General features: G+C 62.4%; 52 protein-coding genes and 1 pseudogene (2 of these 53 cut by a window edge). 22 read left to right on the forward strand and 31 right to left on the reverse strand.

Features of this window, described 5'->3' with window-relative positions; all coding sequences use genetic code 11:
- Positions 1–616: the 5' portion of a 3-carboxyethylcatechol 2,3-dioxygenase gene (locus AABE10_RS16025; protein WP_342934248.1), read on the reverse strand. It extends 380 nt beyond the left edge of the window; only the first 616 of its 996 coding nucleotides appear in the window; the start codon lies at positions 614–616; the stop codon falls past the left edge of the window.
- Position 617: 1 nt separating this feature from the next.
- Entirely contained in the window at positions 618–2,465 is a 1,848-nt protein-coding gene (locus AABE10_RS16030; RefSeq protein WP_342934249.1) for a bifunctional 3-(3-hydroxy-phenyl)propionate/3-hydroxycinnamic acid hydroxylase, read from the reverse strand.
- Between the two features lie 215 nt (positions 2,466–2,680).
- On the opposite strand from AABE10_RS16030, the gene AABE10_RS16035 reads away from it, so the two are divergent.
- The gene (locus AABE10_RS16035; RefSeq protein WP_342934250.1) at positions 2,681–3,496 is read left to right on the forward strand and encodes a DNA-binding transcriptional regulator; all 816 of its coding nucleotides are present in this window, start codon (positions 2,681–2,683) and stop codon (positions 3,494–3,496) included.
- A 149-nt stretch (positions 3,497–3,645) separates the two neighbouring features.
- Here AABE10_RS16035 and AABE10_RS16040 read toward each other — a convergent pair whose 3' ends face one another.
- Positions 3,646–4,899 (reverse strand): serine hydrolase domain-containing protein, encoded by a 1,254-nt coding sequence (locus AABE10_RS16040; protein ID WP_342934251.1) that lies wholly within the window; start codon positions 4,897–4,899, stop codon positions 3,646–3,648.
- Between the two features lie 550 nt (positions 4,900–5,449).
- Between AABE10_RS16040 and AABE10_RS16045 the strand changes: the two genes are divergently transcribed.
- The 4 genes from AABE10_RS16045 to AABE10_RS16060 all read left to right on the forward strand — a co-directional run bounded on the left by AABE10_RS16045 (position 5,450) and on the right by AABE10_RS16060 (position 9,407).
- Positions 5,450–5,818 (forward strand): YciI family protein, encoded by a 369-nt coding sequence (locus AABE10_RS16045; protein WP_342934252.1) that lies wholly within the window; start codon positions 5,450–5,452, stop codon positions 5,816–5,818.
- On the forward strand, positions 5,815–7,083 hold the full coding sequence (locus tag AABE10_RS16050) for an RNA polymerase sigma factor (protein ID WP_342934253.1): 1,269 nt from the start codon (positions 5,815–5,817) through the stop codon (positions 7,081–7,083). Before AABE10_RS16045 ends, AABE10_RS16050 begins: the two co-directional genes overlap by 4 nt.
- 314 nt (positions 7,084–7,397) lie before the next feature.
- On the forward strand, positions 7,398–8,711 hold the full coding sequence (locus AABE10_RS16055; RefSeq protein WP_342934254.1) for a DUF2254 domain-containing protein: 1,314 nt from the start codon (positions 7,398–7,400) through the stop codon (positions 8,709–8,711).
- Between the two features lie 18 nt (positions 8,712–8,729).
- On the forward strand, positions 8,730–9,407 hold the full coding sequence (locus tag AABE10_RS16060) for a carbonic anhydrase (RefSeq protein WP_342934255.1): 678 nt from the start codon (positions 8,730–8,732) through the stop codon (positions 9,405–9,407).
- Between the two features lie 38 nt (positions 9,408–9,445).
- Here the strand turns inward: AABE10_RS16060 and AABE10_RS16065 are convergent, their stop codons facing one another.
- The 4 genes from AABE10_RS16065 to AABE10_RS16080 form a co-directional block, all read right to left on the reverse strand.
- Entirely contained in the window at positions 9,446–10,219 is a 774-nt protein-coding gene (locus AABE10_RS16065; RefSeq protein WP_342934256.1) for a hypothetical protein, read from the reverse strand.
- Between the two features lie 69 nt (positions 10,220–10,288).
- Complete coding sequence (locus AABE10_RS16070) at positions 10,289–10,516, reverse strand: hypothetical protein (RefSeq protein WP_342934257.1); 228 nt, start codon at positions 10,514–10,516, stop codon at positions 10,289–10,291.
- On the reverse strand, positions 10,513–11,313 hold the full coding sequence (locus tag AABE10_RS16075) for a class I SAM-dependent methyltransferase (RefSeq protein WP_342934258.1): 801 nt from the start codon (positions 11,311–11,313) through the stop codon (positions 10,513–10,515). The genes AABE10_RS16070 and AABE10_RS16075 overlap by 4 nt, the downstream gene beginning before the upstream one ends.
- A 19-nt stretch (positions 11,314–11,332) precedes the next feature.
- Positions 11,333–12,727, reverse strand: a complete 1,395-nt coding sequence (locus AABE10_RS16080; protein ID WP_342934259.1) for a 3-deoxy-D-arabino-heptulosonate 7-phosphate synthase — start codon at positions 12,725–12,727, stop codon at positions 11,333–11,335.
- 181 nt (positions 12,728–12,908) lie between these two features.
- Here AABE10_RS16080 and AABE10_RS16085 point away from each other — a divergent pair, with 181 nt between their 5' ends.
- The gene (locus tag AABE10_RS16085; RefSeq protein ID WP_342934260.1) at positions 12,909–13,100 is read left to right on the forward strand and encodes a hypothetical protein; all 192 of its coding nucleotides are present in this window, start codon (positions 12,909–12,911) and stop codon (positions 13,098–13,100) included.
- 87 nt (positions 13,101–13,187) lie between these two features.
- Here AABE10_RS16085 and AABE10_RS16090 read toward each other — a convergent pair whose 3' ends face one another.
- The 8 genes from AABE10_RS16090 to AABE10_RS16125 all read right to left on the reverse strand — a co-directional run bounded on the left by AABE10_RS16090 (position 13,188) and on the right by AABE10_RS16125 (position 21,226).
- On the reverse strand, positions 13,188–13,997 hold the full coding sequence (locus tag AABE10_RS16090; protein WP_342934261.1) for an IclR family transcriptional regulator: 810 nt from the start codon (positions 13,995–13,997) through the stop codon (positions 13,188–13,190).
- Between the two features lie 85 nt (positions 13,998–14,082).
- Positions 14,083–14,814 carry an SDR family NAD(P)-dependent oxidoreductase gene (locus AABE10_RS16095; RefSeq protein WP_342934262.1) on the reverse strand — a complete coding sequence of 244 codons (732 nt, stop codon included), beginning with the start codon at positions 14,812–14,814 and terminating at the stop codon, positions 14,083–14,085.
- A 36-nt stretch (positions 14,815–14,850) separates the two neighbouring features.
- Complete coding sequence (locus AABE10_RS16100) at positions 14,851–16,155, reverse strand: MFS transporter (protein ID WP_342934263.1); 1,305 nt, start codon at positions 16,153–16,155, stop codon at positions 14,851–14,853.
- Positions 16,156–16,217: 62 nt separating this feature from the next.
- On the reverse strand, positions 16,218–16,982 hold the full coding sequence (locus AABE10_RS16105) for an SDR family NAD(P)-dependent oxidoreductase (protein WP_342934264.1): 765 nt from the start codon (positions 16,980–16,982) through the stop codon (positions 16,218–16,220).
- A gap of 3 nt (positions 16,983–16,985) precedes the next feature.
- Entirely contained in the window at positions 16,986–17,513 is a 528-nt protein-coding gene (locus AABE10_RS16110) for a 2,4'-dihydroxyacetophenone dioxygenase family protein (protein WP_342934265.1), read from the reverse strand.
- 166 nt (positions 17,514–17,679) lie between these two features.
- Positions 17,680–18,948 (reverse strand): hypothetical protein, encoded by a 1,269-nt coding sequence (locus AABE10_RS16115; protein ID WP_342934266.1) that lies wholly within the window; start codon positions 18,946–18,948, stop codon positions 17,680–17,682.
- Between the two features lie 764 nt (positions 18,949–19,712).
- Positions 19,713–19,964 (reverse strand): hypothetical protein, encoded by a 252-nt coding sequence (locus AABE10_RS16120; protein WP_342934267.1) that lies wholly within the window; start codon positions 19,962–19,964, stop codon positions 19,713–19,715.
- A 224-nt stretch (positions 19,965–20,188) separates the two neighbouring features.
- The gene (locus AABE10_RS16125) at positions 20,189–21,226 is read right to left on the reverse strand and encodes a LacI family DNA-binding transcriptional regulator (RefSeq protein WP_342934268.1); all 1,038 of its coding nucleotides are present in this window, start codon (positions 21,224–21,226) and stop codon (positions 20,189–20,191) included.
- Positions 21,227–21,488: 262 nt separating this feature from the next.
- On the opposite strand from AABE10_RS16125, the gene hisD reads away from it, so the two are divergent.
- The 4 genes from hisD (at position 21,489) to AABE10_RS16145 (ending at position 26,276) form a co-directional block, all read left to right on the forward strand.
- The gene (gene hisD / locus AABE10_RS16130; RefSeq protein WP_342934269.1) at positions 21,489–22,802 is read left to right on the forward strand and encodes a histidinol dehydrogenase; all 1,314 of its coding nucleotides are present in this window, start codon (positions 21,489–21,491) and stop codon (positions 22,800–22,802) included.
- Positions 22,803–22,838: 36 nt separating this feature from the next.
- Positions 22,839–23,606: an SDR family NAD(P)-dependent oxidoreductase gene (locus tag AABE10_RS16135; RefSeq protein WP_342934270.1), complete on the forward strand. Its 768-nt coding sequence runs from the start codon at positions 22,839–22,841 to the stop codon at positions 23,604–23,606.
- 21 nt (positions 23,607–23,627) lie between these two features.
- Positions 23,628–24,635 (forward strand): galactitol-1-phosphate 5-dehydrogenase, encoded by a 1,008-nt coding sequence (locus tag AABE10_RS16140; RefSeq protein ID WP_342934271.1) that lies wholly within the window; start codon positions 23,628–23,630, stop codon positions 24,633–24,635.
- Positions 24,636–24,863: 228 nt separating this feature from the next.
- Complete coding sequence (locus AABE10_RS16145) at positions 24,864–26,276, forward strand: MFS transporter (protein ID WP_342934272.1); 1,413 nt, start codon at positions 24,864–24,866, stop codon at positions 26,274–26,276.
- 122 nt (positions 26,277–26,398) lie between these two features.
- On the opposite strand, the gene AABE10_RS16150 is transcribed toward AABE10_RS16145, so the two are convergent.
- Both AABE10_RS16150 and AABE10_RS16155 read right to left on the reverse strand, forming a co-directional pair.
- The gene (locus AABE10_RS16150; protein WP_342934434.1) at positions 26,399–27,364 is read right to left on the reverse strand and encodes a GlxA family transcriptional regulator; all 966 of its coding nucleotides are present in this window, start codon (positions 27,362–27,364) and stop codon (positions 26,399–26,401) included.
- Between the two features lie 102 nt (positions 27,365–27,466).
- On the reverse strand, positions 27,467–28,393 hold the full coding sequence (locus tag AABE10_RS16155) for a LysR family transcriptional regulator (protein WP_342934273.1): 927 nt from the start codon (positions 28,391–28,393) through the stop codon (positions 27,467–27,469).
- Between the two features lie 149 nt (positions 28,394–28,542).
- Between AABE10_RS16155 and AABE10_RS16160 the strand changes: the two genes are divergently transcribed.
- From AABE10_RS16160 to AABE10_RS16190, 7 genes are all read left to right on the forward strand, one after another.
- Positions 28,543–28,848, forward strand: a complete 306-nt coding sequence (locus AABE10_RS16160; RefSeq protein ID WP_342934274.1) for a hypothetical protein — start codon at positions 28,543–28,545, stop codon at positions 28,846–28,848.
- Between the two features lie 14 nt (positions 28,849–28,862).
- Positions 28,863–29,198 (forward strand): cupin domain-containing protein, encoded by a 336-nt coding sequence (locus AABE10_RS16165; RefSeq protein WP_342934275.1) that lies wholly within the window; start codon positions 28,863–28,865, stop codon positions 29,196–29,198.
- Positions 29,199–29,313: 115 nt separating this feature from the next.
- Entirely contained in the window at positions 29,314–29,637 is a 324-nt protein-coding gene (locus tag AABE10_RS16170; protein ID WP_342934276.1) for a carboxymuconolactone decarboxylase family protein, read from the forward strand.
- A gap of 171 nt (positions 29,638–29,808) precedes the next feature.
- A complete protein-coding gene (locus AABE10_RS16175) occupies positions 29,809–31,587 on the forward strand; it encodes an ATP-dependent DNA helicase RecQ (RefSeq protein WP_342934277.1) in 1,779 nt (592 codons plus the stop codon).
- A 124-nt stretch (positions 31,588–31,711) separates the two neighbouring features.
- Positions 31,712–31,897 carry a hypothetical protein gene (locus tag AABE10_RS16180; protein WP_342934278.1) on the forward strand — a complete coding sequence of 62 codons (186 nt, stop codon included), beginning with the start codon at positions 31,712–31,714 and terminating at the stop codon, positions 31,895–31,897.
- A gap of 32 nt (positions 31,898–31,929) precedes the next feature.
- Positions 31,930–32,817, forward strand: a complete 888-nt coding sequence (locus tag AABE10_RS16185; RefSeq protein WP_428983330.1) for a YihY/virulence factor BrkB family protein — start codon at positions 31,930–31,932, stop codon at positions 32,815–32,817.
- A gap of 160 nt (positions 32,818–32,977) precedes the next feature.
- Positions 32,978–33,505 carry a low affinity iron permease family protein gene (locus AABE10_RS16190; RefSeq protein WP_342934280.1) on the forward strand — a complete coding sequence of 176 codons (528 nt, stop codon included), beginning with the start codon at positions 32,978–32,980 and terminating at the stop codon, positions 33,503–33,505.
- A 186-nt stretch (positions 33,506–33,691) separates the two neighbouring features.
- Here AABE10_RS16190 and AABE10_RS16195 read toward each other — a convergent pair whose 3' ends face one another.
- From AABE10_RS16195 to AABE10_RS16215, 5 genes are all read right to left on the reverse strand, one after another.
- A complete protein-coding gene (locus AABE10_RS16195) occupies positions 33,692–34,084 on the reverse strand; it encodes a hypothetical protein (protein ID WP_342934435.1) in 393 nt (130 codons plus the stop codon).
- 11 nt (positions 34,085–34,095) lie between these two features.
- The gene (locus AABE10_RS16200) at positions 34,096–34,764 is read right to left on the reverse strand and encodes an RraA family protein (RefSeq protein WP_342934281.1); all 669 of its coding nucleotides are present in this window, start codon (positions 34,762–34,764) and stop codon (positions 34,096–34,098) included.
- A complete protein-coding gene (locus AABE10_RS16205) occupies positions 34,761–35,801 on the reverse strand; it encodes an amidohydrolase family protein (protein ID WP_342934282.1) in 1,041 nt (346 codons plus the stop codon). Before AABE10_RS16205 ends, AABE10_RS16200 begins: the two co-directional genes overlap by 4 nt.
- A gap of 47 nt (positions 35,802–35,848) precedes the next feature.
- Complete coding sequence (locus tag AABE10_RS16210; protein ID WP_342934283.1) at positions 35,849–37,174, reverse strand: MFS transporter; 1,326 nt, start codon at positions 37,172–37,174, stop codon at positions 35,849–35,851.
- Between the two features lie 181 nt (positions 37,175–37,355).
- The gene (locus AABE10_RS16215) at positions 37,356–38,258 is read right to left on the reverse strand and encodes a LysR family transcriptional regulator (protein ID WP_342934284.1); all 903 of its coding nucleotides are present in this window, start codon (positions 38,256–38,258) and stop codon (positions 37,356–37,358) included.
- A 181-nt stretch (positions 38,259–38,439) separates the two neighbouring features.
- Here AABE10_RS16215 and AABE10_RS16220 point away from each other — a divergent pair.
- Positions 38,440–38,820, forward strand: a pseudogene (locus AABE10_RS16220) (aldo/keto reductase); the annotation flags it as partial.
- 167 nt (positions 38,821–38,987) lie between these two features.
- Here AABE10_RS16220 and AABE10_RS16225 read toward each other — a convergent pair.
- Both AABE10_RS16225 and AABE10_RS16230 read right to left on the reverse strand, forming a co-directional pair.
- A complete protein-coding gene (locus AABE10_RS16225) occupies positions 38,988–39,299 on the reverse strand; it encodes an RcnB family protein (RefSeq protein ID WP_342934285.1) in 312 nt (103 codons plus the stop codon).
- A 193-nt stretch (positions 39,300–39,492) separates the two neighbouring features.
- Positions 39,493–40,485 (reverse strand): quinone oxidoreductase, encoded by a 993-nt coding sequence (locus AABE10_RS16230; protein WP_342934286.1) that lies wholly within the window; start codon positions 40,483–40,485, stop codon positions 39,493–39,495.
- A 159-nt stretch (positions 40,486–40,644) separates the two neighbouring features.
- On the opposite strand from AABE10_RS16230, the gene AABE10_RS16235 reads away from it, so the two are divergent.
- Together AABE10_RS16235 and AABE10_RS16240 are read left to right on the forward strand one after the other, a co-directional pair.
- On the forward strand, positions 40,645–42,006 hold the full coding sequence (locus tag AABE10_RS16235; RefSeq protein ID WP_342934287.1) for an MmgE/PrpD family protein: 1,362 nt from the start codon (positions 40,645–40,647) through the stop codon (positions 42,004–42,006).
- A gap of 51 nt (positions 42,007–42,057) precedes the next feature.
- Positions 42,058–42,765 (forward strand): GntR family transcriptional regulator, encoded by a 708-nt coding sequence (locus tag AABE10_RS16240; protein ID WP_342934288.1) that lies wholly within the window; start codon positions 42,058–42,060, stop codon positions 42,763–42,765.
- Between the two features lie 56 nt (positions 42,766–42,821).
- Here the strand turns inward: AABE10_RS16240 and AABE10_RS16245 are convergent, their stop codons facing one another.
- The 6 genes from AABE10_RS16245 to AABE10_RS16270 form a co-directional block, all read right to left on the reverse strand.
- Positions 42,822–44,231: an MmgE/PrpD family protein gene (locus tag AABE10_RS16245; protein WP_342934289.1), complete on the reverse strand. Its 1,410-nt coding sequence runs from the start codon at positions 44,229–44,231 to the stop codon at positions 42,822–42,824.
- 11 nt (positions 44,232–44,242) lie between these two features.
- Positions 44,243–45,637 (reverse strand): MFS transporter, encoded by a 1,395-nt coding sequence (locus tag AABE10_RS16250; RefSeq protein WP_342934290.1) that lies wholly within the window; start codon positions 45,635–45,637, stop codon positions 44,243–44,245.
- 139 nt (positions 45,638–45,776) lie between these two features.
- A complete protein-coding gene (locus AABE10_RS16255; protein WP_342934291.1) occupies positions 45,777–47,264 on the reverse strand; it encodes an MmgE/PrpD family protein in 1,488 nt (495 codons plus the stop codon).
- A 12-nt stretch (positions 47,265–47,276) separates the two neighbouring features.
- Complete coding sequence (gene tcuA / locus AABE10_RS16260) at positions 47,277–48,758, reverse strand: FAD-dependent tricarballylate dehydrogenase TcuA (protein ID WP_342934292.1); 1,482 nt, start codon at positions 48,756–48,758, stop codon at positions 47,277–47,279.
- Between the two features lie 404 nt (positions 48,759–49,162).
- The gene (locus AABE10_RS16265; protein ID WP_342934293.1) at positions 49,163–52,084 is read right to left on the reverse strand and encodes a putative bifunctional diguanylate cyclase/phosphodiesterase; all 2,922 of its coding nucleotides are present in this window, start codon (positions 52,082–52,084) and stop codon (positions 49,163–49,165) included.
- A 177-nt stretch (positions 52,085–52,261) separates the two neighbouring features.
- Positions 52,262–53,005, reverse strand: a complete 744-nt coding sequence (locus AABE10_RS16270; protein ID WP_342934294.1) for an N-acyl amino acid synthase FeeM domain-containing protein — start codon at positions 53,003–53,005, stop codon at positions 52,262–52,264.
- Positions 53,006–53,541: 536 nt separating this feature from the next.
- On the opposite strand from AABE10_RS16270, the gene AABE10_RS16275 reads away from it, so the two are divergent.
- Positions 53,542–53,730 carry an SDR family NAD(P)-dependent oxidoreductase gene (locus AABE10_RS16275; RefSeq protein WP_342934445.1) on the forward strand — a complete coding sequence of 63 codons (189 nt, stop codon included), beginning with the start codon at positions 53,542–53,544 and terminating at the stop codon, positions 53,728–53,730.
- Between the two features lie 371 nt (positions 53,731–54,101).
- Positions 54,102–55,004: a DMT family transporter gene (locus AABE10_RS16280; RefSeq protein ID WP_342934295.1), complete on the forward strand. Its 903-nt coding sequence runs from the start codon at positions 54,102–54,104 to the stop codon at positions 55,002–55,004.
- 14 nt (positions 55,005–55,018) lie between these two features.
- Here the strand turns inward: AABE10_RS16280 and AABE10_RS16285 are convergent, their stop codons facing one another.
- On the reverse strand, positions 55,019–57,491 hold the 3' portion of the coding sequence (locus tag AABE10_RS16285) for a glycogen/starch/alpha-glucan phosphorylase (RefSeq protein ID WP_428983331.1). 122 nt of this gene lie beyond the right edge of the window; only the last 2,473 of its 2,595 coding nucleotides appear in the window; the start codon falls outside the window, past its right edge; its stop codon occupies positions 55,019–55,021.

Below are 57,491 nucleotides of genomic sequence, written 5' to 3' on the forward strand. Positions count from 1 at the left end.
GCGACGGATTGCGTCCGGCGATCAGGCGTTCGGCGACCACGGCATCCGCGCCCGCGATCTCCGGCACGGGCGGCTCGTGCGAAATGCCGCCCGAGCCGATCAGCAGCACGCGCCTGTCCATTTGCGCGACGAAGCGGCCGATCGCGTCGCCGAAAAGCCGCGCGCGCCGGCATGAGGCCATCGGCGGCGCGACCGAGTTGATGAACACGGGCACGACGGGATAGCGATCGATGCCGCCCGTCAGCACGTCGAGTGCCTGCGCGCAGCCGTGATCGACCTGCATCCGGTACGACACGGCGACGTCGATATCGCTCGTCAACGCGGCATCCGCGAGCGCGAGCGCTACTTCGCGCGCGACGGGCAGCGGGCCGGCGGCACTGTTGAAATCGCCGATCGCGGTCGCGTTCACGCCGATGCAGAACTGCGGCATCACGTCGTAGAAAAAGCCGTTGTAGTGGTCGGGCGCGAACACGATCACCAGTTCGGGATCGAATGCGGCGACCCGTTCGCGCGCCGCGCGCTGCATATGCTCGACTTCGGCGACGACTTCAGGCGCGGGATCGAAGTAGCCATGAAGCGGCGTGTGCGACATGCACTCGAGTCGAATCTTCGTCATGTCATGCTCCCGCTGCGATGGATTCGCGCGCCGGCAACGCGTCTTCCGGCAGCGTGCGCTCATCGCCTTCGCATTTCGCAGCGATGCCCGACCACGACAGCTTGTCGGCGAGCCGCACGACGTGTTCGGACGCGCGCTGCGGCGAGCACATCCCCGCGACGAAGCGATCGGGCCGCAACAGCACGACGGATTCCGGCACGCGCGCAAACCAGTCCTTCATGCGTCCGTCCATATCGCCGATCGCGATCACGCCTTCGGGCACGTCGTCGTGAAACTTCAGTTGCGGATCGGGCTTCGCGATCACGAAGCAGCCGCCAATCGATGTCCAGATGCGGCGCGCTTCGGGCGTGAGTCCGAAAGTCGGGTCCGCGCCCCAGCCGAGCATCGCGAAACGGTTGCCGATCGCATCGTCGAGACGCACAATGCGGCCGTCTTCGAGCCGCACGAGCGGCTGGATGAACATGCGGCCGATGGGCGTCGCCGCCGCAGGATCGCGCCCATGCACGACGCGCCCAATGAACGACTCGCGCTTCTCGCTCATCAGGCCGAGCAGACGCCCCGGCGCGGAATGCCCGGTCTTGGCGAGCACACGCGCGAGCCATCCATCGCAACGCGCGCGGCTGTTGCCCAGCACGACGCCTTCTTCGTAGCGCGGCATCGGCTTGAAGCGCATCTCGACGAAATAGCGCTTTACAGAAGGCAGAACGTTGAACGTGCTCACGAACGCGTCGCGCACTTTCATGCCGAAGCGGCTCGTCGGCGCGAAGATATCGCCGGCCACTTCGGACAGATGGATCATCGAGCGCGCATGCGCGCGACGCTCCATCGTGTAGGTGTCGAGCAGCGCGTCACGAGCCTGGCCTTTCACGACCATCGCGAGCTTCCAGCCGAGATTGCTCGCATCGCGGATGCCGCTGTTGTAGCCCTGCCCTTGCCACACGGGCATGATGTGCGCGGCGTCGCCCGCGAGCAGCACACGGTTCATGCGGAACGTGCTCGCGAGGCGCGCATTGTGCGTGTAGACGCGCTTGCGAATGTAGTCGACCTTGTCCGGCTCAGGCACCACGTTGCGCATCAGCACCGCCATGTTCTCCGGCTTCGCCAGATCTTCTTCCGTCTCGCCCGGCATCACCATGAACTCGAAACGGCGGATGCCATGCGGCAGCGCCGCCGACACATAAGGCCGTTTCTCATCGCAATGCAGATAGATGTGCGGCGAGCCGATGGGATCGTTGCGCACGTCGATCACAATCCATTGATTCGGCTTCGTGCGTCCTTCGAACGGCACGTTCAATGTGCGACGCACGAAGCTGTTGCCGCCGTCCGCGCCCACCAGCCACGCGGCACGGATCGTTCTTTTCTCGCCGTTCGACGCGGTGGCTTCGATCGTCACGCCGTCGTCGTCCTGCGCGAAGCTGTCGACGGTGTGGCCGAGCAGCGTCTGCACATGCTCGAAGCGCTTCAGCCCGTCGTACAGGATCTGGTCCGCGAGCGGTTGAATGAAGGCGTTGCGGCGCGGCCAGCCGAATTCGTCGGTGCGCGGCTCGATCGATGCGAAGCATTTGCCCTTCAACGTGAAGCGCATCCAGTGATTGGGCGTCGTGTGCGGCAGCAGTTCGTCGGCAAGAGCGACCGACTGAAACACGCGCAGCGCTTCATCGTCGAGGCCGATCGCGCGCGGATAGTCGATGATCTGCTCGAGCTTTTCGACGATGACGACGCGCACGCCCTGCAAGCCCAGAAGATTGCCGATCATCAGGCCGACGGGGCCTGCGCCGACGATCGCGACGTCGGTTTCGATAAGGTGAGCGCGACCGTTGCCGGCCGACGTATCGAAGGCGGAACTCATGACTGTCTCCATCCATGCGATGGTTGAATGTTCTTGTGCGCCGTCACTCGCACCTGGTGTAACGACTGCGGCGCTGCGGAGAACGGCATCGGCGGGTGCGCCGCGTCGTCCGTTCAGATTTGATGGCAGTCTATGGGCCGCCCCTCGATGCCCTCAACAAAATCTCGAAAATGTGCATAGAATGCACATTGCTGAATTAAAAGGACATTTTCGTCGTGACGACGTACACGAACGTGCGGGGACTGGCGCGCGGGCTACAAGTACTAAAGGCGCTGAACGCCATGGAAAACGGTCGCGCGACGAGCCAGCAGATCGCCGACATCACGGGCCTGCACCGCACGACGGTGCGCCGCCTGCTCGAAACGCTGATGGACGAAGGCTTCGTGCGCCGAAGCAATTCCGACGACAGCTTTCGGCTGACGCTCGCCGTGCGCGCGTTGAGCGAAGGCTTCACGGATACCGAACGTATCGCGACTGTCGCGCCGCCGATCATGGGTCAGTTGCTGCAACGCGTCGCGTGGCCATCGGACCTGACGACGCCCGACGGCGACGCGATGATCATCCGCGAGACGACACATCGCTTCAGCCAGCTGTCGTTTCATCGCGCGATGGTCGGGCGGCGCCTGCCGATTCTTCTGACGGCGGCGGGACGCGCGTACTTCGCGATGTGCCCTGACGAGGAGCGCGAGGATATTCTCGACTTGCTGCGCTCGGGCGCGGGCGGAGAGGAACAGCAGGCACTCGCGAAGAACGATGCGCTCGTGCGGAGTCTCGTCAAACGCGTGCGCGATGACGGCTTCGGTTCGAATCACGGAGACTGGGCCGCGCAGGCGAAGATCAGCGCCGTCGCGGTGGCGATCGTGTCGCGCGAGCGCGTGCTCGCGAGCCTGAACGTCGTGTTTCTGTCGCGCGCGTTGAGCCTCGCGGACGCGACGCGGCGTTATGTGCCGGAGTTGCAGAAGGCAGCCGCCGAGATGGTGGCGGCGCTCGATGCTGTCGAGCAAAAGCCGCGTGGTGGGGATGTTTTGTGAGGGCGGCGTGCGGCGAGATCGTGAAACGATCGTCGCCGGGGCAAAGCTAGCACGTACCGACCCAATGCGGTCTCTCGGCGTCAATCGCTCTGCGAGATCCCTTGCACATCGTCAAGTCCTCGCTCCGGCCGGCCGCTTCGCTTCGGCCACTAGGGCCTCCCCTCGCTCGGTACCTCTGCGGCCTTGCTGAGTTCTCCAATGAGGATCTGCGCGATGACGTTTGCGGGCGCGCGGCCATCGGGCGCCGCAGCCGTCGTCGCCCATGTGACGATCGTCGTTTTCGTTGCCGGATCGTAGCCCATGAACGTATTGAATCCGGGTATTTCGCCCGTGTGTCCGTAAAACGTGCCGAATTTGGCAAGCCCGAGGCAGTAACTGGCCGCCATCGGATCTGACGGCTGGACCGACTGACAACTGGCGAGCCTTTGTGCCTGCAGATCGGCGTTCAGGTAGCCGCCGCCCACCATCCGTTGCACGTAAGCCGCCAGTTCCTTCACGGTCGAGATGCCCGAGCCGGCAGTCCAGGCCCAGGATGTGGTTACGCCCGTCACATCGGCAGGTTGCAATGTCCCGTTCTTCGCGGCCGCCTGACGCTCTGGGGATAGTGCCTCGCTATCTGCCGTCTCGACATTGGTGCCCCACTGGTAGCCATGCGGCGCCGGCGCGGGCAGCGACGTGTCGTCCTGCGGCGGAAGAAACGTATCGGTCAAACCGAGCGGCGTAAAAAGACGCGCCTTCATTGCGTCTGCCGCGCTCATCCCGGTTAGCCGCTCGATGACGAGTCCGAGCAATACCGTGTTCGTATTGGAATAGCGAAAATCCGCTCCTGGCGCGAAATACACTGGCTGGCCAAACCCGATGTCCAGCAATTCGGTCGTGGTCCACACTTTGTTCGGTTGCGAATCGAGCGTCTGATTGAACGCGAGACTGGTCGAATAGTTGTAGAGACCGCTGCGCATCGTCAGCAATTGCTCGATCGTGATCTGGTCGCCGTTCGGCACGTTCGAGATGTATTTGCTGATAGGGTCGTTCAGACTGAGCTTCCCTTCCTGCACGAGTTGCAGAATCACCGTGCCAGTCCAGGTTTTCGTCACGCTGCCGACGCGAAAGTGAGCGGTCGTCGGTATCGGTGTGTTCGTGCCTCGCACCGCCGTTCCGAACGACTCGAGCCAGTCGCCGTTTGGCGATTGCACGTATACGACGGCACCCGACGTCATCGTATCTGCGAGCAACGCGTTGATCTGCGGGCGCGCGGCAGTAGCGAATGCGGGCTCGCTCGATGCTGGCGTGTCGTCGCCACCACAACCAGGAACCGACACGCCGATTGCAGTTGCCAGTACAACCGCATACAAGCCACGCGAAACCACGCGCACCGAGTACGCATCAAAGCGGGAAGTTGCCATGGTTTTTCCTTCATGATATCGACGCCATGTCGTGATGACGGAACCAGCATCACTGGGTACAGGCTGCTTCACGAGCGCGTTCGATCCGAAATGGGCAACCTTGGGAGACCGCGCTGCACGTCGGCTCTTCCTGCTATCGCTTTCGTTATTCTTTCCACGCGTGCTGAACAACTATAGGACGCCGGTTGCGAATCAGGATGCAATTTATGGAAGCACGAAACACCTCACGCGCCCGGCTTCCTCTCTTTGCAGCAGAAACTTAAGACGGCTTGATGGCGTGAGCATTCGTATGCGCAAACACGCGCCCATTCAGTTACCTTTATGGCTTGGCCGCGGTTCCGTTCGTGAACCGGTCTACTTCTTCCGGTGCCCGATCCGGCGCGCCGTTCCGCCAGCCGCGCGCGCAGTCTTCGACCGGGGCAGACGAACAAAGCCGGGTACACCGCCCGCGATTTTTCCGACGCCGCCTGTCCGTCAGCGAGCGGCCCGCGCGTCATTGTGATGGCGGCCCAATGCGATCGACCGCCTCAACCCCATGACGGAGGCTCATATGCAATACCTGTTGATGATCTATTCCGAAGAAAACCGCTGGAGCCAGATGACCGACAGCGAGCGGCAGCAAGGCGTCGCCGCGTATCAGGCGTACACCGAATCGCTGAAGAAAGCCGAGGCGCTAGTAGGCGCCAACCGGTTGCAGCATACGAATACGGCCACCACGGTGCGGCTCGTCGACGGCAAGCCGCAGGTGCTTGATGGACCGTATTCCGATTCGAAGGAGCAGCTCGCCGGCTACTATCTGATCGACGTGCCCAATCTGGACGCGGCGATCACGTGGGCGTCGCGTTGTCCCGGCGCGGCCCACGGCAAGATGGAAGTGCGCCCCGTCTGGACCGCTCCCTACGATGCGCCATCTACATGAGCCTGTCCGGCTGCGGCCGCGCCGCTGACGGCGCCGCACGTTCGATTGCCGAGGCGGTCGCTCGCCGCAGCTACGGCAAGCTCGTCGCGCTGCTGGCGATGCGCACGCGCGACGTCGCCGCGGCCGAGGACGCGCTGGCCGACGCCTTTGCCGCCGCGCTAGCCGACTGGCCGGAGCGCGGCTGCCCCGCGAATCCCGAAGCGTGGCTGATGACGGTTGCGCGCCGCCGGGCGATCGACGGCGCGCGCCATCACCGTGTCGGCGGCGAAGTGGCGAACCAGCTCGCGATCCTCGCCGATGAGATCGACGAGCACGAAGCAGGCGCATTGCCCGACCGGCGGCTTGCGCTGCTGTTCGCTTGCACGCACCCCGCTCTCGAAGCCGCTATCCGCACGCCGCTGATGCTGCAGGTCGTGCTTGGGCTCGAAGCAAAGACGATCGCGTCCGCATTCCTGATGTCGCCGGCCGCGATGAGCAAGCGCCTCGTGCGCGCGAAGAACAAGATCCGCGAAGCGGGCATTCCGTTCAGCGTGCCCGAGCGCGAGGAATTGCCTGACCGGCTCGCAGCGGTGCTGGAAGCCGTCTACGCGGCGTATGCGGAAGGCTGGACCGATCCCGTCGGCGGCGATACCGGTCGGCGCGATCTCACCGGCGAGGCGCTCTTTCTTGCGCAACTGCTCGTCGAGTTGCTGCCCGACGAGCCGGAGACACTCGGTCTGCTCGCGCTGATGCTGTATGCGCAGGCGCGTTGCGACGCGCGGCGCGATGCTAACGGCGACTATGTGCCGCTGTCGGCTCAAGACCCGGCGACGTGGAACGCGCCGATGATCGACGCCGCCGACGCATTGCTGCGGCGCGCGAACGCCTTCAACGCAATCGGACGCTTTCAGCTCGAAGCCGCGTTGCAGTCGGCGCACGTGTACCGCTGCCGGACGCATCGCCCGAACTGGGATGAAGTGGTGCAACTCTATGACGCGCTGCTCGCGATTGCCGCGTCGCCCGTCGTCGCGGTGAACCGCGCGCTCGCGCTTGCCGAACGTGACGGCCCGCAGGCGGCACTCGACGCGCTGAAGCCATATGCGGACGATCCTCGGCTGGCCGACTATCAGCCATATTGGGCCGCGCGCGCCAATCTGCTCGCGCGTGTCGGCGCGACGACGGAAGCGTTAGGCGCCTACGAGCTCGCGATCGGCCTCGAACGCGATCCGGCCGTGCGCCGGTTTCTGCAGCGCAAACGCATGGAGCTGTCGTCGTCGAACGGCTAGAAAAGCGCCTCGCGTTTGCCACGTACTAACACGGCTCAGCCGATACAGGCACGCGCCCCATCGACGCGCTCTTCCGGAAAATCGACGTCCCTCACTATTGGACCAAAGTCTCATTGACCGTCCCGAAGTTCGCGTGTCTGATTGTCGGGAAGGCTCACGCGTCCGTGACCTGGTCCGCGCAAGCGGAACTCCCCATGACCGGCGAGAGTGACCGCGTGCAAGCGCAGCCGCGCGTGCCCGCTCGATAAGCCTCCTTCGCATGCCACGCGAACATCTTGGTCTCCGCCGCAATGCGAATCGCAGGGAGAGCAAACATGGACTGGAATCGCTGGTACAGCTTGAAGAGCTATCTGAGAACTTCGCTGTGGACTGTGCCGCTCATCGCAGTCGCGATCTATGCCGTGCTCAAGCCTCTCACTGAAATGGTGGGAAGGTGGATGATCAGACAGGGAATCCTTGATCCGAAAACCGGTTTTCTCGGGCTGTCCATGACGGGGGCGCGGTCGCTGGTCGGTGACATCGTTTCCGCAGACCTGGCGTTTCTGGTGTTCACGTTCGGCTCGCTGCTGGTCGCGATCCAGGTCGCGGGCGGGCAGTACACGCCACGGATCATCGCGACGACACTCCTGCGCGATAACATCATCCGCAGCATCTCGGGACTATTCGTTTTCTCACTGCTGTTCGCCAACAGGACGCTCGGCTGGATGGGCGAGAGCGAAGTCCACCAGCTTCAGGTGTTCATTGCAGCGCTATGCGGATTCGCTTCCGTCGTCGCTTTTCTTTTCCTGATCGATTACGCCGCGAAATCACTGCGTCCCGTCAGCCTTGTGGCGCGCGTCGGGGTGCAAGGGATCGCGGTCATCGACAACGTTTATCCCGCCCCGACTACGGGCGCGATTACCCAGCCGGAACGCGACAAAGAGCGAGGCATGCCTGATCGCATCGTTCGTCAGCGAGGAACGTCCGGCATCGTGCTGGCCGTGAATCTGGAATTGCTGGTGGCCAAGGCGCGGCGCACAGGCGTAGTCATCGAATTCGTGCCGCGAGTCGGCGATTTCGTCGCGGTGGACGATCCCTTGTTTCATCTATACGGGAACGCCGACGACATCGATGAGCGCAAGCTGCGCACGCTCGTCGCTTTCGGGACGGAGCGCACGATGGAGCAGGACCCGATGTTCGCGTTTCGCATCCTCGTCGACATTGCACTGAAAGCGCTGTCGGCGGCGATCAACGATCCGACCACGGCCGTGCTTGCGATCGACCAGTTGCACCGGCTATTGCGCATGGTGGGCAAACGGTCGCTGCACGTCGAGGAGATCATGGACAAGTCGGGACACGTGCGCGTGATCTTGCGGACGCCCAATTGGGAAGACTTCGTGCATATCAGCTTCCGCGAGATACGCCAGTGTGGCGTGGGCAGCATTCAAATCGCGCGGCGTCTGCGCGCGGCGATCGAGAACCTCATCCAGAGCCTGCCGGAGCATCGTCATGACGCGTTGCGCGTCGAATTGATACTGCTCGATCGCGCAATCGCCTCGAAGCATCCGTTCCCCGAAGACCTTGCGTTGGCCCGTATCCCCGATTCGCAAGGGCTTGGAGGTTCGGCGGCCTCCACTGCAAACAACTAGTGCTTTCGGAGGCGAGCCATGCGCAAGCTCATCATGGGCATCGTTGAATTCCGCGAGAACATGCTGCCGCAATACGCGAAGCAGTTCAGCAAACTGGCGCTTGCGCAGACACCCGATGCCCTCTTCATCACGTGCTCGGACAGCCGGGTTGTGCCGGACCTGCTGGCCTCGACCCATCCCGGCGATCTGTTCACGATGCGCAACGTCGGCAACCTGATACCGCCAGCCACTGCGGAAGGGGCGTCTACGGGCGATCTATCAGAGGCAAGCGCGATCGAGTATGCAGTGCTGGTGTTGAAAGTCGCGAATATCGTCGTGTGCGGGCATTCCGAGTGCGGTGCGATGAAAGCCGTTTATACACGCAGCGCCAGGCTGAAAGCGCCGAACCTCGATAAATGGCTGTACCACGCGAACAACGCAGCGTTTCGCCTCGAACACGAAGGTCCGCTCGATGGCAGGCTGAAACCGCACGATCAATTGTCGCAACTCAACGTGCTCGTGCAACTCGAGCATCTGATGACCTATCCGATCGTCCATCAGCAGGTCACGGCCAAGGCGCTGGTATTGAGCGGCTGGTGGTTCGACATCGCGACGGGCGACATGTATGCGTATGAGCGCACGACACGCTCATTCGAAGTCATCGACCGCGCGATGGCTGAACGCATGATTGCGCGCCTCGCCGCGCGGGCGCGATAAAGCGGTAAAGGGCATCATGGCAAGCGTCCCTCGGCACTTCAAAGCGGCGTCGTCCCGAGCGATTGCAGAAGCCTCGCGAGGTTCTGCGGCTGAACGTGAATGATCCCGCCACGTGGACTGTCGATATCCGCGATGAGCGCAAGCGACAACGCAATCGTCATCGGCAGGATTGCGATAAGCAAGCCTCTTCGAAGATCACCCTTTGCGCCGTATCCCTGAATCACGCATCCGAATAGCGCAACCACGAACATCAATATCCATGCGCCGATTGGAATGCGGTTGAGAAGTGCCGCTTCGGAGTAATCCTGCGAGTTGAGCACGTCGTTCATGCCCGTGACGATCACAGCCGCTACAGGTGTCGGGTTTTCATTGGCCACCCGCGCCGCGAGACGCCATAGCTCGGACTGGAGATCGGCCGTCTCGCGCTCGTTGCGCGCGATCTCCTCTGCGTCTCTCGTCAGAAAGTGGGCCCGTCTGAGCCGGGTATAGCGAACGAGCGCAGCCTTCATTTGCGCGGTGACGGCGGGACCGGCCAGATCGGCGCGCGCGTATTCGGTGCCTATCGCATTGGCCTCGCTTTCCTCAAGATTCTTGCGCTGGTCATAGCGGTTGACTGCCATCGACAGAGTGAATCCGATGAGCAGCGCGAGCAACGTCAGCGTTGATGTCTGCACGATGTTGAAATCTTCCGGATGCTCGCCGGAAAGCATCGGTATGCGTCTGAGGACGAATGCGCCAAAGGCGACTGCCGCGATCATGAGCACCAAAAGCACAATGAACAGGACGGCCGGATGATCGACGAATGCTGTCATGCGAAACCTCGAGTGAAGGCCTCCAGCCAAGCGCTGGCGGAGTTCGTCCGGCGATATTTTTCTACGGTATCAGCTTAATAACCGCGTACTGGTTTTGATATTGGTCTTTGGTCCAATACGCTTGAGAGAGCAGCGGATGCTCTTGAGGAAAGCAGGAACACCGGCTCGCGCTGAAGCCAATCGAAACGCTTGCCGGTTTGCATAACGGTCAATCGTGCCGCGCAGATTCATACGCAGGTTCACGCGCAGTTTCTCGCGCAGTCTCTCGATCAGATCGCCACGGTCCGCAACGTTCACGGCACGATGCCGCGCACCGCCCACGCGACATTGGCGAACGAGCGCGGGCCGTCGGGCCGCCCGGCTTCGTAGGCGTCCCGCACGGCCGCGTCCGTGCGCGCCCGTTCGGCGGCATCGAGTGTCGTCATGTATTGACCGAGCGGCCCTTCGCCCGCGGCAATGGGGGTCCAGTAATCGTCGAAGTTCCGATAATCCATGCGGACCATCAGATCCGTTTCCTCGACGTCCGCGAGCCCTTGCTCGATAAATGTCCGCCTCATCTCGCCTGGCTGCATCATCGGCTGGAAGCAATAGCGGCTGCGCAACTGGCGACCGGATTCGCTGAGAGCGGCCACCGTGTCCACCATCATGCGCATGCCGGGCATGCCGCCGAGATGGTCCCACACGACGGCAACGACCATGCCGCCCGGTCGCACGACGCGGCGCATCTCCGCCACCGCCTTGCCGCCGTCCGGCACGAAATGCAGCACGAGCAAGGCCAATGCAGCGTCGAAGCGTGCGTCCTCGAAGGGCAATGCGCAGGCGTCGGCTTGCTGGATCTTGATGCGCGGATCGGCGTTGCGCCGAATCGCCTCTTCGACGAAGACGTTCGAGTAATCGATCGCAGCGATGTCTTTAAGGCTGGCGATCTTCGCCAGTTCGAACGTCAGGCTACCGGTGCCGCAGCCGACATCGACAACGCTCTCGCTGTCGCGAAGCCCGGCGAACTCGACGAACAGCGGAGCAAGCCGTTTGCTCCAGCGGCCCATCAGTTGTTCATAACCGTCCGCTGCCTGGACATTGAAGGTCGATGTCATGGGCGCCCTCAATACGTGGTCAACTGTTTTCCGCCGCGCCGTCGATTGCAGCCAGCAGGTCTTCAGTATGAGCCATCAGATCACGCACCTGGCGCAGCATCGGATATTGATGAAGCACAGCACGCCATCGAGACGATTCCAGCAATTGATGCCACACCGGCTCGAGTTTTTGCGGATCCGCGTGTTGCCCGTCCGCCAGGGCACTTGCGAATTCGAGGCTCTCCTGCGCGGACAAAAGCTGCATCCGGCTGGCTGCACCAAGCAAACGCGGAGTCGGTTCCGCTGGCGCATCGCAGCAATATAGAACAGTTGTGGCCAGACCGGCCTCGTCGGTCGTCAGCGCGCGTAGCGACGCACCGCGCAGACGCACCGTCCCTTGCCGCGTCTCGAATGAATAAGCGACGTTTTCCTCGGCGTGCGCGAGCAGGCGCAAGCCACGCAGGAGCCGCGAGAGGTCGGTCGTTGCGGCATCGATCGAGGCCTTGGCCTCGACGAGCAGGCAAACGTCCCAGAGCGTTGGTTCGTCATCCGCGTTCGCGCGTCCTAGCAACACTACGTCCCATTCGGTTTTAGCGCGCTCGGGGCTGGCGGGCAACGAAGGCGGCACGCGCATCGACGTCACGACGCGATATGACGCACGATCGCGCTGCGCTTCGTTGAGCCGTCGAGCCAGCGCTTCGAGCGCCTTTGCGGCCAACGCTTCGACGGCAGCGCCACGCTGCTGCGACGCGACGCCTTGTGCAACGGCGCTAGAGCTTCCCGGGCGAGGACCATGCCGATCCCATAGCGACCGGTACTGACGCACGAGATCATCGGACGCCAACGCATCGAGACGCTGCAAGCGTTCCAACGCGCGACCGTCGAGTAGTCGAGCCAGGCCGCGCTCGACTGACGGTTCGTTCGCAATCTCCGGCATGCCACGCAGACGTCGCGCGGCATCGTGGAGTTCCGACCAGGAGGAGGACGACGCACACGCATGCAGTTGCGCCAGCGCCTCGCGTTGCGGACCTGGCAGGATTCGTTGCTGCCTGGCCGGATGCGCGATCGCATTGACGGTCGCATGGATCAGACGGCGGTCCTGATCCGCCTGAGCGGACAGCGATGCGTATTCTTGCACCTGTGCCGCCCGATGCCGAAGTGCCATCGCCTGAAAAACAGGGTCTCCAGATTGCGTGCGCATCGCTTCATGGATCAAACGCGCGAGCGCATCGACAAACAAACGCTTCACCGGCGCAGGTGGCACTTCGCCGCGCGCCACTGCCCGGCGGGCCTGCTCGATTGCAATCGCAAGCGCCGTCGATGGACTGGCGTTTTCTGTCTGATCAGGTGTGTCGGCGAACGCGGGCAAACGATAGCGGCGAACGACGGTCCGCACCACCTGGTCGATCAACGGAGACGATGGCAGCAGTGGCATAACAACAGAGGTGTATCAGATCATTTGTCAACGCCGTAAGCAGATCTACGGTTGATCCGATGGTAACGACGTTTCTGGCAATTCACCACTTCGACGCGACGTCGATTGGCAACGGAACGTGCCGGGTTGACGGCCCGCGAGTACGATAGAGGGAATCGACCCACGAGTTTCAGGAGGCGCCATGAAAGCGGTGTGCCCGCTGCACGGGCCGACGACGATCATCCGCACGAACGAGTACGGATTTCCGGTCTATGCATGCTGCTGCAATGACGTGCCGTATGTGACACCTCCGGATGCGTGCACAAGAGCGCCGACGCAACGCGGCGCCGAGCCGAAGCAGCAGCCCGAACCTGAGAAGACAAAAGCAGAGTGACGTTGACGATCAGCGCTGAGCGCGGCTACGTATCGCATCGTGCATGGGCATTCTGATGAGCCGCCCGAACCGGGAACACGGCATGCGTCAGCCCGCCGAACGCGGCCCCGGTCCCAGCCTTTCTGCAACGGCCGAGCACGCGGCACGCAATGGCGCAACGTAGGTTTCGAGCGGCGTCTCACTGCGCCTGAACAGCGGAATGCTGACGCTGATACACGCTATCGGCAGTCCGTCCGCGCTGCGAATCGCGCATCCGTAGCAGAAGATCTGCGCTTCGTTTTCTTCGCGGTCTTCCGCATAGCCACGTTCGCGCGTCGCATCCAGTTCAGCGCGCAACGCTTTGGGCTCGACGATCGTGTTGGGCGTGAAGCGCGTGAGCGTCAGACCTTCGAGCAACGCATCGCGCGACGTGCGATCCAGTGCAGCGAGATACGCCTTGCCGACCGAACTCGAATACAGCGTCACGCGCGTGCCGATCCGCGATGCCATGCGCACCGCGTGCGGGCTCTCCAGCTTTTCGATGTAGACCATCTCGCTGCCGCTACGCACCGCGAGGTGTACGGTTTCCTGCGTCGCGTCGCGCAACGCCTGCAATGCATCCGCCGCGGCGACGCGCACGTCGGAGCGCTCCCAGCTGCGGCTCGCGAGCATCATCAGTCGCGGCCCCAGCTCGAACGTTCCTCCGCGCAGACTCTCGACGACGAGCCCCTCCGCGATCAGCGCACCGACGATCCGATAAACGGTCGGACGCGGATAGCCGCTGGACGCGGCCAGTTGCGGCACGCTCGGCGCATCCTTGGCATCGGCGATCAATTGCAGCACCGACATGAACTTCGAGAATGCAGCCGTGCCCGTCGCGCGCGCGGCTTCGATAGCGTCGGTGGTGAAATTGGACATGATCGCTTCGGGAACGAAAAAAGGCGATGCGATTATAGCGAGCCGCCGTGCCGCGCCGTTTCGGTATCGACGGGCGGCTGCGCGGTCATGCGACCAGGTATCCTCCATCGACGGGCAGCACGGTCCCGGTGATGAACGACGCGCCCGGCGAACAGAGAAACGCGACGGCGGGACCGATATCGTCGGGCGATCCCCAACGTCCGAGCGGCGTGCGTTCGAGAATCGCACGCGAGCGTTCGTCGTTGTCCTGTAGCGCCTGCGTAAGCGGCGTCGCGATCCAGCCGGGCGCCACGGCATTCACGCGGATGCGGTCGGTCGCGTAGGCAATCGCGAGCGACTTCGTCAACTGCGCGATGCCGCCCTTGCTCGCGCTATAGCCGGGCACGAGCCCGCCGCCGAAAAAGCTCAGCATCGAAGCCGTATTGACGATCGCCCCGCCGCGCTCGCGCAACAGCGGCCGCGCCGCCGCGCACGCGCGCATCGTGCCCGTCAGGTTCACGTCGAGCACTTGCGCGAATACATCGGGATCGAGTTCGTCGCCGCGACGTATCACGCCTGCGCAATTCACCAGCATGTCGAGCGCGGTCAGCGACGCGAACAGCGCATCGACATCGTCTTTCGACGCGACGTCGAGCGACGCGGTCTCGATGCCGTCGGCGGCAAGCGCGCTGCGTTGCGCGTCGGTCGGCGCGAGCGCCGCCGCGATCACGCGCGCGCCGAGCGCGGCCAGATAGCGCGCGACGCCCGCGCCGATGCCCTGTGTGCCGCCCGTGACGACGGCTGTCTTGCCTGCAAACAGATCGTGTTGAAACGTCATGTCGATGTGCGAGTTCAAGGTTGCTTCAAGGTTGCATTACGCGCGGGCTTGCGCGGCCGCGCCGTGCTCACCCTTGTCCACGATCGGCACGCGCACGACGAACATGTACACGAGCGCCGCGGCGAACGACACACCCGCGCTGATCAGAAACGCGTTGACGAACGAGTGCGTCTGATCGACGACCACGCCCGTGATGAATGGTGCAAACGATCCGCCGAAATAGCCGCCGAAGTTCTGGATGCTGCCGAGCGACGCCACCAGATGACGCGGCGTCGCGACACTGACCAGCGCCCACGCCGCGCCGCTCGCGAGATTGACGAAATACATCGCAAGCGACAGATAGACGATCGCGAGCGTGAGCGTCGGCGTGTATGCGGCGGGCACCGTGAACACGGCCGCGCCGATCAGCCCGCAGCAGATCGGCCACTTGCGGCTGCGCATCGGCGCCATGCCGCGCGCCATCAGCCCATCGGCGATAAAGCCGCTCGACAGCATGCCGAGCGTGCCGAAAATGTACGGAATCGACACCACCCAACCCGTCTTCGCAATCGTCAGATGGCGTTCGTGTTCGAGATACGCGGGCAGCCACGTCAGGTACAGCCACACCATGTAGATCACGCCCATGAAGCCGAAGATCATGCCCCATGTCGTCGCGGACCCGAACAGGCCGCGCCATTCCGCAAAAGTCATCTTGCGTTCGGCGCGCGCGAGCGGTTCTTCTTCCGTCAGATGCCTGACTTCGTTCGGCTCGAGCGTCACGTCGCCGCGATTGCGATAGATCAGGTACCAGCCGATCGCCACCGCGATGCCGAGCACGCCCATCACGACGAACATCCAGCGCCAGCCGAACGCGAGCAGCAGGACCGTGAGAATCGGCGGCGCGAGCGCGGGTCCGATCGTCGACGAGGTCGTGAAGATGCCCGTCGGCCGGCCACGCTCGCGCAGCGCGTACCATTCGCTGACCACTTTCGCGCCCGCCGGAAATTGCGGCGCCTCGCCGATGCCGAGCGCAATGCGCGCCGCCAGAAACTGCGGCAACGTATGAACGAGGCCGCCGCACAACTGCGCGCACGACCACACGAACATGCCGAGGCCGAGCATCACACGCGCGCCGAAGCGATCGAGCATCGCGCCGACGGGAAGCTGCGAAAACGCGTACGCAAACGAAAATGCCGACAACAGCAAGCCCATCTGTGAAGCCGAAAGGCCGAGTTCGGTACTCACCGAATGATTGGCGATGGACAGCGTGCTGCGATCGAGATAATTGACGATGCCCGCCAGCGTCAGGAATGTCAGCGCGATCCATTGAATGCGCCGCAGGCGCGAGGTCTTCGGTTGCATGTGCTGTCTCCTCCGAATGCTCTTTTGAGTCTATGTGGAAGGGTGTGTTGAACAACGATGAATCAGTAAGTGGCGCGGCCTCCGGACAAATCGAACACCGCGCCCGTGTTGAACGAGCACGACGATGAACAGAGCCATAGTGCGAGTTCGACGACTTCATCGGGTTCGCCGAGTCGCTTCATCGGACTCTTGTCGATCATCGTCTGCACGTGCGACGGCGACATCTGTTCGAGCAGCGACGTGCGCACCGCCGCAGGCGCAATCGCATTGACGAGCACGCCCGTTTGCGCGAGTTCCTTGCCGAGCGACTTCGTCAACGCGAGCACGCCGGCCTTCGCAGCGCTGTACGCCGACGCATTCGGCGTGCCCTCCTTGCCCGCAAGCGATGCGACGTTGACGATGCGCGCGTGTCCTGCGCGGCGCAGTGCGGGCACCAGTTGGCGGCAGACATTGAAAGTGCCCGTCAGATTGACGTCGACGATGCGCGACCATTCGGCGGGATCGTATTGTTCAAGCGGCATCGTCGGCCCTGCATAGCCGGCGTTGTTGACGAGCAGCGCGATGCCGCCGAAGCGTTCGAGCGTTGCGTTCGCGGCGCGCTCGACGGATGCGAGATCCGTGATGTCGACGGCGATGCGCGCGATGCGCGAATCGTGGGAGCTGGCGTCGGCTGACGCTGTATCGCGATCCCATACGGCCACCGATGCGCCGCAATCCGCAAGCCGCCGCGCGATCGCAGCGCCGATGCCGCGCGCGCCGCCCGTGACGACGGCCACGGCGCCTGAAAAGTCATACGATGCGCGGAACAATCCGAAAGGCGCGCTCACCGCTCACCTCACGAACTGATCGACGTAGCTCGCCCCCAGGCCGACGCGCTCGTAGTGCGCGCGGCACATGTCGAGCTTCGTGAAGACGTCCTCGTACCCGGTGTGCTTGCCGTACGGGTCGCAGTAGTACATCACGCCGTTGACCTGGAAGTATGTGATCATCTCTTCGACGTCTTCCGGCACGTACAGCGTGTGCGTTTCGCCCGGCGGCTCGAACACGTAGCTGCCTTCCGTGGCTACCCAGTCGTGTTCGAGATAGCGCCAGCGGCCTTTAAGGACAAGCCCATGCACGGCCTGCGGATGACGGTGCCGGCTCAGGACGCCCGACTTGCGCACGCGCAGCAGGTTCATCCAGTAGCCGCTCGACACATTCAGGCACAGTGGCCGAAACCAGACGTTTTCGGCCTGCGGAACCCATAGTCGCTCGTCCAGCGGAATCGCAGACTCGACGACGATTTCGCGCAACGCTTCGGGCGGATTGGGAAGCTGATAGGGCGTCATCGCATCGACGCCACTCGATTGGGTTGTCATCTCGCCTCCTGTATGTGCCGTCCATATTATGGACATTCACTTCGTATTGTGGACACATAGTCGGACGATTTGTGAAACGTGTCAAGCGCCTGGATCGCGCCGGCCCGGGACTGATCCTGCCCGCTTCCACACGCGATGCGTGCGGAAACGGAAGTCTGCGTTGAGGTCAGGTGTCCGGGTTGGCCGACACGAAACTCGTGAATGCGCTATACGGCGGATTGAGTGTCACTCCGTTGGTCATAACGCCAAAGGTGTTGTCGCCGCTGTCGAGGATGTAGTACATCACAGACTGAATGTTGTGTGTCTTGCGAGCCGGGAACAAGTTGCCAAGCGTGCTCGTGATGTAACCCGCTCGATAGTCCTGGGATTTCTCCGGGCCCGTGTTCCATTCGGTGATGACGAACGGCACGCCGTAGCGGGCCTTGCAATACGTCGGCAGGTCGAATCCCGGGCCTGCGCCGTCAATGCCGATGTTGAAGATGTCGCCGTACACCTCATAGTTATGCCAGGTCGTGACGTCCCAGCGCACTTTCGGATAGCCGCCCGAGCCGTCCGGTTGCATGCCGTCCCATAGCGCGTCGGCCGCGCCGATATCCGCGACACAGAAGTTGATGCCGCATTTCGCATCGGACTGGACAGCCTTTACGCCGTCGATCATCCCGCGCATCACGCCGCGCATGACGGGCCAGTTCAGGTTGTTGAAGTCGATCGCCTTGGTGCCTGCGCTGGTGAAGTCGAGGACGGTCGGGACCTGCCGCGTCAGTTCGTTCCCGCATTCATAGACCGTGACGCCGTATGGCTTGAGTGCATTGGCAACGGTCATCGCAGCCTGCAAACCGCGGTTATATGCGGCGGATTCGCTGGTAAACAGGATGCCATTCGAATCGAAGATGCCCTGATTGATCAGCACGAGCAGTGAAATGCCGGCCGGCTGGAACGCTTGCGCCAGTTTGACGACGGCATTCACCTGTTTCGGGTCGTCGGAACATCCGACACGATAATTCGTGACGCCCATGCTCTTCAGGATCGAGACGAGTTGCGCCGGGGTGTACGTATAGTCGAAATGCCCGTTGATGCCGTAGAACGATCCAGGAGGAGCCCCGACGGCGACGCGAGGATCGTTACACGGCAGCCATTTGTCGAGGTCGGTGTGCACATAGAACTGTCCACCCGTGCCGATGTGCCACATCTTTCCGCCGTACCAGAGCAGAAGCGACACGTTGTAGGTGTTGCCCACAGTACTGCCATTGCGATAAATGACACCGTTGCTCACTGTCCATTTCGAGCCCATCTTGTCGATGATGGACGAAGCCGAAGGAATCGCCGTCCCGTCGGGCGACGCGCCTGCAACCCCCGAAGTCTGACCATATGCGTTCAGAAGATACGCACCGCCGAGAGCGGTCAGGCCGCTGAGAAATTGACGTCGTTTAACCATTTTTCAATTCGTTCCTGTCGAGAAAATTTTCAGAACAAACACAACCAGTTGATCGCTTGAACTGGAAAAGACGGCGCGAGCGAATTCACATTACGCAGTAGTCCTTACTGGTAACAACAATTCTTCGCCTGCTCGATGCGGGGAAATGGAGAACTGCGTGAACCGCCTCTACGACATGCGAGGCGGTGATGCTAAAGCGCGGGGGTCGCCATACTCGCAGGCAAACCCTTTCGAACCCGGCAGGCCTTTGCGCAGCGGGTTTCCACGATTCTCCGTTTTTATCCTGCCACTACTTGCCGTCTATCCTGATGCATTGCGTCGATGTATTCCGCAACTTTGGCATTCGCGCATAACCCGGTCTGCAAGTTATTCGCGTGCCCGTTCGACCGGGGTAAATAATACGCGCATAACGGCCCGATTTGCATATGCAAGCAGGTACATTCGTCTAATTAGCGCGATTCTTCCTATGTTCATTTTTGGAAAGGAAATTCCGCCTTTCTTATTACCAGCGGCAAACATCTCGCAAGCGTCTCTAACGGCGCATTCGTCCGATAAGGTAATTATTGACCTCGTTCGCCCGCAAGTACACAGTGCCGTCAATCGACGATCGGCACAATCAGCAATAAAGGCGCCGCATCTTTTATCCGGCAAGACATAATTACCGGTAAGGCGCCGGTCAAATATCGCTGAAAAATTAATCGCATCGAGAAATTTTTTTCGGAATCGACCCTGGCGCGAAAAGCGCCCGCGCGCCACGGGCCAGGCTATTTCGGCATGCGACCCTGCAAGTCGAGATAAAGCTGTGCCGCGCCACCGCTTACGCGCTCGAGCGGATGTGCGTTGCAGTAGTTGTCCATCCACACCATCAGCGAGTTGTAATCGGTGTCGCGCAGAATATCGACTCGGGTTCCCGTGGCGAGCCCGCTAAGATATCCGAGTAGCCATGACTCGCTCGTCGCCTTGTCGGAGCTCGAGTTCTTGCGGGCAATCCACTGGCCACATGACGGGACGCTCATTGCGGTGGTTGCGTGCGCGGCGCCGGGGCAGTTCACAGCGGATGCAATCACCAGAACGCCTAGCCATCGTCGGAACGTATGTGTCATTCGTTTCTCACCGTTTTAAGTTCGTTGCTCAAAAGCTTCCGGTGATAAGAATGCAATTCGGTGTTTCGGTTCCTGCATGTGCAAGCATGAATGGACGAAGCACTGGACCGCAATGAGTTCCACAGAGACTGGCGGCGTCACGCAGCGGGTGGTCCGCTCGTTCCTCTCACGACGAGTTCGATTGGCAGGCACTCGGACTCGGGCGTCCTCTCGTCCTTCATCCAGTGCAGCAGCGCACGCGCCGCGCGCACGCCGAGCTCATAAGTCGGCAGCAGAACGGTGGTCAGCGAAGGTGTGATCTGCGAGGAAACAGGCAGATCGTCGCAGCCGACGATCGACAGTTGACGGGGCACGTCGATGCCGCTGCTCTGCGCTTCGAACAGACACCCCATCGCGAGGACATCGTTTCCGCAAAACACGGCAGTCGGCGCAGGCCGCAATTGCATCAGCAGCTTGAGCCCCGCGCGCCCGCCCTCATAGCCGAACGGCTGTTCGACGACATTCGCTTCGGGCAGCCGCATGCCCTGCTCAGCGAGCGTTTGTCTGAAGCCCTCAATGCGCTGCCGTGCGCGATCGTTTTGCCGCGTGAAGCCGGAAATGACGCCGAAACGTCGATGTCCGAGTTCCAGCAGATGCTGCGCGGCAAGCCGCCCGATCTCGCGATTGTCGAAACCGATGACAGGCGCGACGCTTTCCGAGCCGTCGGCTGCTTGTCCCGGGTAAGTCCACATCAACAGTAGCGCCACGCGGCTTGCTCTGATCAGATCGAACGTCTGCGGCGCATGGTCGATGCCGACCAGAACGATCGCGTCGACCGAGCGCTCGAGCAGTGCGCGGACCACTTCGATTTCGGCTGCCGGGTTGTATTCGTGTGCGGAGATCAGCAGTTGATAGCCGGAACCCGACAACGTCGACTGCAGCCCTTGCACGGCGCGCGCGAAGATCGCGTTGTCGAGCGTCGGCACGATCGCTCCGACCAGACGCCCTCGACCGAGCGCGAGCGCGCGCGCCGAGCCGTCCGGCACGTAGCCAAGCGTGGCGATCGCATCGCGTATGCGAGCCCGGGTGTCGGCCTTCACGACGTCCGGGTTGGACAGCGCGCGCGAAACCGTCGATGTCGAGACTCCAGCGAGAGCGGCGACATCGCTGATGCGGGCCCGGGACAAGGTACTCATGACTTGCAGTGTGCGACTCGTTCAGTTGATGGGATTCTAAACCGCGTCTGCAAGCGCAACACAAAAATCGCGCATAGGCCTAGTGGAAACCCCCGATGCAACCGCAGCCGGATCGGCCTATATTGAATGCAAGCGTTTGCATTTGATCAAGCAATTGAGGTCGCGAGACGGCCGACATGGAAAATTTCGGGGCCTTCCAGCCCTTTTAAAAGCCGCAAAATGCAAGCGCTTGCATTTTTTGCAGATCAATAAGGAGAAGGCAATGAGCGTTGTCTACCTGAAGAAGGCAGCCAGGACGCCTGAGAGCGAAACGGCGACTGCGCAGCAGGTCGTCCACGAGATGCTCGCGCGCATCGAGACGGGCGGCGAAGAGGCCGTGCGCACGTACGCGAAGCAGCTCGATCACTGGGATGGCCCCATCATCGTGTCCTCCGGGGAGATCGAGCGGCGCGCACTGGAAGTGCCCGCGCATGTAAGAGCCGATATCGATTTTGCCGCGCGCCAGGTATTCGATTTCGCCGTCGCCCAGCGCCGCTCGATCGAAGACTTCGCGATCGAGCTTCATCCGGGTGTGACGGCGGGACAGAAGATCGTGCCCGTCAACGTGGTCGGTTGCTATGCGCCAGCGGGACGTTACGCTCACATTGCGTCCGCCTACATGACCGTCGCGACCGCGAAAGCGGCTGGCGTCAAGACCGTCATCGCCTGCTCCAGCCCGTTTCGCGGCGGCGGGATTCACCCTTACGTGCTCTATGCGTTCAAGGCCGCGGGCGCCGACATCGTAATGACGCTCGGCGGCGTCCAGGCGATTGCGTCGATGGCGCTGGGTCTCTTCACCGGCAAGCAGGCCGACGTGATCGTCGGGCCAGGCAACAAGTTCGTTGCCGAAGCGAAGCGGGCGCTGTTCGGCAAGGTGGGCATCGACGTGTTTGCCGGCCCGTCCGAAATCGCGGTGATCGCCGATGACACAGCCGACGCGCAGATCGTGGCAAGCGATCTCGTCGGCCAGGCCGAGCACGGCCATGAGTCGCCCGCATGGCTTCTGACGACCTCGCGAACACTCGCCGACAACGTGATGCGGCTCGTGCCCGAACTGATCGCCGGCCTTCCGCCGACCGCGCGCGACGCCGCAGGAGCCGCATGGCGCGACTACGGCGAAGTCGTGCTCTGCGACACGCGCGAAGAGGTGGTACAGATATCGGATCGCTACGCGGCCGAGCACCTCGAGGTGCAGGCGGCGGAACTCGACTGGTGGCTGACGCACCTGACCTGCTACGGCTCCCTCTTTCTCGGCGAAGAGACCACGGTCGCATTCGGCGACAAGACGAGCGGGCCCAATCATGTGCTACCCACCAAGGGGGCGGCGCGCTACTCGGGAGGACTCTCTGTCCACAAGTTCATCAAGACGCTGACGTGGCAGCGCATGACGCGCGATGCAGCGAGGCAGATCGGCGAAGTGACCGCGCGTATCTCGCGGCTCGAAGGTATGGAAGCGCACGCGCGCACCGCCGACGACCGGTTGCGCAAGTACTTTCCGAACGACCAGTTCGCGCGCGGCGAACCGGTCCTGGTTTGACGCGCTTTCATGCGTTCGCAGTCAAAGGAGCACGACTTGAACATACACAGGATGTTCGACCTGCACGGCCGCACCGCGCTCGTCACGGGCGGCAACGCCGGGATTGGCGCCGCATTGGCGCACGCGTTGGGCTATGCGGGCGCGCGCGTCGTGCTCGTCGCGCGCCGGCGCGCCGCGCTCGATGACACCGCGAGTGCGTTGCAGGCGGAAGGCATCGATGCGCACACGAGCGCGTGCGATCTGAGCGACCTGTCGGCGGCCCGCGCATGCGCGCTCGAAGCGGCGCAACGGCACGGGCCGATCGATATCCTCGTCAATGCGGCCGGCGTCAATCTGCGCCAGCCGTTCGAAGAAGTCACGCCGGATACATGGCATCAGCAGCTCGCGATTCACCTGGGCGCGCCGTTCTTTCTCACGCAAGCACTCGCGCCGCAGATGAAAGCGAACGGCTACGGCCGAATCATCAATATCGCGTCGCTGCAGTCGTATCGCGCGTTCAGCAACAGCGCGCCCTACGGCGCAGCAAAGGGAGGCATCGTGCAACTGACGCGCGCAATCGCACAGGCGTGGTCGATGCACGGCATCACGTGCAACGCAATTGGCCCCGGGTTCTTTCCGACGGCGCTGACAGCGCCCGTATTCGACGATCCCACGCTTGCGGATCATCACGCGAAGCAGACGTGCATCGGCCGCAATGGGCGTCTCGAAGACCTCTACGGCGTGGCCGTCTTTCTCGCGAGCGAAGCGTCGGCCTACATCACCGGGCAGACGATCATGGTCGACGGCGGCTATACGGCGCGTTGAACACGGCAACGGAGCATATCGATGAAAGCGCTTGTCTATACGCAGCCTAATAAAATCCAGCTGATGGAACGCCCTTATCCCGAGATCAGCGATGACGAGGTGATCGTCAGGATCGACGCGGTTGGCATTTGCGGCTCGGACATGCATGCGTTCCATGGCCATGATCCGCGACGCAAGCCGGGGCTCGTGCTCGGCCACGAGTTCTCGGGGACGATCGCCGATACGCGCGCACAAGGCCTGCAATGCGGCGCGCGCGTGACGGGCAACCCGTTGATCACATGCGGCCGCTGCGAGTACTGCGAGCAGGGGCGCGACAACCTCTGCTCGAATCGCACGATGGTCGGCATGACGCGGCCCGGGGCGTTTGCGGAGTACATGTCCATTCCGGCTTCGAGCATCATCGCAATACCGCCGGACATGCCCGCCGCGCACGCCGCCGTCACCGAACCGGCAGCCACCGCGTTGCATGCGCTAAACCTGTCGATGCGCGCATTGACGAGACCGCTGCCGGAGTGCCGCACGCTCGTCATCGGCGGCGGCGCAATCGGCATGCTGTCGGCGCTGCTGCTGCGCTCCTATGGTTGCCGCGCGGTCGAGCTGGCGGAGGTCAATCCTCTGAGGCGCGCATCGGCTGCGGAGCACGCCGGCTGCACGGCCTTCGATCCACTCGCGACCACCGTGCCCGACAACCGGTTCGACTTCGTAATCGACGCCGTAGGCGCAAAGCCGACGCGCGCCCTCGCGCTCGCTGCCGTCAAGCCGGGCGGCGTCATCATGCATATCGGCCTGCAAGATTGGGCGAGCGAAATCGACATGCGCAAGCTGACGCTCGCCGAAATCACGCTGCTCGGCAGCTATACGTATTCAATGGCCGATCTTCGCGCGACGGTCGCCGCGCTGCATGAAGGGGCGTTCGGCTCGCTCGAATGGCTCGACATCCGTCCGTTGGACGAAGGCGGTCACGTGTTCGAGGAACTCGACAGGGGCCGCATTGCAGCGAGCAAGGTCATCCTGACACCGGAAGCATGATGCGTCAGGCGATGGCGCACAGACTGGAAGCAACGATGCCGGCGACGATCAACGGCCGATGAATCGCCGCCGACACAAAATGGACAAGACACGGGATACGCAACGGGCAACCACGCGGGCCACACGCATTGCGTCCCGCCCGTCGATCAGAGAAGAGAGCGCATCAGCGCCTGGAGGGTAACGAGGTCCCACGGACCCTTTCCAATCGAGAACCCACGAGGAGGCAGCATGAAACAGGAGTTGGTCATCCGAAGCGCGAAGGACGTTTCCGATTTCGTCGATGAACAGGCGGGAGGCAGGTCAACGTTTTTGATCGTCATGATTGCGCTCGGCGGCGTCTTCGTCGATGCGTATGACTTCACGAGCCTGGGCATCGGCGTTCCCGCGCTCACGAAGACGTTCGGGCTCAGCCCGATCGAAGTGGGCAGCGTCACGGCAATGATGGCGATTGGCGCGTTCATCGGCGCGATCTGGGGCGGCAAGGCAACGGACAAGGTCGGCCGGTACAAGATGTTTCTCGTCGACCTCATTCTGCTCGTCGTGGCCGCGCTCGGCGCGGCGCTGTCGGTGAACCTGCCGATGCTGCTCGTCTTCCGGTTTCTGCTCGGTCTTGGCGTGGGGCTGGACTTTCCGGTGGCGCTGAGCTTCATTGCCGAGTTCGTCAACCGGCGCAAGCGCGGCGCCGGTGTGAATCTGTGGCAGTTGATGTGGTACGTCGCGGCATCGTGTACCGGCCTGATCGCCATTCCCTTCTATTTCGCGGGCTTTGGCGATGACCTGTGGCGCGTGGCGGTCGGTTTCGGTGCCCTGCCCGCCCTGATCATCCTCGTTCTGCGCTTCAAGTACGTCAAGGAGAGCGCGCCATGGGCCGCGCAGAATCTGGGGCTGGCCGAGGCCGCGCGCATTCTCGAGGCCACCTATAAGATCCGGACACGTGTCGTGCAGGACACGGCCCACCGCGTGCCTCAGTTGCGCGAGCAGGCATCCTTCGGTGAAATCTTTACGTCACGATTCATCAAGCGAACCATTCTCGTATCGGTGATTTGCGCGACGCAGAGCCTCGAGTACTTCGCCATCGGATTCAACCTCCCGTCGATCTCGCAGGCGCTGTTCGGCAAGGAGTTCATCAACGCGATTGTCGGCGCGATCGCGTTCAACGCATTCGGGATCGTGGGCGCGCTGCTGGGCGTTGCAGTGACGAAAAGAATGGGCGCGCGCAGGATGGCGATAGCCGGCTATGTGCTCGTGCTGCTCTCGTTGCTTGCACTGTTCAAGCTGCACGATGCGCTGCCCATTCAATACACGGGCCTGCTCGTCGGCCTCATGATCCTCGGTCATGCGTTCGGTCCCGGCGCTCAGGGCATGACGATGGCCGCGCTGTCCTATCCGACGCGTATCCGCGGAGTCGGCACCGGTTGGGGACAAGGCATGGTTCGTGTGGGGAGCATCACGGGGTTCTACTTCTTTCCGTTGCTCGTCGCGTCGGTGGGCTTCTACAACATGATCGGCATTCTGATGCTCGCGCCCGCGCTCGGGCTGGCCGCGGCGCTGCTGATCAAGTGGGAACCCGTCGGAGCGACCATCGAGGAGAGCGACGGACAACATCGCGCAGAGGACGCCGTGCTGGAAGGCAACATCTAGCGGGTTGCGGCGTGGGGACTACGCATTGCATCCGATGCTAGTCCCCGATTTCCGAGCCTGTCGTTGAAGCGTGGCGTGTCGACGCTGCCGCACGAATCGAAAGAGATCAGCTTCGCTAACAGCTAGCGCAGATCGGCGCGCAACTCGCGCACGCCCCTCCCCAGGCGCTGACGCAGCAGCGTTCGCAGCGTCGCGCCATCGACATAACCGACTTCAGCGGCAATCGCCTCAAGGTCCAGACCGCTGCCGTGCAGAAGCGATTGCGCGCGCTCGACACGCAAGTCCTGAAAGTAGGCGAGCGGCGATTTTCCGAGCACCTCCTGACAACGGCGCTGCAACGTGCGCGCGCTGGTCGCGAGCGCGGCGGCGGCGTCCTGCAGCGAAAAGCCTTCCTTCAGACGATCGCGTGCCCATCGCTCGAAACGCTCGATCAGCGGGTCCGCCAGCGCGAGATGATTGGGGATGATGTACGGCGCCTGTAGCGAGCGGATGTCGGCGAGCAGGTAACGCGAGACAAGTGTCGCCAGTTCCGGGCTCGCCTTGCGAATCAGCCACAGCGCAAGATCGAGGTGCCCCATCGCGGCGCCCGCCGTCACGCCGATGTCGGTCGCCACGAGCATGCGCGACTCGTCGAGCGAAACACTCGGATAGCGTTGCCTGAAGAGCGGCGCGAGCGACCAGGTCGTCGTCGCTTCCCGATGATCGAGCAGCCCTGCTTCGGCGACCAGAAACGTCCCGATACACGACGCTGCGATGAACACGCCCTCGTCCCGCCACTTCTGCAATTGCGCGGTGGCGTCCTTTACGTCCGCGCGTTCCAGCGCGGGAATCAGCATGTCTGGCGTCGTCGCGCCGAGTGCGGGCACAACGATCCAAGCCGGCTTGAGCGCTGGCGTGATCGCTTGCACGGGAATCGAGAAGCCTTGCCCCGAGCGCACTCTTCTGCGCACGCCCACGACTGTCACGTCGAAGCGCGGTGCCCCGCCCATCGCGCGCGAGGCGAGCTTGTTCGCGACGCCGAGCGCGTCGAGCGTCACGGCGAGCCCGGTATCGAACAGTCCATCGAGAGCGAGTACGGCGATGCGCATGGCGTAAATGACCATAAAGATGTCATATGCGACGATACAGCTTTTTGCGTCCGAAGGCTACATTGGACTCCGCCGCACATCCACGTGCATCGACGCGCGCAATCATCCACCCCTCGTCGTGCCTTTTCGTCGCTTGCCGCCGCGCACAGTCGGCCGCGAACCGACAGCGTGGCCGTGCTTCGGCTCGTCATATGCGGCGGCGACGGCGCGCAGGCCGTCGCGGACCCGTTCGATGACATGCCCCTCCTGGCGTCTCGCGTAGACGGCATAGGCGGACCATGAAAACTCCGGCGCGCCCTTGACGAGCCGCAGACGGCCATCCGCCAGAAACGGTTGCGCGGTGCCGATACGAAAATAGCCCGATCCTCCCACCGACAACAAATACGTCAGCGCCAATGGGCCGAGCGATATGGAGACGGGCGGATTGCTCAACTCGGGAAAGGCCGCATGGTGATTCGCCGCGAAGCTCGGCCCCCAATCGACGAACACATACTCCGCCGGGTCCATCACGCCGTCCGGCGCGGTCGTTACCAGGACGAGTCTTTCCTCGACCAGCAACTCCGAGATCAGATCAGGACGTTGCGGCGGATTGTAGAGAACGGCAATGTCGAGCGAGCCTTCGTGCACGCGATCGAGCAATCGCATCGGACTGTCGACCTCCGCTCGCAACGCGATCTCCGGGCACTCGCGATGCATCCAGACGAGCCAGTCGGTGAGAAGCGGATGCCACAAGCTGAGTTCGCCACCGAGACTCACGCCCTCTTCCCGTCCGGGCGGCAGCGCGACATGCTGGCGGGCCTGCTCCCAGACCTGAACGAGAGTTGTCGCGTGCCGGACGAAGCGCTCGCCCGCCGTCGTCAGGCGCGCGCCCGCCTTGTTGCGCACGAAAAGCCGACGCCCAAGCTGTTCCTCCAGCGTGCGGATTCGCGCGCTGACCGCCGTCTGCGTGAGATGCAGCCGCTCGGCAGCCGATATGAAGCTGCCGCTCGCCGACACTTCCAGGAAGGTGCGCGCCAACGTGATGTCCATCGTTTCCCAGCAAAGTTTTTGCACTCAATTGCAATGATAATGCATTTGCCTATTGATAAGAGCAACCGGAGAATGGTCATGAAGTCGATCGAATCGGAACTGTCCGGACGCGCATGACCTCGGACAGCACTCGCATAAGAGGTGAAATCATGATGGAGCTGATCATTGCCGGAGGAACGGCATTGGGTTTAGGGGCCTGGGCGACCGTATTGCTGGCGACGCATATTCCCGAACAACTGCTTGTCGGCGGACAGGATCACGGCCGATATGCGTACCTCGGTGAAGACGATGACGCTGTCCAGGCAACGTCATCGAACAACATCGATGTCAAGCCGTTTCGCCCCGCATTCGCCGATGCGCGTTCGCGGGCGCGCCGTTACGCGAATCCGCTTCGGGACAGCAGCCGGCGTCGCGCGCTCGAACAGAGAACGATCCGCGTGACAGTCACCGATTGACCGCGGGGACTGCGATGGCCTTGCCTCGAGCAGCAGCGGGAGAACTGATCGATGTTCGACCTCTCGGTGAAGCATTGCGGGATTCGAAATCCACGACGCTGATGCGTTCGGATCATCTGGAGGTCGTGCGACTGGTGCTCCCGATGGGCAAACATATCCCCGAGCATCGCGCGCCCGGCGAAATTACCGTGCAGTGCATCGAAGGAGCCGTCAAGTTCCGCACAAGCGGCGGAACGCAGTCGATGCGCGCCGGAGACATGTTGTTTCTCCACGCCGGCGAGCCGCATTCGCTAGAAGCATTGGAAAACGCGTCGGTGCTCGTCACCCTCTATCTCCCTCATAACGGCTAACGTAACGGAAAGAACAGAAAGTCGTCCACAACTCGCGATATATGATCGAATTGAACTGCCAGCAGTGCAATTCTCATGTAGCGCCTTTCCTGGGAGACCCATGATGGACGATTCGATGTACCCACTGCCCGATGCCGAGATTGCTGCGCGGCGTCGCGAACTTGCACCCGCGCCGCTCGCCGCATTCAAGGCGTTCACCGACAGCGTCTTTGCGGACGGAGCGTTACCTGCAAAGACGAAAGAGCTGATCGCAATTGCCGTCGCCCATGTCACGCAGTGTCCGTATTGCATACGCGGACATACGAGAGCGGCAATGAAAGCGGGAGCGACGGACAACGAGATCATGGAGGCGATCTGGGTTGCGGCCGAGATGCGCGCGGGCGCTGCCTTTGCTCATTCGACTATCGCACTCGACATGATGAGAAAACAGCACAAATAGGCCGATGTTCGCTATGAGGCGTCATCATGGTGACGATCTCATGGCGAAACACCGAAGCCCGTTGCCGTTCGTGCACGTCCATACGCACGCCTGCGCCCATCAGGCACGTCGTATGCGAGAAGCCCCGCGTCACAAGAACGATAGACGCGGGGAGCATTGATGGCGGCATCGATGGGCACCAGAATGCGAGCGATGCAGCAGACGCTGCGCGATGTCTTCGGCCTCGAGTCGTTGCGGCCAGGCCAACGCGAGATTATCGAGAGCGTCATGCAAGGCCGGGATACGCTCGCCATCATGCCGACGGGCGCGGGCAAATCGTTGTGCTACCAACTGCCGGCGATGCATCTGCGCGGCCTGACGCTCGTCGTGTCGCCATTGATCGCGTTGATGAAAGACCAACGGGACAAGCTGGCCGCAGCGGGCGTGGACGCGTTGCAGATCAACAGCACGCTGAAGGCCGACGAGGAACGCGACGCATACGAAAGGCTGAACACCGCATCGCGAGCGATCGTCTTCGTCACGCCCGAGCAGTTGGGCAAACCCGCGCTGCTGGACGCACTCCGGTGCGGCGACGAACCACGCACAGGTACGCGCGGTATCGAGCCCGAGCGCAAGCGCGTCAGCCTCGTCGTCGTCGACGAAGCGCATTGCATTTCGCAATGGGGCCACGATTTCAGACCTGCCTTTCTGCAAATCGCCGATGCTGTGCGCAGCCTCGGGCGTCCACCGATGCTCGCGTTGACGGCGACCGCGACATCGGCTGTCGTCGACGATATCGTGCGCTCGCTCGGCATGCGCGAGCCGTGCGTGCTGCAAACAGGCATCTATCGCGAGAATCTGCACTACAGCGTAAAGCAGGTGTCCGTATCGGGCGGCAAGGGACGCGCATCGGCGCGTTCCGCGCAGGCCAAGCTCGCCGCCATCCGCGAACTGCTCGCGCAAAGCGACGAACCCGGCATCGTCTACACGGCGACTGTCCGCGAAGCAGAGTATCTGTCGGCAGCCATCCGCGAATGGGGCGTGCCCGTCGCGCTGTATCACGGCCGGATCAGGTCGCGCGAGCGGCAGGAGGCGCAGGACCAGTTCATGCGCGGAACTGCACGCGTGATGGTCGCAACGAACGCATTCGGTATGGGCATCGATAAAGCCGACATTCGCTTCGTGGTCCATTATCAGATGCCGGGCAGCATCGACGCCTACTACCAGGAAACCGGGCGTGCGGGACGCGACGGCGAAGCGGCCCGTTGCGTGCTGCTGTTCGATCTGAACGACCGGCGGGTCCAGCAGTTCCTGATGCTCGGCCGCTATCCTGACCGCGAGCTTGTCGAACGCGTGCGCGAGGCGCTTGCGCAAAACGACACCGCATCGACGTCGGGCGTGAGCATGCACGGACTCGCACAGGCGATCGGCGATATCGGACGCAACAAGCTTCAGGTTGCGCTCAGGATTCTGCTCGACGCGGGTCTCGTATCCCGCAACCGTGCGCGCCGTTATGTGCTGCGCAACGACGCGCAAGACGGCGATGCACTCGAAGCGGCGCTCGGACGATACGGTGAACCGGCAGAGCGCGACCGCGCCGCGCTTCAACAGATGATCGACTACGCGCAGACGGGCAGATGCCGCTGGCGCACGATCCTCGAATACTTCGGCTATAGCGATGAGTTCGAGCGATGCGGCACGTGCGACAACTGTCTGAATCCGCCGCATATCGAGCCCGTGCGAGAACCCGTCACGGCGCAAGGCCGCATGCTGGATACCGCGCGCAAGACCCTTGACGCGCAGCGCGGCTTTGCGCGCGGGCAGGCGGTTCGCGTGCGCAAATACGGTACGGGCCAGGTAGCGTTTGCGACGACGGAACAGGTCGCCGTGCTGTTTCCCGATGGAGCGACACGCACTTTTCTCTCACGATTCGTCAAGCCCGTCGATGCCGAACGCCGCGCTTCTCGCTAGCTCTATTCCGGCCGCTTTTCCGCATCCAAAGTGCCTCGACGCAAAGGCCGCGAGCTGTACTCGCGCCGCGCGGAACGCGCATTGCTCAAAACGATAGCGAACCGATCAACCAAAGGAGGCTCGAATGACCACTGGCAAGAAGGAGCAGAACCCGACCAGCGAGAAGCCGGAGCATGTCGTCGACAAAGCGATTGAAGACACTTTTCCAGCGAGCGACGCGCCGGCGACGGGTGGCACGACCCGGATAGAGTCCGACAAGGATGCGCCGGATAAACGAAAACCCGAGCGGTCAAAGGACGAAAAGCACTGAGGTGTCGGGGCGGAAAGCGTGAAGCGATTATGATGAACCGGACGCAGAAAAGAACAGACGTTATGCATCGCCGGACGATACCCATTGTCGATGTGTCGAAGGCTGCCGTCAGCCGGTTCACGGCTCATCGATGCGCGATGATGGGTTCGAGCATCGCGTTCTATTGCGCGTTTTCGCTAGCGCCGACGCTGCTAATCGTGCTCGCGGTCGTCGGATGGTTCTTTGGCCAGGATGCTGCACGAGGACAGCTGTTTGCCCAGGTCAAAGACGTTCTCGGCACCGAGGCGGCCAGTGCGATGCAGGCGATCGTCGAGCACGCTCATCGCTCCGGCGGAAGCGGCTTCGCGGCGTTGGTCTCGATTCTGCTGCTGGCGCTCGGCGCATCGGCGACCTTCTCGTCGCTCAACACCGCGCTCGACGTGGTGTTCAAGGTCCAGTCGCCGAAGGGTATTGCCGGCGTCGCGCTGTTGATCCGCGCGCGGCTGGTATCGCTGGGGCTGGTGATGGGACTCGCGTTTCTGCTCGTCGTGTCGCTCGTCGCCGACGTTGCGATTCAGACCGTCGGGCACGCGTTGCTGGGAAGCACGGCGCTCACCGTGTTGGCCAGCGCCGCGCAGTCGTTGTTTGCGCTCCTGCTGCTCACCGTCGGCCTTGGCGTTCTCATCAAATGGCTGCCGGATACACGTGTCCGCGCATCGCCCGCGCTCGTCGGCGGTTTCGTGTCGGCGTTTCTTTTCACGGTCGGGCGCCATCTGTTTGTTCTTTACCTGGCCCACGCGGGCACGGCGGGCGCTTTCGGCGCAGCCGGCTCGCTGGCCGTACTCATGATGTGGCTGTACTTCTGCGCTGTCGTCTTCCTGTTCGGCGCAGAGGTCGCGGCAGTGCTCGGCGGGACGCCTAAAGACAAGCCGGCACGATAGCAGCCATAAAAACTGACAGGTCCGCAATCCATCGGCATACGACTTGCTGATCACTCGACGAGTTCAGGCTGCTGAAAACTGCAATGCGCTCCCGGGCCGTGCGGGGGATGCGAGAAGTCCCTGCACGGCCGAATGACGCAACGTCGCTCACGGAGGTCTCATGCGCTCCACACAATCGACTGACCGACACCCCATCGACCGCCTGCAGTCCGTGCCGGACACCTCCAGCCCTGCCTATGCGACGCGGCATCCCGTAACTCGCGCATTCGACCGTTTTGCGTCGACGGTTACGCGATGGGCAGGTTCTCCCGTCGCGTTCGGCGTTGCCGTCATCGCCATCGCGCTCTGGCTCATCTCGGGGCCGATCTTTCACTATTCGGATGGCTGGCAACTCGTCATCAACACAGGCACGACCATCGTGACATTCCTGATGGTCTTTCTGATCCAGCAAAGCCAGAACAAGGACAGTGTGGCCGTTCATTTGAAGCTGAATGAACTGCTTGCCTCGCATAGTGGCGCGAACAACAAACTGATCGGCATCGAGGATGCATCCGAAGAGGACTTGCGACGTATCGCCGATGCTTATCTCCAACTCGCCGAGCACGCGGGCAGACGGCATCGCGGCGCCGGCAGCGTCGAAAAATCGGTCGCTCACGCCAAAGCGAACGTCGACGGGAACAAGGAATAGGATCACAAAGCCGGGAGCGTAGAAACGCTGGGAGACTATGAGTCGGCTCGCTCCCCTCTTGTCATACCCCCGACAGGAACGCGCCTGTGGATACCGTACGTGACACTTGACGTCCCTGTCACGATGACGACGGGAACGCGCCGGCAATGCGACTGGTCACAACTGCGGCGCAATGCGACCGTGGGATCAGAGCGGCACGTCTTCGATCAACTGCGATTTCAGCGCGCGAATTCGCCGGTCGACGAAGTACCCTCCGCCTTCCGTATAACGCAGATAGAGCCGGTTGCATTGCATGCATTGCCACACGCCGCAACGATTGTACGGAAAATAGCGCGGAGCGATGGGTGCATCCGCAGACCAATACTGAACGTTACCGGGCCGATATTCGGCGAACGTCGGTTCGGCATCGTCTTCGCGTACTAGCGTCGCGATTTCAAGGAGCTGCGCATCATCGATGGAAAGCGGTTGCGATTGCCAGCCATCCAGCGATGTTCTGGTACACGAGCATGACTCAACCGCGTTCTCTTCGGCACGTTGCGCGAGTTCGACGAGAGCAGCGGCGTCCACGTACGGTGTCATCGTATGGCGGCTCATCCGCGCATCATCCGGTCGAGGTGCGGCAACACCCACGACCTGTCGAAGCGGCCTTCGGCGATCGATTGCAGTGCAGCCGCTTCCTTCGCTCGTTGCTTGCGCGCGCCTTCGATCACACGTTCGACATCGGAAGGCGCGATGGCCAGCAGCCCATCGTCATCGCCGACGACAATGTCGCCCGGGTTCACCACCATTTTTCCGACCGTCACAGGCACATTGATTTCACCTGGCCCGTTCTTATAGGGCCCGCGATGCGTGACACCTCTCGCATAGACGGGAAAATCGCGCTGACGTATCGCGCCGACATCACGGATCGCACCATCGATCACAAGCCCCTGCACGCCAAGACTCTCCGCATAGCTCGCCATGATGTCGCCCATCAACGCCTGGGTCAGCTCGCCGCCGCCGTCGATCACAAGCACATCGCCGGGCCTGCAAAAGTCGAACGCGCGATGGATCGCGAGGTTGTCGCCTGCACGCGTGCGCACGGTCACGGCTGTGCCTGCCATCGCCTTCGGGCGGTGATACGGCTGAAGCCCGATTATTCCGCTCGCGCGGGCCATGTTGTCGCTGAGCAGCGACACGGCAAGCTCGCGCAACGCGTCGAGCGTCGCCCTCCTCGCCTGCGGAGCCGATTCATATTCACGCCAGCCGATCGGATTCATATCGTCGCCCCTTCCGTAGCCAATTGCTTGTCGAGTTGCGCGCTCAGGCGTCCGTACACCACCCGCGCGTTGTCTTCGTAAATGCGTTGCCGGTCCGCGTCGCTCAGCCATTCGATCGCATCGATATAGCGCCGCGTGTCGTCGTAGTAGTGCCCTGTCTCGGGATCGATACCCTGAACGGCGCCAATGGTTTCCGACGCGAAAAGAATGTTCTCGACGGGAATCACTTTTGCAAGCAATTCGGCACCTGGCTGATGATAGACACAGGTGTCGAAGAACACGTTCTTTAGCAGATAGTCGCGCAGCCGTGGCCGCTTCATGTCCTGCGCGAGTCCACGATAGCGTCCCCAGTGATAAGGCACCGCGCCGCCGCCATGAGGAATGATGAAGCGCAACGTCGGGAAATCAGCGAACAGATCGGCCGTGAGCAGTTGCATGAACACCGACGTATCGCCGTTGATGTAGTGCGCGCCCGTCGCATGGAAGTTCGGATTGCACGACGACGATACGTGAATCATCGCCGGCACATCGAGTTCCACCATCGCTTCGTACAGCGGATACCATGAGCGGTCGTTCAGCGGCGGGCCCGACCAGTGACCGCCCGACGGGTCCGGATTCAGATTGCAGCCGATAAACCCCAACTCCTGCACGCAGCGACGCAGTTCCGCGATGCTGTTCGCGGGCGATACGCCGGGTGCCTGCGGCAACTGGCATACGCCGATGAAATGGCGCGGAAACAACGTGCAAACGCGATGCACGAGATCGTTGCACGCACTCGACCAGACGGCATTCGCTTGCGCGCCGGCGAGATGATGGCCCATGCCTGCCGCGCGCGGCGAGAAGATCGTGAGATCCGTGCCGCGCTCGCGCTGGATGCGCCGCTGACCCGCTTCGATGCTTTCGCGGATTTCGTCGTCGGTGATGACGGGACGCGGCGGGACAGTCGTGCCGTCTTGCAGCGCAGCGACCTGCTTCACGCGCCAGGCTTCGTGTTGCTGCGGCGACGTCGTGTAATGGCCATGGCAATCGATGATCATGAAGCGAACCCTTTGAGTCTGTACGATGGACCGTGTGCGTGTGATGATTAACTGCCGGTGGCGGCGTCGCCACGCGCCAGCGCCGACGATGAGTCTTCGTCCGGCGGCGTGACGCGCATGACGAGCGCGATGATCGTCGAGATCACGAGGAACGCTGCGATCGTCAGCAACGCCAGCGAGAAGTTGCCTGTCGCGCGACGCACCAGTCCGATGCTCCACGGCCCGACCAGTCCGCCGAACTGCGCAATGGTGTTGATCAGCGCGATGGTTGCCGCGCCCGCCGCACCCGTACGAAATGAGGACGCAAGGCTCCAGAAGAGCGGATTACCCGCGTAGATGAAGAGTCCCGTGATACAGAGCAGCGCATAAGCCAGCAGCGGATTTGGCGCATAAGCACTGCCCGCGATAGCGATCGCGCTCGCTCCATAGACGAACGCGAGGTGCTTCTTGCGGTCGCCGGAACGGTCAGAACTGCGGCTGACCAGAAACGTGCCGAGCACGCCGAGCAGCGGTGGCGCGGCGGACAGAAAACCGACTTCGATATTGTTCAGATGACCCAGGCTCTTGACGATTTGCGGCAGCCACAGAAAGAGCCCATAGATGCCGACCAGCGCGCAACCGAACAGACACGCGAGGCTCCACACGCGGATATCGCCCGCGACGCGCAGCAGAGAAACATGCGTGTGGCCGCCGAGCGCCTCGCGTTCCGCAGCGAGCGTCGATTCGAGCCAGTGCTTCTCGTCGTTGGAAAGCCATGCGGCATCGGCGGGCCGCTCGGTCATGATGCGCAGCGTCAATAGGCCTAGCAGCATCGCCGGAACGCCTTCGAGGATGAACATCCATTGCCATCCATGCAGTCCGAGCACGCCGTTGGCGTAGGTCATCAGGGTCGTGGAGATCGGACCGCCGAGTACCGCCGAAAAGGAACCCGCAATGATGTAGCCGCCCACCGCACGCGCGCGGTAGCGTTCGGGGAACCACTTGGTCAGATAGACGGCAACGCCCGGCAGAAAGCCCGCTTCCATCACGCCCAGCATGAAGCGAAGCACATAGAAGCTGGTGTCGTTGAAGACGAATGCCGTTGCCGCTGCGACGGCGCCCCATGTGAGCAGGATGCGCGCAATCCAGCGGCGCGCGCCGACGCGATGAAGCAAGAGATTGCTCGGCACTTCGAGCAGCATGTAGCCGAAGAAGAAAATACTGCCCGCGAATCCGAACACGGCCGGGTTGAAGCCCATGTCGCCGTTCATGTCGAGCGCCGCAAAGCCGATGTTGATGCGGTCGAGGTAATTGAAGAACATCATCGCGAACAGCAAGGGCATGAGCCGCCCATACACCTTTCGCATCGTTGCGGCTTCATCGATGTGAGTCATGCTGTCTCCTGCCTGTGCGCGACGTGGCCGTCGCTGCGCTCTTTTCGACCTGGCCTTTCAAGCTGGCCCCCATCCATCCGATGCGCACGTTGTACGCGACGGAATCTGCTACATGATCGATGTTAAGAACGCGAAGGCAGGAAGTCCAAGACGAGATGCTTATGCTTCCATAAGCGCTATCTTATAGTGTGCCGTTGCTGCCGGACTGAGACGGAAGGCAGCGTAGAAATGCGAGCAGATGCGGCGATGTATCGTCAGTGCGATACGTAGCGGCAAGCGTCGAGCGTTGCGATGAACCCGGGCCCGTCAGGTGGCGGTACACGACGTCGGAGCGTCCATGCCGCGCGACCGATTCGCCGACGACCGTCACGCCCAGGCCCGCCGCGACGAGCGCAATCGCCGTCTGGATTTCGTAGGCCTGGTGAGCAACGAGCGGCGTGACGCCTGCATCGCGATACAGCGACAGCACCGAGCGTTTGTACTGCGCGTTCTGATGCTTCGGATAGAGGATCAGCGGCGTATCCGCCAGTTCTTCGATTCGTACTTTCTTGCGTTTCGCGAGCGGATGATCGAGCGCCATCACGACCACAACCTGTTCACGCAAGAGCACACGAGTCGTATATCCCTCCATTGCGAGCGGCTGCCGTCCGATACCGACATGAATGCGCATGTCGCGCAGCGCGTCGCTTTGCTCGTCGGTGAGCATTTCATAGAGCTTCAACTCCACCTGCGGGTATTCGCGGTGAAAGGCCTTGAGCGCGGGCGGCAAGATGCTGTACATCGCCGAGCGCGTGAAGCCGATACTCAGCCAGCCGCGCCGGCCCATGCCGACTTCGAGCGTGCCGAGCGTCGCCTGCTCGATCGCGCCGATGATCTGACGCGCCTCCGTGCACAGGTATTGCCCCGCTTCCGTGAGACGCAGCGGTCTGCGCGTGCGGTCGATCAGTTGCGTGCCGAGCCGTTCTTCCAATGCGCGAATCTGCTGGCTCAGCGCGGGTTGCGCAATATGCAGACGTTCGGCGGCGCGGCTGAAATTGAGCTCTTCGGCGAGCGTCACGAAACATTGAAGCGCTCTGAGGTTCATCGGGTTCTGTCGATTCTTCGAGATCGTCGGGCATCGACATGATGACATGGATCGCACATCGCATAGCGTTTGTCCGTCACGCAGGCTTCTTCAATCGCTCAATTGCCGGGTAATCGGAATGCCAAACTGCACGGAGAATGAGATGGACTATGTGAAGCTGGGTCGCACCGGACTCGATATTTCCCCCCTCTGCCTGGACTGCATGACCGAAGCCACTGAACGCCAGAAGAGCGACGGCTTCGGCAATAGCCTTTACGACAAGACGGCCGGCGCCGATCGTCGCGTGATCGAAGCGGTCGCGAAAGTTGCGGCGGCACGTGGCATTCCGCGCGCGCAGGTCGCACTCGCGTGGGTCATCGGCAAGGCGGGAGTGAGCGCGCCGATCGTTGGCGCATCGAAGCCGCATCACCTGGACGATGCCATTGCGGCATTCGATGTGAAGCTAACAGCGGACGAACTTGCATCACTGGAAGCGCCGTATGTGCCGCATGATGTGGTGGGCTTTCAGAAGCGTATATGCATGCGTCACGAGAAACTGATGAACTTCACTGTTGCTTTTTAATATCCTCTGCATCGATAGTTCCATTGTCAGGACACGGGTTTTATGTGCTGACATGGAGCTCGTAGTAATCGACGTTTTGTCCCGCGCCCCCATGCGCGGGACTTTTTTATGTTCACACGTCGTCGGGTCAGTACGTCCGGCACTGCAGCACGCGATAGAAGAAGCGATCAGTGGCCAGAGATCAGCACGCTGGCAATGACACCCGTTGCGACTGCTGCGAGCACATAGTCTCCATTCACGCCAACCCAGTGATAGCCGCGCGGCGGAGCAGACAGGCCGTGCGAATGCCAGTCGTCGACCTGATAGTTGCGATCGCGGTACTCGGCCGGCAAGCGGTCGCCTTTATGCCAGTCGTTGTGCGGAATCGGGCCGCCAGGACGGCCTGAATATGCATCGTGAGCGGGCGGCGGCCTGTGCGAGCCATGGCCGTGATGATCCGGTCCCTGTCCGTGGGGTTGCGCGAAAACCGTCGATGACATGCCGAGCATCGAAACCATAACGAGTGACGCAATCGCTTTCAATTTCATATGACACCCTCATGAAAAATGAATGATGGGGAACTCCAATGTAGTCCGATGAGAACTTCCCTCGGCACTATATCAGTCGTCGATAGAGAACATCGTCAAGGAATGTTCAATGCGAATCCGTTACGCCACTGCAATGGCACTAGCACTAACGACCGATCTCTAACACTGCCTTTCCGATTTGACGTCGTTCTTCCAACGCCGCATGCGCTTCTGCCACGTCATCAAACGTATATCGCCTGTCGAGCTTCACATGCAGCGTCCCTTCGAGCAGGCCCGCAAAGACTTCATCCGCCCGTCGCTGCACTGTCTCCGCGTCCTGTAGATAATCTGCAAGCCTCGGACGTGTCAGATACAACGAACCCGCTTCACCCAATTCGATCGGATCGAGATCGCTCAACGAGCCGGAAACCGATCCATAGTTCACGATCAAGCCGCGCGTGCGCGCCGCTCGAAAACTGTCTCGCAGTGTCGCCCTTCCCACCGCATCGAACACGACGTCGACGCCAATTCCGTTCGTCGCTTCGAGAATACGGTCTGCGAATCGTCCAGCCTCATACAGCATGACATGATCTGCGCCGAGGCGCGCCGCAATGTCCATCTTCTCGTGCGTGCTCGCCGTGGCGAATACGGTAGCGCCAGCGCGCTTCGCCATCTGCACCAGCAACTGGCCGATGCTCCCCGACGCCGCATGAACGAGACACGTGACGCCCGGCGCAAGTTGCCCGACGCCGTAGCAAAGGTAGTGTGCCGTCGAGCCCTGAAATAGCGCGGCAGCGGCCAGATCGAAAGCGATGCCATCCGGAATGCGCGCAACGCGCGACGCGGGGACGATTGCGTATTCTGCATAGCTGCCCCAGGCGATGCACCACGCCACGCGATCACCCAGCTTGAAGCGATCGACACCCGCACCCGTCTCTACGACCGTGCCGGCACCTTCCATGCCCAGCGTCACGGGCAAGCGCACGGGATAACTCCTCGACGATGCATACTTGCCCTGCCGCGTATGCACGTCCATGAAATTGATGCCCGCAAACGCGACTTCGATCAGTACTTCATCGGCCTGTGGTTTCGGAACCGGCACATGCTGGCGCATCAGTACTTCGGGACCGCCATAACGTTCGATACGAATTGCCTTCATGTCGCCTCCACGTTTCACTGGTAATCGCCACTATAGGAATGCGAGTACGTTGGTATACAATCGTACTCGAGTGTTCGAAAAACAGAAACCCGACGTGCGCGGACCACGTCTGACGATGTAACAGCGCCCGTGATCCGAAGAACTGTGCAGGGCCAGGACATGACCACACTCTCATACGAGTTCACCGAGCGGATTCTCGGCTGGCATGCCGATGACGCGAGACTTGTCGATCGCTGCCGGTTGATCCTGCTCGATGGTCTGGCGGTTGCCGCAGCAGGTGCTGCGCAACCGGGGCCGACGCATATGGCCGAGTTCTCCAAAGAGCATCAGCAGGCTCACGGACCTTCGACTGTCATCGGGCATGCATACTGCGCGCCTGCCGCCGTCGCGGCACGCATCAATGGCATGTCGATGCATGTGCTCGATTTCGAACCCATGTGGAACCCGCCGAACCACGCGGTATCGACGCTGCTGCCGGCATTGCTCGCACTCGCCGAACTGCGCGAGCGGGAGAGCGGCGCGCCGCACGGGAATGCGCTACTCCGCGCGCTCGCTAAAGGCATCGAAGCTCAAGGCCGGCTGCGGATGTCGTCGGGACAGATCGAGCCGGCGCAACTCACGCTGCATCCGCCTGGCGTCGTCGGGCCGCTTGCCGCAGCGATCGCGTGCTCGGATCTGCTCGGCCTCGACACGGCGGATGCGACGGCGGCGCTGGGCATCGCGGCGTCGCGCGGCGGCGGCGTGCTTGCCAACATCGGCTCGCAAACGAAGGCCCTCCATTGCGGCGATGCCGCTGCGCATGGTCTCGAAGCCGCTCTGCTGGCCGCTCGCGGCTTCACGGCGAGTACCGACGCACTCGGCGGACCACGCGGCTGGGGCAACGCCTATTTCGGCGCGCGCTTCGACAGCGACTGTCTGCTTGCGCCGATTGGCGCCGGACGCGCGCTCGAGCCGGGTCTGTCGTGGAAGCTCTTTCCTTCGCAGTTCGCGACGCATTACGCGATCACAGCCGCGCTCGATGCGCGCGCGCAAGCCGCCGCCTTCCACGCTGACGACGTCGAAAGCATCGAACTGCATGCTCCATCGATGCCATACATCGACCGTCCGCAGCCGCGGACGGGTCTGGACGGCAAGTTTTCGTGGCAATACACGACGTGTGTCGCGCTGCTGGACGGTCGCGTCGACCCCGATTCGTTCAGCGATGCGCGCCGCTTCGCGTCGGATGTCGAGGCGATACTCGCGCGCTTCAGGCTGAACGCCGATTCATCCATCAGCGGCGCGCTCGACAGCATGTACGTCGAACTCAGCGTGCGCCTGAAGGACGGAACCCCGTTATGCGCACGCTGCGACGCGCCGCTGGGCAGCTGGAACCGTCCCGTGAGCAACGACGTCGTCAGAGAAAAAGCACGCGGGCTGTTAGCCGATGCCGTCGGCGAGCGCCGCGCGAATCAGGTCATCCATCTGGTGGAACGAAAAGACGCACCGCTCGCAGTGCGCGACCTGATGGCCTGCCTGGCATAAATGCGCCGTTCTATACTTGCATCACAGATGACGAAGACGAGGGACTAGCCGGTGACTGGAAAGCTCAACGCGACGATCGATGAAGCCGATACGACGGCCGATTTCGGGCAAGGGTCGCTCGCCCAATATGTCTACGCGCAGTTGCGGCAGGAGATTCGCAGCCGGCAACTCGCATCGAACGAGCGTCTGCGCGAGGCCGACATCGCGCAACGCCTCGCCGTGAGCCGCACGCCGGTGCGCGAGGCGCTGAAGCGGCTCGAAGCGGAAGGCATGGTGCGCTTTGCGCCGCCGCGCGGTTTCGTCGTCGTGCAGTTGTCGCCGAAGCAGGTGATGGAGCTCTACGCGATGCGCAAGGTGCTGGTCGGCGCGGCCGCCCGGTTCGCCGCCGAGCAGGCCTCCGCCATCGAGATCCTTTCGATGCAGCAGGTTCTTGCGCAACTCGAGCGCGCGAAAACGCCCGACGAGGTCGCCGCGCTCAATCGACGGCTGCACGAAATCATCGTCGCCGCTGCGCATAACGAGTACTTGTACAAGACGTCGAATGTACTCATCGATGCGCTCGGCCTGCTCGGCACGACCACATATTCGATGCCGGGGCGCATCAAGAGCGGACTGAAAGAGAACAAGGAGATCGTCGCGTGCATCGCGCGCCATGACGCGGACGGCGCGGAGAAAGCGGCTCAGGGGCACGTTGCGGCTGCGACCGAATTGCGCCTGAAAATGCTGTTTGGTGACGAGAATGCGAAAGGCGGTGCATAGCAGAATCGCTTGATAGCGCGTCGTCGAGGGCGCCCGCTTGCACCGCTCTTTTGCGGCTACACTGCGCGAAGCAACTGCATCATCGCGCGCACCTTGCGATTTCCCGGCGAAAGCAGCGCTTCCAGCAAGGCGTCCACGCGATCGGGCGACAACATCAGACCGGCCGTGCCGCGAAATTTCTGCGCGATCTCGCGCTCGCCCAGCGCGCGCGGTCCGCTTCCGAGATTGATGGGCACATGTTCGCTTCGTTGCGAGCCGTCGCGCATGTTGACTGTGACATGGCCCGAGAAATAACGCGGAAAATCCGCATCTGAATCGACCGCACATCGCACTTTGGCCGCGAGCTTCAGGATGCCTGGGTCGCGCAATGCATCGTCTTCGAGTTCTGCAAGACCGAAGCGTCCGCGCAACAGGCAGGCCGCCACGACGAAATGCGTGCTGAACTTCGCGTCATAGTCCGTCTTCGGCGTCATCTTCGCGAGGGCCGGCTCGGCGACAATCGGTATCGTCGGCGCGGGCAACAGGCAGACGATCTCTTCGATGTCATCCACCTGCATCTGTGCATCGTGCAGACGCAATGCCGCTTCCGCGCATCCGTGAATGAAATGGCACACAGGGTACGGCTTGATCGCGGTGCCGAACATCGTCCATTCATCGCCGAGTCCGTTGCTGATCGACTCCAGGTCGACCGTACGTGCATGCTCCTGCAAATGCGATTCGAACAGCCCGAAGCGGCCTTCGTACGGGCGTGATGGCCCTGCAAAGCCGTTCGCTGCGAGATGCGCCGCCGTGATCCCTGCCAGCGCGCCCCAGCCCGGATGCATTCGCTTGGTCCACGCGCCTTCTTCGAGGAACACCTGAACACCCGCCGCCGTGCTTGCCGCAATGCCCTGCGCCGCGACGAGTTGCGCGGCATCGAGCTTCATCAGCTTGCCCGCGACGATCGCCGAACTGAAGTGCGCGACGATTCCCGTTGCGTGAAAGCCCGCTTGATGGAAGCCGCCCTTCACCGCGACGCCAAGACGTATCGCCACCTCCATGCCCGCGATGTAAGCGGCAAGCATGTCGTGCCAGTCGGCATCGACCGCTTCGGCTACCGCGAGCGCCGCCGGCAGACAGGCGACGGTCGGATGGACGATCGCAAGCGGATGCGTGTCGTCGAAATCGAGGCCATGCATCAGGAAGCCATTCGACAACGCGGCATCGCGCGGCGAAAGTTGCGATGTGCTGCCGATCACCGTCGCATCGCTCGCCGATCCCGCCGCTGCAAAACCACGCAACGCGGGCGCAGCGAACGCAAAGCGCCGCGACGCAAACGCGAGTCCGATCGCATCGACGATGTGATGCGTCGCCTTGCGGCTCAACTCAGCGGGCAGCGCAGACGGTTGAAGCGCGCATGCAAACTCCGCAAGACTGCGCGCGATGACGGGTGGGTTGACGTGGTTCGGCTGATCGGTATCGGTCATCGAATGTTCTCTCAATGGTCGCCGGGACGAAGCACATGCGCGTCGAGCCGCGGGTCGGCACTTTCTTCGTGTACGGGGTTGATCGTCTCGAGCCGGCGTCCCGTTGTTCTTGCACCGAAGATCAGCGTGACGGCAGACGTCGCGAGCCACGCGCCTGCGATGTACACGAACACCCACACATAGCCGAAGTTCGTGAAGATCGCCGCGACGATGAACGAGTTGCCGACGTTCGCAAGCCGGCCCATGCCATACGCGAAGCCGGCGCCCGTATTGCGGATATCGGTCGGATACTGCTCGGGCGTATACGCGTAGCACAATGCGGCGAAGGTCTGGATCAACATGCCGACGAGAAAGCCGAACGATACGATCAGCACTGGCTCGAAGCTCAGTCCATACAGCAGGCCGAATACGGCAATCAGCGCGGCCGCCGCGGCAATGCTGAACTTGCGCTCCATGCGGTCCGCGAGATACACGGCGATGAGCGCGCCCGGCACCGCGCCGATATTGATCAGCGTGATGTACGTCAGGCTGTGCACGATCGTGATGCCGTGCTTGACGAGCAGCGTCGGCACCCACGCCTGGAAGCCGTAGAAGCCGAGAGTCTGGAAAATCCAGATCGCCCACAGCGTCAGTGTGCGTCCGATGTACTGGCCTTTGAACATCGAGGTCCAATGCGCGCGCGCTTCGACCGGCCTGTTGACGGCGACGGCTTCCGGCAGCGGACCCGTCGTCTTCTCGACTTCGGCTTCGATCGCGCGCAGCACGCGGTCGGCCTCTTCCGTGCGCCCTTGACGCGCGAGCCAGCGCGGTGACTCCGGAAAGTGGCGCAGAAACAGCAGAAAGAGAATGCCCAGCGAGCCCCATACGAAGATCCATCGCCAGCCGTCGGGTCCCGAAGGCACGACGAGCCGCGCGACCCAGCTCGTGATCGGGATGCCGCACAACGCGATGACCATCGCCCAGCCTTGCCATGTGCCGCGTGTCTTCGCCGGGAACAGCTCGGCGATGTACGCCATCACGACGGCCGTCGCCGACGAAATGCCCACGCCCGTCAGCACGCGCGTGACGATCAGCATCGGAATATCGGGGGCGAGCGCATTGGCGAGCGAGAACGTCGAGTACGCGATGACGTACACCACGAGCGCCCGCTTTCGTCCGATCTTGTCGGAGAGCATGCCGCCGAGCGTCGCGCCGACGAACATGCCGAAGAAGCCCGCCGATGTGAGCAGCGCGATGCTCGAGATCGGCAGCCCCCACTCCTTGACGAGCGCGGGCGCCGCATACGAAAACGTGAAGATGTCGCTGATATCGAAGAAGAACGGCAGACTCACTAGCAGCAGCAATCGCTTGTGAAAGCGCGAGACAGGCAACCGGTCGACTCGCGCGGCGATCAGTTCGTCATTCATGGGACGCCTCCCCTTCCGCGAACGCCGCGCGATCACTACGAACTGCGCTCCCACTTCCAGATGATCCGAAAACATTCAGCATGTCTGTCTCCATCCGTAGTTTCTTGTCTCGCTACCGGCCGCCTGTCCGCCTGAGTGCTTAAGGCACCCAGGCTGTTTCCTCCGATTTGCGTTCAGGTGCCGCCGACACTTCGGGTTTCTGCTGCGCAACGTTGCCGCCGGGCAGCATGCGCTTTGCAAAGAGACGCGCAAGCGTGCTGATGTCGCTCACTTCGTCGAGCGCTTCGAGCCGCTCGTAAAGCGCGAGCGCTTCGGACGAACCGATCGCGCGCTTGCTGCAATCGTAGAACTTCTCCCACAGCTCATCCGTCGACATCGGATTCGCGGGACCGCGCCCGATCAGGTTGTCGATGCGACGCGACAGCACGCGTCCGTCACGCAGTGTCAGCGTCACCTCCGCGCCGAACTGGTGTTCCGCGTCTTCCGGCATGTCCGGATGCGGATCGGTACGCGTGATCGCGAGCAGCCGACGAACGCGCGGATCGAGATGCGCATCGCCTTCGAAATGCTCGAGCCGCACGACGCCATCGACGAGCGCGCGCGCCACCGCATATTGCACGCTGAACTTCGCGCCGAGCGGCGTGCGCGGATCGGGGTTGTCGGTATGCGGAAGCCGCCGCCGGTGCGCCTGAATATGAATCGACTCGATCTGCTCCGGCTTCACATGTTCTTCATGCACGAGCGCGAGCGCCATCGCAATCGCGGGATGCGTGCTTCCGCAACAAGGGAATTGCTTGAGCCCGAGCGTCTCGCTTTCGATCTCCAGCGGCGCGCCCCAGTTCTCGAAGATGCGTTGCGCGTCGTAATGACCGGGGCCATTGAACGCGTTGAAAAAGCCCTGCTTGTGTTCGATCGCCGCTGTGTTTGCAGTGAAGCCCCGTTCCGAGATCAGTACCGCGAAGAGGCCGCTGCGGCAGATGTGTCCGACATGCAAGGGCTTCACCATCGTTCCGAAGTTCGCCTTCAGCCCTGCCGCAAGCGAGGCCGCAATCGCAAGCGCCGTTGCAATGCGTTCGCTATCGAGCTTCAGCAGATGGCTCGCGGCCGCGACGGTGCCGAAGATGCCAAGCGTCGCGGTGGGATGCCAGCCTTTGTCGTAGTGGTGAAAATTCACCGCGCGCGCAAGCCGTATCTCCATTTCGATACCGATCACATACGCCGCCATCAACGCATCGCCGGACAGCTTGCGTTCCTCAGCGAGCGCAAGCAGCGGCGCGACGAGCGGCACCGATTGATGCCCGCCCAAGGGCTGGCTGAAATCGTCGTAGTCGAGCGCATGCGAGGCCGTGCCGTTGAGCAGCGCGGCGTCGAGCGCCGATGTTCTCGCGTTCGTGCCCAGCACCGTGCACTGGCCGGGCGCATCGGCGATGCCCGGCGTGTCGAGCAGAATCCGCACGCAGCGCTCGGTGGAGCCCGCGAGCGTCACGCCGATCGTATCGATGATCGCCGTGCGTGCCGCCGCCAGCGCGCGCGGCGTCACGTCTTTCGCGTCGAATGCGGCGATGCGCTGCGCGAGCCGCTTCGTGATCGGCCATTCGCGTTCGTCGTCCAGTTGAGGCTGGCTCATATTCGCTCCTCTTCACGCGCGCGCTGACGTCCGGCCCGCGATGCGCCCGAACGTTGCGCCCGAAACCAGTCCCGTGCCCGCCGGGTAGTTGTCGTAGAACAGGCCGCCGACCATTTCGCCACATGCCGTAAGGCCCGGAATCGGACGCCAGTCCGTGCCGATCACGCGCGCCTCTTCATCGACCTTCACGCCGCCGAACGTGAACGTGATGCCGCCCGTCGCCGAATACGCGTAGAACGGCGGCTTGTCCAGTTTCAGCGCCCAATTGGATTTTTCGGGCGTGAGGCCGTGTGTCGACAGACCGTCTTTGCCCGTCGGATCGAAGCCGTCTTCGCTATCGTGCGCAGCGGCGTTGTACTCCTGCAGCGTCTTGAGCGCACGCGGCTTGTCGTCGATATCGAGTTGCCCGATCAAAGCCTCTAGCGTATCGGCTTGCAAAGGATCGCTTGTCGAGTAACGCGGTTCGAGCAGGTGCACCGTTTTCGAATCGAACAGTTGGTAGACCTTCGCACCGGGTTCGGCGAGAATCGCGCGCCCGTATTTGGCGTAGGTGAACATTGCACCGTCTTCGCCTTCATCGACGAAGCGATTGCCCTTGCGGTTGATCATCACGCCATACGGGTAACTCAACCGATTGCTGCGATCCGTCATTTCGCGCGGCGCGAAGTTGCCCCAGTCGGCGCTGATGGGCGTCGCGTGACAGCCGCTCCATTGCCCCCACGGCATCGCGCCGATGGCCATCGCCATGCGCAGCCCATCGCCCTGATTGTGCGGCGTGCCGCGCACCTTCGCGCCGCCGACGAGCGGGCCGATATGTTGCGTGCGCATCTGCACGTTCGCTTCGAAGCCGCCGCAACCGAGAATCACAGAACGGCTTCGCAGTTCGTGGATGCCTTCGTCGTCGCGCACGCGAACGCCGCTGACGCGACCGCTTTCATCCTGTAGCAGCGCCATGACGGCCGCGCCGTAACGCACTTGAATGCCGAGCCGCTCGACGGCCGCGAACCAGCCGCGCGACAGGCCCACTCCCTCGTGTTCGGCGCGCACGACGAGCCCGCGTGCCCAGATGATCTGATTGCCCTTGCGCACGCCCGTCAGGCTCACGGCGGGCTCCATCTTGATCTGGCCGGTTTCATGCATCCAGAACACCGTGTCCTTCGAGTTGTCGACCAGCACACGCGACAGAACCGGATCGGTCTGTCCGCTCGTGACACGCATCAGATCGCCGTGGAAATCGGCGCGAGTATAGGGCCGGATGCCCGCATAGAAGTCTTCGAACTCTTTCTCCACGCCCGGCAGCAACGGCCCGATTTCGCGTGGATCGTCGAAAGCAAATCGCAGTACGCCGCCGCTCCAGTGCGTATTGCCGCCGCGCATCGCGCGAGGCGCCTTCTCCAGCACGACGACGCGTTCAGCGCCGTTCTCGCGCGCGGATACTGCTGCTGCGAGCGCGGCGTTACCCGCGCCTACGACGATCACATCATAGTCAGCCATTCTGAAGCTCCCGTTGATCAACCGTTATCAGACGTGTTCTGGCGCGATGCTGCCTGCGCGGCACTTCCGTGGCATTGTCGTTTCGCTTCAGTTCAGAGTACTTCGGTATACAAAGGTACTCTAATAAGTACATTCCCTGGCAAGCGACGCCGATATCCGCTTTTCAGGAAAATGTCAGAGAAGAAGGAAAACAGGCGCGACGTTTGCAGGGAGAAATGGCAGCGCCGAATGAATTGAGCGGAGCGAAGGGTGAATCCGCGGCGAGCGGACGTGAAGCTTCGTTGGTGCGTTAGCACCGATGCTTTCGATGAGCGACGCGCGATCGGATCAAGAGAGGGAAGAATGAAGCGCGTCCGCGCGCGAGTCCCCGATGCGAAGACCGCGCGCCAGATCAGTACACGAGCCTAGTAGATCTCGAAAGGATCGTTCGAACGCGCCTTCGCGCTGATCGCGCTCGCAACGGCAGAATCCGTCACGAAGTCCGCAGACGACTTCGCCGCGAGAATCAGCTCGGGCTCCAGCGGCCGCGCGATCGCGTAGCCCTGCACGTAGTCGACGCCGAGTTCCCTGAGCATCGTGAGCGTATCGGCGTCCTCGACCCACTCGGCGACGCTGCGCATGCCCAGCGCGCCCGCGAGCGAGACCAGCGCCTCGACGATTGCCACGTCCTTTGGATGCTCGCGCATCGAACGCACGAATTCGCCGTCGATCTTCAACGCATCGGCGGACAAACGCTTGAGATAACGGAACGACGTATAGCCCGCGCCGAAATCGTCGAGCGCGATCTTCGCGCCGAGGTCATGAATGCGCGCGATGAAGCGCTGCGTGTTCTCCAGATCGTGCAGCGCGACGCTTTCGGTGATTTCGAGGCACAGGTACTGCAAGACAGCGCGATGTTCCACCAGCAGATCGAAAATCTCGCGTGTGAAGCGTTCGTCGTTGAGCGAAGCGCCGTTCAGGTTCACGCAGATGAACTGCGTGTTCGCAAGATGCGCCTGATTCCCGGAGATCCATTCGAGCGTGGTCTTGACGACCCACATATCGATGGCGGCGATCGCGCCGGATTCTTCAGCTGCGCTCAGGATGCGGTCCGGCGTGATGAGTTGCCCTTCCGGCGAGCGCATGCGCAGCAGCACTTCGAAGTTCAGCGAATCGTAAGGCGCCGACAGCGACATGATGGGCTGCATCAGCAGAAACAGCCCCGGCGGCAGAGTGGTGCCGCGGAACGACTCGACGAGCCGCAATTCGGCCGCTCGATGTTCGAACGCCTCGGCGCCGCGCCGGTACGCGACGATGCTGTTGCCCGATTTGTGCTTCGCCTCGCGGCACGCGCGGTCCGTGTGCGCGAGCGCATCCTGCACGCGCATGCCGTGCTCGCATTCGGTGAGGCCAATCGATGCCTTGACCATGAACGCCCGGTTGCCGACCTGATACGGCACATCGTTGATCGCGTTGACGACGTTCGTCCAATGATCGAGCGCTTCGTCAACCGAAACGTCCTTCATGATGCAGACGAACTCGTCTCCGCCGATACGCCCAAGCGAGCAGCGCTCGTCGAGCATGCCGACGATGCGTTTCGCGACCAGCCTCAACACCTCGTCGCCGGCCTGATGGCCGAACAGATCGTTGATGAGCTTGAAGCGGTCCAGATCGATATAGACCAGCACCCAGCGGGAAAGCGTCTCGGACTGGGCGGCAATCGCGCTCTCCACACCGCGCCGGTTCAGCAGGCCCGTCAGCGAATCGTGCTCGGCGAGAAAACGCAGACGCTCGACAGCCTTCGAGCGCTCCGTCACGTCCTGTAGCGATCCCTCGATGAACTGGCCCGAGCGGATCGCCGAAATCTGAAAGCGTCGGTCGGAGTTGCCGAGCAGCGTCATGCCGTTGATACCGGGTTCGCTGCCCAAGCTTCCCGAGCCGATCGAGCCGCCCGTCAGGAACGACTCCAGCTTGCCCCACGCGCCCGCTTCGAAGAAATCGTTCCAGTGATGCATCCGGTACGACGCCCTGTCGAGGCCGAGCATCTGCAGCAGCGCCGGGTTCGCGCGCACGAAGCGGCCCATCGCATCGAGCGTGAACAGTCCGACAGGCGCCACGTCATAAGTGTTGCGCAAATCGATTTCGGCCTGCTGACGGTGCTGCCGCTCGGCGCGCATCTGCTCGGCGATCGCGAACGCGGCCATCATGCTCGACGTGAGCGCGGCCAGGACGGGGCTTACCCCGGCTGCGAGCGCGGGCAAGCCGAACACCGCGCCGATCAGCTCCGAGAACGTCGAGCCGAGCACGACCGCGAGCGAGCCGACGTACCACATCACCGTCCGGGAGCGCGCTTTCCTGACGAACTGCGCGAGATGAAGGATCAGCACGCAGATGCCGAAGCCGCCGAGCGACCACAGCGCCAGAATGAAGCGCGAATACGGCAGCACCAGCGCGGCGACGAGCAGCAGCACGCCCGTCCATTGCGCCGTCCGATAGAGCCGGATGAAGCCGGTGCGGCGCAGTTCCCGGCGGAACAGCCGGCTGAACAGCGCGCCCGTCACGATGTAGTACGCGGCGAAACTCAGTTCGCGCAAGAAGGCGATCGACGTCGAAGGAATCGTCCGGTCGACCCACTGCGTGTCCCAGCCCATCGCGTTCGCGCACATGCGCAGATTGCCGACGAGCCACATCGAGAACAGCACGTAGGTCCATTCGCGGTTGATCAGCGCGGTGACGAACACGAAGCATGCGAGCGTCAGCAGGCCACCGGCGATCAGCGCGGCGCCTTCCTGGAAGTCGAGTTCGGAGGCGTGAAATTCGTCGACGCCCCACGACAGCACCGATACCTGGGCCGGCCCGGAATACGTCGCGCGGCACAGGATCACGTTTGCGCTATCGTTTGCGTCGAGCGGAATGGCAAAGCCGGCCTTGGCTGCGCGCATCGGCGCTGCCTGGTGTTCGCGGTCCGCCTGGCCGAGCGGTGCGAGAGTCGAATCGAGCCAGCATTGCATCGACGTGGCGTGGCGCGACGGGAAGTCGAGAATGCGCTGCGCCGAACCGGATGCGGGCGCACGGAATTCGATCCATATCGGGGTTTCCGAAAGCTTCGTGCCGTAGCGGGTCGTCTCGCGCGCGCCGGCGAGTGCTGCGCGTGCCTCCACGGGCCCCATCGACGCGGCCTTGTCGTCGAACACCTTGAACTGCAACGGCTGCGCGGCTTTTGGCTGAAAAGCATGCGGCAGGCACACCAGCACGACGACCGTGCCGATCGCAACTGCGGCCGGCACGCCGTAAATGGAGAACGCGTCCAGCCACGCGTCGATCGACGCGCCAGCGTTACGTAGCATTCGTGACAACCATCGCGACCGCATCATGTCTGCGGCACCCCCAAATCCAGCAAAGTCTGTTTTGTGACGGCCGCGCAATCCACTCGCGCACAGCCGTGCTCTTTCCGTCATTCGATCAGCCACCTGCAACCGCATTATCCCTGCAATAGCGCGGCGCCGGTGGCTGCCCGGCAATTTTTACGCCGCCGCCTCCAGGCGGACCGCCCCTCGCGCGGGCTGCGTCAGGTTCAGGTCCGGATGAGGCGTTTCGAACACGAACCTGTACAGCGGATGTTTCGCGTCCGACCAGCGCCGGCGCGCCGCCGATACCTCGCCCGCCATCACCCGGTGCGGTAGCCCGCCGACATGCGTCATTGGAACATACCGGTGATCGGCAAAAATGTCGCGGAATAGCATCGCCTCGTACTCACGGTCGATCGGCGAGCGCGCCGTAATGAGCAGCCAGTCGATGCCCCGCTGCTCGCACAGCAGGAACAGCGCCTTGAACAGCATCATCTTGACCATCCGGCCGCTCGACGGACCCGCCACCGCCAGGCGCGTCGCTTCCGCCAGCCGGCCCGACGCGCACCAGGACGGCAGCTCGACCGAATGCTCGACGGGCAGCTCCGCGAATTCGTTGGTCTGAATCCGCATCGTGCCAATTGGTGCGCGATCGAGCCTCGATTCGGCGAGCAGGATCGTCGTACCCGGCGCGACGTCGGTGTCCTCGATGGTCATCGTTCGCGCGAATTCGGGCAGATGACGCCCATAGGCGCTGCGCCTGACGGCCACGGCTTTCGCGACGTCCTCGCGGGCGACGGCTATACGTACAGTAAACGGCAGACGCTCCGGCTCCTGAAGGCCGATGTTCGCAACTTTCTGGTTTGCTTCGCTGTCGCGTGCCGTACGAATGACTTCGTGGTTGAGCTCGAGAATTTCCATTTTTCATCCCTTTTATTGGTCGTAGAACAGACATCCGCTGGCGTTCCATCTGTCCGGAATGGGTCCGGAACGACAGCGGCAGCCAAGAGGCGGTCCTTCAAATTCACTTCGCAGTACGACGGGGACTGGCATCCACCTGGATAGTGGGTGTAGCGCGTGCTGTCAGAATCGAAGCCGACTCTGATGGGATGGTGGCACTTTTCATCGGACAACACCCGCCCGAACACAAAAAAGCCGGCGTTTCAAGCAGGCGGCGCGACTGTCCGACACTGCCGTATCGGGTCGATCACGGAAGGGAGGTTCTGTACGTCCCTGTGTCACGGGAAGTACACGAACGGGCGCCTCGTTGCCGATGAACGCACGGGCGCCATTGCGCTACTCACCTAAAAGGTGCCTGCGAAGGGATGCTTTGACGAGGCGGCTTCTGCTTCTGACCGAAGCGCGCCTGATTCGTCGGCAGGCGTCGCCTGGGGGACCTTACGACGCAAACGCGTGGACATACGCGCATCGGCACGCTATCCGGCTCGGGCGGACTGATGACTTCGCGCGAGCGCGTTGCCGGGTTTCGCTCTGCAACGGTGATGGTGACGGGCGCAGCGGGCGGCCTGGGACGCGCAGTCGCGCCAGGGTTGGCGTCGCACGGCGTGCCGACCGTATGCGTCGATGCGAAGCGCGACGGCCTTGCCGAGACGCAAGCCGAAGCGCGATGTCTGGGCGCATCGTGACGCGGTTGATCGCGCAAGCGGTGTCGTACCCGACGCCGAATGGCGGCGCGAACAGCCCCATGCCCATCGCGAGGATCGCGATCATCGCGTAATGCGTCACATGCGGCGGAAACACGAACAAGACGCGCGTGCTCGATATGACCGTCGACGAATGGGACCGCGTAATGAACGTGAATCTGCGCGGCACGTTTCTGTGCGTGCAGTATCGGACGGCAATGTGCGCACCGCCTTCGTTGTCGCTCAGCACTGCGCCGCACGACATATCGTCGATCATCCGGTTGATCGCGACAAGCGGAAAATGCAACGCTTGTCAACGCGGCGATTGTGCGTTGCAATCACCCACCGTGGCTTCACAAACAACAAGGACGGAAATGGAACAGGCGTCGAACGCAGTATCAGCCGATGGGCAACGCTGGTTGACGGTCGCGGGCCCCGCGATTTTTCTGCTGTTGTGGTCGGCCGGTTTTCCGATTGCGAAGATCGGCCTGCGCTACGCGTCGCCCCTCACGTTTCTTGCGATCCGCTTTGCGTTGAGCGTGAGCGTGCTCGTCGTCATATGCGCGGTCCGCCGGCCCGCATGGCCGCGCGGGCTGCATGCGTGGAAGCATCTGATCGTCGTCGGCTTTCTCGTGCAGGTGCTGTACTTCGGACTGAGCTATCTGTCGATGACGGCGGGCATCGAGACATCGGTGCTCGCGCTAATCGTCTCGCTGCAACCGATACTCGTCGGCGTGCTCGCGCCGAAGCTGGTCGGTGAACGCGTCGGCGCGCGTCGCTGGACGGGGTTGATACTCGGCCTCGCTGGCGCGGCAGGCGTCATCGTTGCGCGCAGCCGCATCCAGGTGGATTCGCTCGGGCCCGTGCTGCTCGCAATCGGCGCGCTGCTCGGCATCACGGGCGCGATGCTTTACGAAAAGCGCACGGCCGCATCGAACGATCCGTTGATGGCGAATCTCGTCCAGTACGCGGTCGGCCTCGTGTGTTGCGCGCCGATGGCCTTGCTGTTCGAGCATGGCCACGTGCAATGGACGGGAACCTTCACGGCTGTCATGGCGTATCTCGTGATCTGCAATTCGCTGATCGCCATCAGTCTGCTGCTCGCGATGACACGCGCGGGCAAGGTGTCGAAGGTTGCCGCACTGTTCTTTTTCGTGCCGCCCGCGGCGGCGCTGATGAGCTACGCGTTCCTCGGCGAAACGCTGCCGACATCCGCGTGGTGGGCAATGGGTGTTGCGGTGGTGGGCGTTGCAATTGCAACTTCGCAGCCGCGATGACTCGCGTTCAACCGTCAATCCAGCGAAATTTTCACAGGATCAATCTTCCAGATCCGCTCGCAATACTCGGCGATCGCGCGATCCGACGAGAACTTCCCCGAGCGCGCCGTGTTGAGTATCGACATGCGAGTCCAGCGTGCCGGGTCCATCCACGCAGCGTTCACGCGCTCCTGGCACGCGACGTAATCGGCGTAATCGGCGAGCACGAGGAACGGATCCGCGTGCAGCAGATTATCGACGAGCGGGCGAAACACCTGCTGGTCGCCGCGCGAGAAACGTCCGCCTGCGATCAGCTCCAGCACTTCGCGCAAGTCTGCATTGCTTTCGACGTGCACGGAAGGACGATAGCCTTCGCGCCTGACGCGCTCCACCTGCGCGACCGTCAGGCCGAATAAGAAGAAGTTCTCGTCACCGGCTTCTTCGCGGATCTCGACATTCGCGCCGTCCAGTGTGCCTATCGTGATCGCGCCGTTCATCATGAACTTCATGTTGCCGGTGCCGGACGCTTCCTTGCCCGCAGTCGAAATCTGCTCGGACAGGTCGGCGGCGGGATAGATGAACTGCGCATTCTTCACGTTGAAATCCGGAAAGAATACGACCTTCAGCCTGCCGTGCATCGCGGGATCGTTGTTCACGACGTCAGCGATGCCCGTAATCAGCCGGATCATCAGCTTCGCCATCGCGTAACCCGGCGCAGCCTTTCCGCCAAACACGAAGCAGCGCGGCACCGCACGCTGCTCCACGTTGCGGCGCAGGCGCTGGTAAAGCGTGACGATGTAGAGCGCGTTCAGATGCTGCCGCTTGTATTCGTGGATTCGCTTCACCTGAATGTCGAACAGCGCATCGGGGTCCACGTCGATGTTCGTCACGTGGCGAATCTGCCCCGCGAGAATCTGCTTGTTCGCATGCTTGACGGCCCGCCATTTTTCCTGGAACGCGGTATCGTCGGCATACGCTTCGAGCTTGCGAAGCCGCGTGAGATCCGTGACCCAGCCATCGCCGACGGTTGCGTCGAGTAGCCGCGCAAGACCCGGGTTGCTCAGCAGCAGGAAGCGGCGCGGCGTGACGCCATTGGTTACGTTGTCAAAACGCTCGGGCCACAGCTCCGCGAAGTCGTGCAGCACGGTCTGCCTGAGCAGCGTCGAATGCAGCGCCGCGACGCCGTTGATGGCATGACTGCCGATCGTCGACAGGTACGCCATGCGTATCCTCTTCTCGCCGCGCTCGTCGATCAGCGACATGCGCGCGACGCGCGCTTCGTCGCCCGGATACTTTCGCCGCAGTCCGTCGAGGAACCGGCGGTTGATCTCGTAGATGATTTCGAGCGGACGCGGCAGCAACCCGCCGAAGAGCGGCAAGCCCCACGTTTCGAGCGCTTCGGGCAACAGCGTGTGGTTGGTATAGGCGAGCGTGCGACACGTGATGTCCCACGCTTCGTCCCAGGGAACAAGCCGTATGTCGACGAGCAGGCGCATCAGCTCGGCGACGGCGATGGACGGATGCGTATCGTTCAACTGCACCGCGAACATCTCGGCGAAACGCGAGACGGGCGCGCCCTTCAGATCGAGAATGCGCAGCATGTCCTGCAACGAACAGGAGACGAAGAAGTACTGCTGCGCGAGACGCAGCCGCTTGCCGGCTTCTGGCTCGTCGTTCGGATAGAGCACCTTCGACAGCGTCTCCGAAATCACCTTTTCTTGCACGGCCTGGTAGTAATCGCCTGCGTTGAAGTCCTCCAGATCGAATGACTCGATGGCCTCGCTTTTCCACAGGCGCAGCGTGTTGCACATATTTGCGCGATAACCCAGCATCGGCGTATCGCAGGCCACGCCCTTGATCATCCGCGCGGGCATCCAGCGCACGCGAAAGCGGCCTTGCTCGTCGGTCCACTGTTCCGTGTGTCCGCCGAAAGCGGCGTAGTAACACACGCTCGGGCGCACGATCTCCCACGGGTTGCCTTTTTGCAGCCACTTGTCGGTGACTTCGACCTGGCAGCCGTCGCGTATCTCCTGATCGAAGATGCCGAACTCGTAGCGGATGCCGTAGCCGACAGCGGGTATTTCGAGCGTCGCCAGCGAGTCGAGATAACAGGCGGCAAGTCTGCCGAGTCCTCCATTGCCGAGCCCCGGCTCTTCCTCCAGCGCGAGCAGCGCATCGAGGTCCTGGCCGAGCGACTGCATGACAGCGCGCGCGTTGTCTTCGATGCCGAGGTTCAGGAGATTGTTGCCGAGTTGCGGGCCGATCAGGAATTCAGCGGAGAGATAGCACGCGACGCGCAGCTCGCGTATGACGTAGTGCTGGATCGTCGCGGCCCAGCGCGCCAGCATGCGGTCGCGCACGCTGTACGACAGCGCCATGAGCCAGTCGTACGGCGTAGCGATGCTGGGAGGACGCGCCTGCAGGCAGACCAGGTTGTCGAGCACGCCGCGCCGCAGCGCATCGACGTCGAGGCCTGTGCGCGCCGATCCAGCGCTCGGGGTTACGCCT

The sequence above is a fragment of the Paraburkholderia diazotrophica genome (assembly GCF_038900755.1).
GTDB classification, from domain to species: domain Bacteria; phylum Pseudomonadota; class Gammaproteobacteria; order Burkholderiales; family Burkholderiaceae; genus Paraburkholderia; species Paraburkholderia diazotrophica_A.

Excerpts from the sequence above, each read along its gene's own strand:
- AABE10_RS16145 (WP_342934272.1), top strand. The coding sequence starts at position 24,864 with ATGAAACAGGAGTTGGTCATCCGAAGCGCGAAGGACGTTTCCGATTTC.
- AABE10_RS16120 (WP_342934267.1), bottom strand. The coding sequence starts at position 19,964 with ATGAGCGTCCCGTCATGTGGCCAGTGGATTGCCCGCAAGAACTCGAGC.
- AABE10_RS16040 (WP_342934251.1), bottom strand. The coding sequence starts at position 4,899 with ATGGCAACTTCCCGCTTTGATGCGTACTCGGTGCGCGTGGTTTCGCGT.
- AABE10_RS16270 (WP_342934294.1), bottom strand. The coding sequence starts at position 53,005 with ATGGAAATTCTCGAGCTCAACCACGAAGTCATTCGTACGGCACGCGAC.
- hisD (WP_342934269.1), top strand. The coding sequence starts at position 21,489 with ATGAGCGTTGTCTACCTGAAGAAGGCAGCCAGGACGCCTGAGAGCGAA.
- AABE10_RS16045 (WP_342934252.1), top strand. The coding sequence starts at position 5,450 with ATGCAATACCTGTTGATGATCTATTCCGAAGAAAACCGCTGGAGCCAG.
- AABE10_RS16050 (WP_342934253.1), top strand. The coding sequence starts at position 5,815 with ATGAGCCTGTCCGGCTGCGGCCGCGCCGCTGACGGCGCCGCACGTTCG.
- AABE10_RS16175 (WP_342934277.1), top strand. The coding sequence starts at position 29,809 with ATGGGCACCAGAATGCGAGCGATGCAGCAGACGCTGCGCGATGTCTTC.
- AABE10_RS16155 (WP_342934273.1), bottom strand. The coding sequence starts at position 28,393 with ATGGACATCACGTTGGCGCGCACCTTCCTGGAAGTGTCGGCGAGCGGC.
- AABE10_RS16055 (WP_342934254.1), top strand. The coding sequence starts at position 7,398 with ATGGACTGGAATCGCTGGTACAGCTTGAAGAGCTATCTGAGAACTTCG.
- AABE10_RS16215 (WP_342934284.1), bottom strand. The coding sequence starts at position 38,258 with ATGAACCTCAGAGCGCTTCAATGTTTCGTGACGCTCGCCGAAGAGCTC.
- AABE10_RS16195 (WP_342934435.1), bottom strand. The coding sequence starts at position 34,084 with ATGACACCGTACGTGGACGCCGCTGCTCTCGTCGAACTCGCGCAACGT.
- AABE10_RS16080 (WP_342934259.1), bottom strand. The coding sequence starts at position 12,727 with ATGCCACTGCTGCCATCGTCTCCGTTGATCGACCAGGTGGTGCGGACC.
- AABE10_RS16060 (WP_342934255.1), top strand. The coding sequence starts at position 8,730 with ATGCGCAAGCTCATCATGGGCATCGTTGAATTCCGCGAGAACATGCTG.
- AABE10_RS16150 (WP_342934434.1), bottom strand. The coding sequence starts at position 27,364 with ATGCGCATCGCCGTACTCGCTCTCGATGGACTGTTCGATACCGGGCTC.
- AABE10_RS16085 (WP_342934260.1), top strand. The coding sequence starts at position 12,909 with ATGAAAGCGGTGTGCCCGCTGCACGGGCCGACGACGATCATCCGCACG.
- AABE10_RS16030 (WP_342934249.1), bottom strand. The coding sequence starts at position 2,465 with ATGAGTTCCGCCTTCGATACGTCGGCCGGCAACGGTCGCGCTCACCTT.
- AABE10_RS16185 (WP_428983330.1), top strand. The coding sequence starts at position 31,930 with ATGAACCGGACGCAGAAAAGAACAGACGTTATGCATCGCCGGACGATA.
- AABE10_RS16065 (WP_342934256.1), bottom strand. The coding sequence starts at position 10,219 with ATGACAGCATTCGTCGATCATCCGGCCGTCCTGTTCATTGTGCTTTTG.
- AABE10_RS16250 (WP_342934290.1), bottom strand. The coding sequence starts at position 45,637 with ATGAATGACGAACTGATCGCCGCGCGAGTCGACCGGTTGCCTGTCTCG.
- AABE10_RS16205 (WP_342934282.1), bottom strand. The coding sequence starts at position 35,801 with ATGATCATCGATTGCCATGGCCATTACACGACGTCGCCGCAGCAACAC.
- AABE10_RS16160 (WP_342934274.1), top strand. The coding sequence starts at position 28,543 with ATGATGGAGCTGATCATTGCCGGAGGAACGGCATTGGGTTTAGGGGCC.
- AABE10_RS16280 (WP_342934295.1), top strand. The coding sequence starts at position 54,102 with ATGGAACAGGCGTCGAACGCAGTATCAGCCGATGGGCAACGCTGGTTG.
- AABE10_RS16170 (WP_342934276.1), top strand. The coding sequence starts at position 29,314 with ATGTACCCACTGCCCGATGCCGAGATTGCTGCGCGGCGTCGCGAACTT.
- AABE10_RS16230 (WP_342934286.1), bottom strand. The coding sequence starts at position 40,485 with ATGAAGGCAATTCGTATCGAACGTTATGGCGGTCCCGAAGTACTGATG.
- AABE10_RS16075 (WP_342934258.1), bottom strand. The coding sequence starts at position 11,313 with ATGACATCGACCTTCAATGTCCAGGCAGCGGACGGTTATGAACAACTG.
- AABE10_RS16255 (WP_342934291.1), bottom strand. The coding sequence starts at position 47,264 with ATGAGCCAGCCTCAACTGGACGACGAACGCGAATGGCCGATCACGAAG.
- AABE10_RS16090 (WP_342934261.1), bottom strand. The coding sequence starts at position 13,997 with ATGTCCAATTTCACCACCGACGCTATCGAAGCCGCGCGCGCGACGGGC.
- AABE10_RS16115 (WP_342934266.1), bottom strand. The coding sequence starts at position 18,948 with ATGGTTAAACGACGTCAATTTCTCAGCGGCCTGACCGCTCTCGGCGGT.
- AABE10_RS16190 (WP_342934280.1), top strand. The coding sequence starts at position 32,978 with ATGCGCTCCACACAATCGACTGACCGACACCCCATCGACCGCCTGCAG.
- AABE10_RS16110 (WP_342934265.1), bottom strand. The coding sequence starts at position 17,513 with ATGACAACCCAATCGAGTGGCGTCGATGCGATGACGCCCTATCAGCTT.
- AABE10_RS16180 (WP_342934278.1), top strand. The coding sequence starts at position 31,712 with ATGACCACTGGCAAGAAGGAGCAGAACCCGACCAGCGAGAAGCCGGAG.
- AABE10_RS16275 (WP_342934445.1), top strand. The coding sequence starts at position 53,542 with ATGACTTCGCGCGAGCGCGTTGCCGGGTTTCGCTCTGCAACGGTGATG.
- AABE10_RS16140 (WP_342934271.1), top strand. The coding sequence starts at position 23,628 with ATGAAAGCGCTTGTCTATACGCAGCCTAATAAAATCCAGCTGATGGAA.
- AABE10_RS16245 (WP_342934289.1), bottom strand. The coding sequence starts at position 44,231 with ATGACCGATACCGATCAGCCGAACCACGTCAACCCACCCGTCATCGCG.
- tcuA (WP_342934292.1), bottom strand. The coding sequence starts at position 48,758 with ATGGCTGACTATGATGTGATCGTCGTAGGCGCGGGTAACGCCGCGCTC.
- AABE10_RS16165 (WP_342934275.1), top strand. The coding sequence starts at position 28,863 with ATGGCCTTGCCTCGAGCAGCAGCGGGAGAACTGATCGATGTTCGACCT.
- AABE10_RS16095 (WP_342934262.1), bottom strand. The coding sequence starts at position 14,814 with ATGACGTTTCAACACGATCTGTTTGCAGGCAAGACAGCCGTCGTCACG.
- AABE10_RS16125 (WP_342934268.1), bottom strand. The coding sequence starts at position 21,226 with ATGAGTACCTTGTCCCGGGCCCGCATCAGCGATGTCGCCGCTCTCGCT.
- AABE10_RS16210 (WP_342934283.1), bottom strand. The coding sequence starts at position 37,174 with ATGACTCACATCGATGAAGCCGCAACGATGCGAAAGGTGTATGGGCGG.
- AABE10_RS16100 (WP_342934263.1), bottom strand. The coding sequence starts at position 16,155 with ATGCAACCGAAGACCTCGCGCCTGCGGCGCATTCAATGGATCGCGCTG.
- AABE10_RS16200 (WP_342934281.1), bottom strand. The coding sequence starts at position 34,764 with ATGAATCCGATCGGCTGGCGTGAATATGAATCGGCTCCGCAGGCGAGG.
- AABE10_RS16265 (WP_342934293.1), bottom strand. The coding sequence starts at position 52,084 with ATGCTACGTAACGCTGGCGCGTCGATCGACGCGTGGCTGGACGCGTTC.
- AABE10_RS16235 (WP_342934287.1), top strand. The coding sequence starts at position 40,645 with ATGACCACACTCTCATACGAGTTCACCGAGCGGATTCTCGGCTGGCAT.
- AABE10_RS16225 (WP_342934285.1), bottom strand. The coding sequence starts at position 39,299 with ATGTCATCGACGGTTTTCGCGCAACCCCACGGACAGGGACCGGATCAT.